This window comes from Sandarakinorhabdus sp., assembly GCF_051860625.1.
Taxonomy (GTDB): domain Bacteria; phylum Pseudomonadota; class Alphaproteobacteria; order Sphingomonadales; family Sphingomonadaceae; genus Sandarakinorhabdus.
Genome location: NZ_JBHYDQ010000010.1, coordinates 1 through 54822 on the forward strand (window position 1 = coordinate 1; position 54822 = coordinate 54822).

The 54822-nt window shown below is 66.0% G+C and carries 62 protein-coding genes and 1 pseudogene (1 of these 63 only partly in view); 27 read left to right on the forward strand and 36 right to left on the reverse strand.

All coding sequences use genetic code 11. The annotated features are described in order from the left end of the window. Nucleotides 1-221: 221 nt before the first annotated feature. On the reverse strand, nt 222-587 hold the full coding sequence (locus ACTIEZ_RS10340; protein ID WP_439546595.1) for a hypothetical protein: 366 nt from the start codon (nt 585-587) through the stop codon (nt 222-224). A gap of 65 nt (nt 588-652) precedes the next feature. On the opposite strand from ACTIEZ_RS10340, the gene mce reads away from it, so the two are divergent. Further along, nucleotides 653-1096 carry a methylmalonyl-CoA epimerase gene (gene mce / locus ACTIEZ_RS10345; RefSeq protein WP_439546596.1) on the forward strand — a complete coding sequence of 148 codons (444 nt, stop codon included), beginning with the start codon at nt 653-655 and terminating at the stop codon, nt 1094-1096. A 91-nt stretch (nt 1097-1187) separates the two neighbouring features. Here mce and ACTIEZ_RS10350 read toward each other — a convergent pair whose 3' ends face one another. Together ACTIEZ_RS10350 and arfB are read right to left on the reverse strand one after the other, a co-directional pair. Continuing rightward, nucleotides 1188-1574, reverse strand: coding sequence for a DUF883 family protein (locus tag ACTIEZ_RS10350; RefSeq protein WP_439546597.1), 387 nt, complete (start codon nt 1572-1574; stop codon nt 1188-1190). An 84-nt stretch (nt 1575-1658) separates the two neighbouring features. Further along, on the reverse strand, nt 1659-2066 hold the full coding sequence (gene arfB / locus ACTIEZ_RS10355) for an alternative ribosome rescue aminoacyl-tRNA hydrolase ArfB (protein WP_439546598.1): 408 nt from the start codon (nt 2064-2066) through the stop codon (nt 1659-1661). A 39-nt stretch (nt 2067-2105) separates the two neighbouring features. Here arfB and ACTIEZ_RS10360 point away from each other — a divergent pair, with 39 nt between their 5' ends. Further along, a complete protein-coding gene (locus tag ACTIEZ_RS10360) occupies nt 2106-2738 on the forward strand; it encodes a glutathione S-transferase family protein (RefSeq protein ID WP_439546599.1) in 633 nt (210 codons plus the stop codon). Here ACTIEZ_RS10360 and ACTIEZ_RS10365 read toward each other — a convergent pair whose 3' ends face one another. The 7 genes from ACTIEZ_RS10365 to ACTIEZ_RS10395 form a co-directional block, all read right to left on the reverse strand. Next, nucleotides 2739-3629: an EamA family transporter gene (locus ACTIEZ_RS10365; protein WP_439546600.1), complete on the reverse strand. Its 891-nt coding sequence runs from the start codon at nt 3627-3629 to the stop codon at nt 2739-2741. Then, complete coding sequence (locus ACTIEZ_RS10370) at nt 3626-4858, reverse strand: multidrug effflux MFS transporter (RefSeq protein WP_439546601.1); 1233 nt, start codon at nt 4856-4858, stop codon at nt 3626-3628. Before ACTIEZ_RS10370 ends, ACTIEZ_RS10365 begins: the two co-directional genes overlap by 4 nt. Nucleotides 4859-4916: 58 nt before the next feature. After that, nucleotides 4917-5312, reverse strand: a complete 396-nt coding sequence (locus tag ACTIEZ_RS10375; protein ID WP_439546602.1) for a PIN domain-containing protein — start codon at nt 5310-5312, stop codon at nt 4917-4919. After that, the gene (locus ACTIEZ_RS10380) at nt 5309-5551 is read right to left on the reverse strand and encodes an AbrB/MazE/SpoVT family DNA-binding domain-containing protein (RefSeq protein WP_439546603.1); all 243 of its coding nucleotides are present in this window, start codon (nt 5549-5551) and stop codon (nt 5309-5311) included. The genes ACTIEZ_RS10375 and ACTIEZ_RS10380 overlap by 4 nt, the downstream gene beginning before the upstream one ends. 74 nt (nt 5552-5625) lie before the next feature. Beyond that, the gene (gene dxs, locus ACTIEZ_RS10385) at nt 5626-7557 is read right to left on the reverse strand and encodes a 1-deoxy-D-xylulose-5-phosphate synthase (protein ID WP_439546604.1); all 1932 of its coding nucleotides are present in this window, start codon (nt 7555-7557) and stop codon (nt 5626-5628) included. Between the two features lie 72 nt (nt 7558-7629). After that, nucleotides 7630-8094, reverse strand: coding sequence for a Fur family transcriptional regulator (locus ACTIEZ_RS10390; RefSeq protein WP_439546605.1), 465 nt, complete (start codon nt 8092-8094; stop codon nt 7630-7632). A 67-nt stretch (nt 8095-8161) separates the two neighbouring features. Next, complete coding sequence (locus ACTIEZ_RS10395; RefSeq protein ID WP_439546606.1) at nt 8162-8530, reverse strand: MerC domain-containing protein; 369 nt, start codon at nt 8528-8530, stop codon at nt 8162-8164. Nucleotides 8531-8686: 156 nt separating this feature from the next. Between ACTIEZ_RS10395 and ACTIEZ_RS10400 the strand changes: the two genes are divergently transcribed. The 9 genes and pseudogenes from ACTIEZ_RS10400 (at nt 8687) to ACTIEZ_RS10440 (ending at nt 16874) form a co-directional block, all read left to right on the forward strand. Beyond that, a complete protein-coding gene (locus ACTIEZ_RS10400; protein WP_439546607.1) occupies nt 8687-9733 on the forward strand; it encodes a COX15/CtaA family protein in 1047 nt (348 codons plus the stop codon). Next, nucleotides 9730-10095, forward strand: a complete 366-nt coding sequence (locus tag ACTIEZ_RS10405; RefSeq protein WP_439546608.1) for a DUF2237 family protein — start codon at nt 9730-9732, stop codon at nt 10093-10095. Before ACTIEZ_RS10400 ends, ACTIEZ_RS10405 begins: the two co-directional genes overlap by 4 nt. 10 nt (nt 10096-10105) lie before the next feature. After that, nucleotides 10106-10588: an NUDIX domain-containing protein gene (locus ACTIEZ_RS10410; RefSeq protein WP_439546609.1), complete on the forward strand. Its 483-nt coding sequence runs from the start codon at nt 10106-10108 to the stop codon at nt 10586-10588. Nucleotides 10589-10676: 88 nt separating this feature from the next. Then, on the forward strand, nt 10677-11153 hold the full coding sequence (rplM, locus tag ACTIEZ_RS10415; protein WP_439546610.1) for a 50S ribosomal protein L13: 477 nt from the start codon (nt 10677-10679) through the stop codon (nt 11151-11153). 10 nt (nt 11154-11163) lie between these two features. Next, entirely contained in the window at nt 11164-11673 is a 510-nt protein-coding gene (gene rpsI, locus ACTIEZ_RS10420; protein ID WP_439546611.1) for a 30S ribosomal protein S9, read from the forward strand. Between the two features lie 1212 nt (nt 11674-12885). Further along, nucleotides 12886-12975 (forward strand): annotated as a pseudogene (locus ACTIEZ_RS10425) (PEPxxWA-CTERM sorting domain-containing protein); the annotation flags it as partial. Nucleotides 12976-13197: 222 nt separating this feature from the next. Further along, entirely contained in the window at nt 13198-14085 is an 888-nt protein-coding gene (locus tag ACTIEZ_RS10430; RefSeq protein WP_439546612.1) for a PEPxxWA-CTERM sorting domain-containing protein, read from the forward strand. Nucleotides 14086-14161: 76 nt separating this feature from the next. Continuing rightward, on the forward strand, nt 14162-16249 hold the full coding sequence (locus ACTIEZ_RS10435; protein ID WP_439546613.1) for a protein-disulfide reductase DsbD family protein: 2088 nt from the start codon (nt 14162-14164) through the stop codon (nt 16247-16249). 19 nt (nt 16250-16268) lie between these two features. Next, on the forward strand, nt 16269-16874 hold the full coding sequence (locus ACTIEZ_RS10440; protein WP_439546614.1) for a thioredoxin family protein: 606 nt from the start codon (nt 16269-16271) through the stop codon (nt 16872-16874). 16 nt (nt 16875-16890) lie between these two features. Here ACTIEZ_RS10440 and ACTIEZ_RS10445 read toward each other — a convergent pair whose 3' ends face one another. From ACTIEZ_RS10445 to ACTIEZ_RS10470, 6 genes are all read right to left on the reverse strand, one after another. Further along, nucleotides 16891-17547, reverse strand: coding sequence for an SOS response-associated peptidase (locus ACTIEZ_RS10445; RefSeq protein ID WP_439546615.1), 657 nt, complete (start codon nt 17545-17547; stop codon nt 16891-16893). Between the two features lie 178 nt (nt 17548-17725). After that, a complete protein-coding gene (locus ACTIEZ_RS10450) occupies nt 17726-19216 on the reverse strand; it encodes an amidase family protein (RefSeq protein WP_439546616.1) in 1491 nt (496 codons plus the stop codon). A 261-nt stretch (nt 19217-19477) separates the two neighbouring features. Then, nucleotides 19478-21118 (reverse strand): amidohydrolase, encoded by a 1641-nt coding sequence (locus ACTIEZ_RS10455; protein WP_439546617.1) that lies wholly within the window; start codon nt 21116-21118, stop codon nt 19478-19480. Between the two features lie 15 nt (nt 21119-21133). Then, complete coding sequence (locus ACTIEZ_RS10460; protein WP_439546618.1) at nt 21134-21658, reverse strand: GNAT family N-acetyltransferase; 525 nt, start codon at nt 21656-21658, stop codon at nt 21134-21136. Then, nucleotides 21655-22524, reverse strand: a complete 870-nt coding sequence (locus ACTIEZ_RS10465; RefSeq protein ID WP_439546619.1) for an NAD(P)-dependent oxidoreductase — start codon at nt 22522-22524, stop codon at nt 21655-21657. The genes ACTIEZ_RS10460 and ACTIEZ_RS10465 overlap by 4 nt, the downstream gene beginning before the upstream one ends. A 36-nt stretch (nt 22525-22560) precedes the next feature. After that, a complete protein-coding gene (locus ACTIEZ_RS10470; RefSeq protein ID WP_439546620.1) occupies nt 22561-22959 on the reverse strand; it encodes an acyl-CoA thioesterase in 399 nt (132 codons plus the stop codon). Between the two features lie 118 nt (nt 22960-23077). Here ACTIEZ_RS10470 and ACTIEZ_RS10475 point away from each other — a divergent pair, with 118 nt between their 5' ends. The 4 genes from ACTIEZ_RS10475 to ACTIEZ_RS10490 all read left to right on the forward strand — a co-directional run bounded on the left by ACTIEZ_RS10475 (nt 23078) and on the right by ACTIEZ_RS10490 (nt 25798). Further along, nucleotides 23078-24322, forward strand: a complete 1245-nt coding sequence (locus ACTIEZ_RS10475; RefSeq protein WP_439546621.1) for a threonine ammonia-lyase — start codon at nt 23078-23080, stop codon at nt 24320-24322. A gap of 105 nt (nt 24323-24427) precedes the next feature. After that, on the forward strand, nt 24428-25159 hold the full coding sequence (locus tag ACTIEZ_RS10480; RefSeq protein WP_439546622.1) for an arginyltransferase: 732 nt from the start codon (nt 24428-24430) through the stop codon (nt 25157-25159). 55 nt (nt 25160-25214) lie between these two features. After that, nucleotides 25215-25496: a type II toxin-antitoxin system RelE/ParE family toxin gene (locus tag ACTIEZ_RS10485; RefSeq protein WP_439546623.1), complete on the forward strand. Its 282-nt coding sequence runs from the start codon at nt 25215-25217 to the stop codon at nt 25494-25496. Continuing rightward, nucleotides 25496-25798 (forward strand): HigA family addiction module antitoxin, encoded by a 303-nt coding sequence (locus ACTIEZ_RS10490; protein WP_439546624.1) that lies wholly within the window; start codon nt 25496-25498, stop codon nt 25796-25798. Before ACTIEZ_RS10485 ends, ACTIEZ_RS10490 begins: the two co-directional genes overlap by 1 nt. Before the next feature lie 14 nt (nt 25799-25812). On the opposite strand, the gene pgi is transcribed toward ACTIEZ_RS10490, so the two are convergent. Beyond that, the gene (pgi, locus tag ACTIEZ_RS10495; RefSeq protein ID WP_439546625.1) at nt 25813-27369 is read right to left on the reverse strand and encodes a glucose-6-phosphate isomerase; all 1557 of its coding nucleotides are present in this window, start codon (nt 27367-27369) and stop codon (nt 25813-25815) included. Between the two features lie 75 nt (nt 27370-27444). On the opposite strand from pgi, the gene rnc reads away from it, so the two are divergent. Then, the gene (rnc, locus tag ACTIEZ_RS10500; RefSeq protein WP_439546626.1) at nt 27445-28170 is read left to right on the forward strand and encodes a ribonuclease III; all 726 of its coding nucleotides are present in this window, start codon (nt 27445-27447) and stop codon (nt 28168-28170) included. Next, the gene (gene era, locus ACTIEZ_RS10505) at nt 28167-29063 is read left to right on the forward strand and encodes a GTPase Era (RefSeq protein ID WP_439546627.1); all 897 of its coding nucleotides are present in this window, start codon (nt 28167-28169) and stop codon (nt 29061-29063) included. The genes rnc and era overlap by 4 nt, the downstream gene beginning before the upstream one ends. Here the strand turns inward: era and ACTIEZ_RS10510 are convergent. Further along, nucleotides 29060-29737, reverse strand: coding sequence for a cistern family PEP-CTERM protein (locus ACTIEZ_RS10510; RefSeq protein ID WP_439546628.1), 678 nt, complete (start codon nt 29735-29737; stop codon nt 29060-29062). The genes era and ACTIEZ_RS10510 overlap by 4 nt on opposite strands. Before the next feature lie 211 nt (nt 29738-29948). On the opposite strand from ACTIEZ_RS10510, the gene recO reads away from it, so the two are divergent. The 6 genes from recO to ACTIEZ_RS10540 all read left to right on the forward strand — a co-directional run bounded on the left by recO (nt 29949) and on the right by ACTIEZ_RS10540 (nt 34830). Then, nucleotides 29949-30677: a DNA repair protein RecO gene (gene recO / locus ACTIEZ_RS10515; protein WP_439546629.1), complete on the forward strand. Its 729-nt coding sequence runs from the start codon at nt 29949-29951 to the stop codon at nt 30675-30677. A gap of 40 nt (nt 30678-30717) precedes the next feature. Further along, nucleotides 30718-32979: a DNA topoisomerase IV subunit A gene (gene parC / locus ACTIEZ_RS10520; RefSeq protein WP_439546630.1), complete on the forward strand. Its 2262-nt coding sequence runs from the start codon at nt 30718-30720 to the stop codon at nt 32977-32979. Nucleotides 32980-33018: 39 nt separating this feature from the next. After that, nucleotides 33019-33162 (forward strand): hypothetical protein, encoded by a 144-nt coding sequence (locus ACTIEZ_RS10525; RefSeq protein WP_439546631.1) that lies wholly within the window; start codon nt 33019-33021, stop codon nt 33160-33162. Nucleotides 33163-33166: 4 nt separating this feature from the next. Further along, nucleotides 33167-33304: a hypothetical protein gene (locus tag ACTIEZ_RS10530; RefSeq protein ID WP_439546632.1), complete on the forward strand. Its 138-nt coding sequence runs from the start codon at nt 33167-33169 to the stop codon at nt 33302-33304. 433 nt (nt 33305-33737) lie between these two features. Next, nucleotides 33738-34631: an SPFH domain-containing protein gene (locus ACTIEZ_RS10535; protein WP_439546633.1), complete on the forward strand. Its 894-nt coding sequence runs from the start codon at nt 33738-33740 to the stop codon at nt 34629-34631. Between the two features lie 4 nt (nt 34632-34635). Continuing rightward, nucleotides 34636-34830 (forward strand): toxin-antitoxin system HicB family antitoxin, encoded by a 195-nt coding sequence (locus ACTIEZ_RS10540; RefSeq protein WP_439546634.1) that lies wholly within the window; start codon nt 34636-34638, stop codon nt 34828-34830. A 4-nt stretch (nt 34831-34834) separates the two neighbouring features. Here ACTIEZ_RS10540 and ACTIEZ_RS10545 read toward each other — a convergent pair whose 3' ends face one another. The 13 genes from ACTIEZ_RS10545 to ACTIEZ_RS10605 form a co-directional block, all read right to left on the reverse strand. Then, nucleotides 34835-36034 (reverse strand): CCA tRNA nucleotidyltransferase, encoded by a 1200-nt coding sequence (locus ACTIEZ_RS10545; protein ID WP_439546635.1) that lies wholly within the window; start codon nt 36032-36034, stop codon nt 34835-34837. Next, the gene (locus ACTIEZ_RS10550) at nt 36031-36624 is read right to left on the reverse strand and encodes a CoA pyrophosphatase (protein WP_439546636.1); all 594 of its coding nucleotides are present in this window, start codon (nt 36622-36624) and stop codon (nt 36031-36033) included. Before ACTIEZ_RS10550 ends, ACTIEZ_RS10545 begins: the two co-directional genes overlap by 4 nt. Then, the gene (locus ACTIEZ_RS10555; protein ID WP_439546637.1) at nt 36615-37181 is read right to left on the reverse strand and encodes a DUF1285 domain-containing protein; all 567 of its coding nucleotides are present in this window, start codon (nt 37179-37181) and stop codon (nt 36615-36617) included. The genes ACTIEZ_RS10550 and ACTIEZ_RS10555 overlap by 10 nt, the downstream gene beginning before the upstream one ends. Before the next feature lie 27 nt (nt 37182-37208). Then, nucleotides 37209-37724 carry a GNAT family N-acetyltransferase gene (locus ACTIEZ_RS10560; protein WP_439546638.1) on the reverse strand — a complete coding sequence of 172 codons (516 nt, stop codon included), beginning with the start codon at nt 37722-37724 and terminating at the stop codon, nt 37209-37211. 144 nt (nt 37725-37868) lie between these two features. Next, nucleotides 37869-38429 (reverse strand): F0F1 ATP synthase subunit B family protein, encoded by a 561-nt coding sequence (locus tag ACTIEZ_RS10565; RefSeq protein ID WP_439546639.1) that lies wholly within the window; start codon nt 38427-38429, stop codon nt 37869-37871. A gap of 9 nt (nt 38430-38438) precedes the next feature. Beyond that, a complete protein-coding gene (locus tag ACTIEZ_RS10570; protein ID WP_439546640.1) occupies nt 38439-38915 on the reverse strand; it encodes a F0F1 ATP synthase subunit B family protein in 477 nt (158 codons plus the stop codon). A gap of 66 nt (nt 38916-38981) precedes the next feature. Then, nucleotides 38982-39209, reverse strand: a complete 228-nt coding sequence (locus tag ACTIEZ_RS10575; protein WP_017668976.1) for a hypothetical protein — start codon at nt 39207-39209, stop codon at nt 38982-38984. A gap of 33 nt (nt 39210-39242) precedes the next feature. After that, nucleotides 39243-39971: a F0F1 ATP synthase subunit A gene (locus ACTIEZ_RS10580; protein WP_439546724.1), complete on the reverse strand. Its 729-nt coding sequence runs from the start codon at nt 39969-39971 to the stop codon at nt 39243-39245. 18 nt (nt 39972-39989) lie between these two features. Continuing rightward, nucleotides 39990-40286 carry an AtpZ/AtpI family protein gene (locus tag ACTIEZ_RS10585; RefSeq protein ID WP_439546641.1) on the reverse strand — a complete coding sequence of 99 codons (297 nt, stop codon included), beginning with the start codon at nt 40284-40286 and terminating at the stop codon, nt 39990-39992. Nucleotides 40287-40430: 144 nt separating this feature from the next. Next, the gene (locus ACTIEZ_RS10590; protein WP_439546642.1) at nt 40431-43856 is read right to left on the reverse strand and encodes a chromosome segregation SMC family protein; all 3426 of its coding nucleotides are present in this window, start codon (nt 43854-43856) and stop codon (nt 40431-40433) included. 4 nt (nt 43857-43860) lie between these two features. Further along, nucleotides 43861-44595 (reverse strand): thioredoxin domain-containing protein, encoded by a 735-nt coding sequence (locus ACTIEZ_RS10595; RefSeq protein ID WP_439546643.1) that lies wholly within the window; start codon nt 44593-44595, stop codon nt 43861-43863. Next, nucleotides 44595-45338, reverse strand: a complete 744-nt coding sequence (locus ACTIEZ_RS10600) for a thioredoxin domain-containing protein (protein ID WP_439546644.1) — start codon at nt 45336-45338, stop codon at nt 44595-44597. Before ACTIEZ_RS10600 ends, ACTIEZ_RS10595 begins: the two co-directional genes overlap by 1 nt. Before the next feature lie 117 nt (nt 45339-45455). Next, nucleotides 45456-46028, reverse strand: coding sequence for a DUF721 domain-containing protein (locus ACTIEZ_RS10605; RefSeq protein WP_439546645.1), 573 nt, complete (start codon nt 46026-46028; stop codon nt 45456-45458). A gap of 25 nt (nt 46029-46053) precedes the next feature. Between ACTIEZ_RS10605 and ACTIEZ_RS10610 the strand changes: the two genes are divergently transcribed. The 3 genes from ACTIEZ_RS10610 to ACTIEZ_RS10620 all read left to right on the forward strand — a co-directional run bounded on the left by ACTIEZ_RS10610 (nt 46054) and on the right by ACTIEZ_RS10620 (nt 49012). Further along, complete coding sequence (locus ACTIEZ_RS10610) at nt 46054-47121, forward strand: A/G-specific adenine glycosylase (protein ID WP_439546646.1); 1068 nt, start codon at nt 46054-46056, stop codon at nt 47119-47121. Beyond that, entirely contained in the window at nt 47118-48014 is an 897-nt protein-coding gene (gene nudC / locus ACTIEZ_RS10615; protein WP_439546647.1) for an NAD(+) diphosphatase, read from the forward strand. The genes ACTIEZ_RS10610 and nudC overlap by 4 nt, the downstream gene beginning before the upstream one ends. 284 nt (nt 48015-48298) lie before the next feature. Further along, nucleotides 48299-49012 (forward strand): DUF6733 family protein, encoded by a 714-nt coding sequence (locus ACTIEZ_RS10620; RefSeq protein ID WP_439546648.1) that lies wholly within the window; start codon nt 48299-48301, stop codon nt 49010-49012. A gap of 49 nt (nt 49013-49061) precedes the next feature. Here ACTIEZ_RS10620 and ACTIEZ_RS10625 read toward each other — a convergent pair whose 3' ends face one another. After that, nucleotides 49062-51413 carry a putative bifunctional diguanylate cyclase/phosphodiesterase gene (locus ACTIEZ_RS10625; RefSeq protein WP_439546649.1) on the reverse strand — a complete coding sequence of 784 codons (2352 nt, stop codon included), beginning with the start codon at nt 51411-51413 and terminating at the stop codon, nt 49062-49064. Nucleotides 51414-51546: 133 nt separating this feature from the next. Between ACTIEZ_RS10625 and ACTIEZ_RS10630 the strand changes: the two genes are divergently transcribed. Then, nucleotides 51547-53895: an ATP-dependent helicase gene (locus tag ACTIEZ_RS10630; protein WP_439546650.1), complete on the forward strand. Its 2349-nt coding sequence runs from the start codon at nt 51547-51549 to the stop codon at nt 53893-53895. Between the two features lie 62 nt (nt 53896-53957). Here the strand turns inward: ACTIEZ_RS10630 and ACTIEZ_RS10635 are convergent, their stop codons facing one another. The 4 genes from ACTIEZ_RS10635 to ACTIEZ_RS10650 all read right to left on the reverse strand — a co-directional run. Then, nucleotides 53958-54164 carry an RES family NAD+ phosphorylase gene (locus tag ACTIEZ_RS10635; protein ID WP_439546651.1) on the reverse strand — a complete coding sequence of 69 codons (207 nt, stop codon included), beginning with the start codon at nt 54162-54164 and terminating at the stop codon, nt 53958-53960. Continuing rightward, the gene (locus tag ACTIEZ_RS10640; RefSeq protein WP_439546652.1) at nt 54127-54321 is read right to left on the reverse strand and encodes an RES domain-containing protein; all 195 of its coding nucleotides are present in this window, start codon (nt 54319-54321) and stop codon (nt 54127-54129) included. The genes ACTIEZ_RS10635 and ACTIEZ_RS10640 overlap by 38 nt, the downstream gene beginning before the upstream one ends. Then, complete coding sequence (locus ACTIEZ_RS10645; RefSeq protein ID WP_439546653.1) at nt 54318-54713, reverse strand: antitoxin Xre/MbcA/ParS toxin-binding domain-containing protein; 396 nt, start codon at nt 54711-54713, stop codon at nt 54318-54320. Before ACTIEZ_RS10645 ends, ACTIEZ_RS10640 begins: the two co-directional genes overlap by 4 nt. A 71-nt stretch (nt 54714-54784) precedes the next feature. Next, nucleotides 54785-54822, reverse strand: the 3' end of a protein-coding gene (locus ACTIEZ_RS10650; protein WP_439546654.1) for a hypothetical protein. The gene runs 286 nt beyond the window's last position; the window shows 38 of its 324 coding nt (coding positions 287-324); its start codon lies beyond the right edge, outside the window; its stop codon occupies nt 54785-54787.

Here is a 54822-nt window from a genome sequence, read left to right on the forward strand (position 1 = left end):
CCCCCCCGGCCGGCGCGCGGGCGGGGGTGGGACGGTGGTTATTGCACGTGGCGCCCCCCCCCGGGGGGGGGGGGGGGGGCGCCCCCCCCCCCCCCCCCCCCCGCGCCTGCCGAAACAGGCGCCCTGCATTTTCGCTTGCAGCACCCCTCCGTCGCCTTCGGCGCCACCTCCCCTTGGAGGGGAGGAGTTGTTCGGCCCTCCATGTGAAGGGGAGGCGCACGTTACGGCGGGGTCAGCCCGATCAGCCGCATGACCACGGCCTGCACCAGCATCACCACCAGCCACCACAGCACCGCATTGCCAATCCGGCTCCAGCGTTGCCCGGCCATCAGCAGCGAGGCAGCCAGTGTTGGCGCCACGAAGCCGGCCCAGATCACCACCGCCGACCCGATGGTCATCACCCAGATCGGCGCCTTGGGCGGCGCCAGGATCAGCGCGCCGGCCAAAATGGCCCCCAGCCACAATGCTGCGGCCAGCGCCACGACCCAGGCGGCGATAGTGCGCGGGCGATCGACAAATTGCGCCAGCAGCAATGCCAGCAGCGTTGAAATACCGATCGGAACGGCATTGAGCACGATGTAGATCATGGCCGCCAGCTTGCCGGCTTTTGGGCTGCGTGCAAGAGGGGGCGACATCGAGAGGAGACGCCGTGATGACAGAATTACCGCCGCTTATGCTGGGCCGCCTCAACCATGTCGGCATTGCCTGCCCGTCGATCGACGACGCGGTGGCGATGTATGGCCGGCTGTTCGGCGCCACCGTCTCCACCCCGGCGTTCGATCTGCCGGCCCAGGGTGTGCGGGTGGCGTTCATCGATGTCGCCAACAGCCAGCTGGAGCTGATCGAGCCGCTGGGCGCGGATTCGCCCATCCATGGCTTCCTGAAAAAGAACCCCAACGGCGGCCAGCATCACGTGTGTTTCGAAGTGACCGACATCATCGCCGCGCGCGATGCGATGCGCAGCCGCGGCGCCACCGTGCTGGGCACCGGGGAGCCGCGCATGGGTGCGCATGGGGTGCCGGTGATTTTCGTGCATCCGCGCGATACCGGCGGTGTGCTGGTGGAATTGATGCAGCAGCCGGACGGGCATCATTGAGCGCGGACTGGCAACGGAAAAAAGCCCGCTCAGTTGAGCGGGCTTTCCTTGTCGAGACCCGGCGCTCCCGCGACCGGAAGCGGATTGGGCCTCAATCCTTGCGGCTGATCAGCCAGCCGACGACAAAGCCCAGCGCAATGCCGGCGCCGAGCGCGGCGAGCGGCTGTTCCTGCACGGTGGTGCGGACCTTGGCAGCGCTTTCTTCAGCGACCTTGGCGGCGCGTTCGCGGGCTTCACGCGCCTTTTCCGGGGCGGCGTCCGCCAGTTCGCGGGCCTTGGCGGCGGCCTTGTCATAGGCGGTGGTGGCGGCATCACGGGCGGCGTGAATCGCCTTGTCGGCCTGATGCTTCACATCGTCCTTCAGCTTGCCCAGCTTGCCGGCGGCGTCGTGCGCGGCATGCTCGGCAGCTTCGGTGGCGTCATGCACGGCGTCGGCGGCGGCGGGAATGATGTCGTTGGGTTCGTTGATGGTGGCCATGGGCAATTCCTTTCAGTGTTGATGGGGTCCAACCCAACATAGTGCGCAGGGTTCCCGATTTGAAGAGTGTGTGAGTCAAACCAATCAGTCTTCGGTCGAAACCTTGCCACGGCCCGCCTTGACTCCAGCCCGCACGGCCTTGCCGACCAGGCGGCGTTGCTTGGATCCCAATGTCGGCCGCGTTGCGCGGCGCTGCACCGGGCGCACCCAGGCTGCCGCCACCAGCGCCGCCAGCCGGTCGCGGGCATCCTGGCGGTTGCGGACCTGATCGCGAAACCGCATCGCGCTGATCATGATCACGCCATCGGATGACGCGCGCCGCCCGGCAAGGCGCAGCAGGCGGTGCTTCACATCATCGGGCAGGCTGGGCGAATTGATCACATCAAACCGCAATTGCACCGCCGAGGAGACCTTGTTGACATTCTGCCCGCCCGGCCCGCTGGCGCGAACGAACGATTCTTCCAGTTCGTCTTCGGGGATGATCGGGGCCATGATGGTGGCATAACCGAATCAACAGGCCGGGGAAACGCCATGATCATCGTCCATCATCTGAACAACAGCCGCTCGCAGCGCATCTTGTGGCTGCTGGAGGAACTGGGGCTGGATTATGAAATCAAGCATTATGCGCGTGATGCGACAACCAATCTGGCGCCGGCCGAACTGAAGGCGGTGCACCCGCTCGGCAAATCGCCGGTGGTGGAGGCCGACGGCCAGATGCTGTTTGAATCGGGCGCGATCACCGACTGGATCATCCGCACGCACGGAGGTGGCCGGCTGGCGCCGCAGCCCGGCACGAGCGCCCATGAGGATTATCTGATGTGGCTGCATTTTGCCGAAGGATCGGCGATGACGCCGTTCCTGCTGGGCCTTTATACCAGCCGGCTGGGTGAGGCGGCAGCGCCGCTGGCGCCGCGGATCAGCAGCGAGGTGGCCGCGCATGTCGGGTATTTCAGTGGGCGGCTGGGCAGCAACGACTGGCTGGTGGACAATCAGTTGTCGGGTGCGGACATCATGATGAGCTTCATCGCCGAGATTGCCGCGATGCAGGGGCTGGGGGCGCATTTCCCCAATGTGCTGGCCTATGCGCAGCGGGTGCAGGCGCGTGCCGCCTGGCAGGCGGCGGCCGCCAAGACCGAGCCATATAATTTCCGGCTGCCGGGCTGATCAGGCCCGCGCGCGCAGCGCCATGCGGCCGGCGAGCAGATTCAGCCCCAGCCCGGCGATGATCAGTGCGGCGGCACCGAGCTTCCACGGCGGCAGCGCTTCGTTCAGCACCACGGCGGTGGAGGCCATGCCGAACACCGGCACCAGCAGCGAGGTGGGCGCCACGCTGGTCGCGGGATAGCGGGCGATCAGCCAGCCCCAGGCGCCATAGCCGAACAAGGTGTTGCCCACCGCCTGCCAGGCCACGGCCAGCCACAACGCCGGCGTGGCCGAAACCAGCGCCGCGCTGATCACCGGCCAGCCTTCGAACCATAGCGCCAGCCCGGCAAGCGGCGGCACCGCGAACAGCGACGACCAGGTGATGAAGCCGAGCATTTCGACGCGCCCGGCGGCGCGCTGCGCCATGTTGCCCAATGCCCAGCCAAAGGCCGCGGCCAGCACCAGCGCGACGCCGGTGATCGACGCGTCACCGCCCGTATTGCCGGCGATGACACCCACACCAGCCAGCGCCAGCGCCAGGGCCGCCCATTGCAGCGGCCGCAGCCGTTCGCCGCTGACGATCATGGCCATCGCGATGGTGAACACCACCTGGGTTTGCACCAGCAGGCTGGCCAGCCCGGCCGCGATATGGCCATCGATGGCGACAAACAACAGGCCGAACTGGCCGACGCCGATGGCCAGACCATAGGCAGCAAGAATGCGCCACGGCACCGCCGGCCGCCGCACGAAGAAGATCAGCGGGAACACCACGGCGCCAAAGCGCAGGGCGGCGAACAGCAGCGGCGGCAGGCTTTGCAACACCGATCCCATCACTGCGAAATTGGTGCCCCACACCGTCGCGACCGCCAGCGCCAGCAACAAGGCGCGCGGTGACAAGGCGGTGCCGGTCATTGGGAGATGATCGAGGGCCGCGGTTCGCGCGGCGGCCGGGCGAGCAGGTGATAGGCCGCCGTCGCCACCAGCATGGCCACGGCGATGTTGATGGCCAGCGGCACCGCGGTGCCATCATACATCGCAGCGGCCAGAGCCGAACTGGCGGCGCCCATGCCGAAATTGACGCCGCCCATCAGGCCGGACACTGCGCCAGCGCGCAGCGGATCGACATTGAGCGCGCCAGCCGACGCATTGGCCGCGATCAACCCGTTGGAGCTGAGCGCCACGAACAACATCACGAAGATGACCGGCAAGGGGGCCGAGGCCAGCGCCGCCAGCAGCAACGCCGTGCCGGCCAGCGCGGCGCCGATGCTGGCGGCCGCCAATATGCGATCCGGATTGTAATGGCGCAGCAGCATGCGGTTGACCTGGCTGGCCCCGACAACCCCCACGGCGATCACGGCAAACACCAGCCCGAACTGGCCTTCGGAAAAACCCCAGGTGCCAACCACCAGATCGGGCGAAGCCGCGATATAGCTGAACAGCGCAGTGCCATTGGCAGCGCCGACCAGCAGATAGCCGATCAGGCGGGGCTGGCGCAGCAATTCGGCATAGCGCACCAGCACCGACGTCTGCCGCGCGGCCTCTGCCGTCGCCGCCGAGCGGCTTTCGTCCAGCCGCAGCGCCACGGCCAGCGCGACGGCAGCGCCAATGCCGACGAACGCATAGAAGACCGCATGCCAACCGGCAGCCGCCGCGATCCAGCCGCCAACCGTGGGGGCCAGCAGCGGTGCGATGGCCAGTACCAGCATCAGCAGCGAGAAAATGCGCGCCGAATCGCGATGGTCATAACGGTCGCGCACGATCGCCCGGCAGGTGACCATGCCGGCACAACAGCCCAGCGCCTGGAAAAACCGCCCGACCACCAAAGTCTCGATGGTGGGGGCCAGCGCACACACCAGGCTGGCGGCGATATACACCGCGCAGCCGATCAGGATCGTCGGCCGCCGCCCGATGCGATCCGAAAGCGGCCCGAAAAACAACTGCCCCAGCGCCATGCCGACGAAGAAGGTGGACAAGGTGAGCTGAACCACCGCCGGCGTGGTGCCGTAATCGCGGGCAATGGCCGGCAAAGTGGGCAGATACAGATCGATGGTGACCGCGCCAAAGGCCGTGAGCGACCCCAGCAGCAGGATTTCACCCAGGCTGGGTTGCCGGGCAAGAGGAGAGGCGGTGGGTGCATGCACGTGGCGGCTGTAGGCGTGGCCGGTGGCCAAGGGAAGCGCATGATTGGCGCAGGGCGCTTCAGGCGAACGGGTTGCGGATCGTCAGCCGGCCGTCGATGATCTGGCCGTCGGTCAGGTCTTCGCTGTAGAAAATCGTGCAGCCGGCGTGGAGCGCAGCGGCGAGCAGCATAGAATCGTAGATCGCCAGCTGGTAGCGGGCGGCGAGCCGCAAGCCCTCGCGATGAATGTCCATCGTCAGCGGCACCGGGTCTGCGAACAGGCCGGCTACTTCCGCCAGATCGGCCAGCATCTCGGCATGGCTGCGCCGATATTTACGCCGCAACACCAATGCCAGTTCGTTCAGCGATTGCACCGCGATGATGCCGTCGGCGGCAATCAGCGCACGAGCGATATCACCACGATCGGTATTTTCCAGCGAGTAGACCAGGATATTGGTATCAAAGAACGCGGTCACAGCGGATCGCGGTCCTCATAAAGTTCTTCACGGTTGAACTTGTAACCTTCGGGCAGCTGCAGATTCATGGCCTTCATGCGGGCCAGCACTTCGTCCCGTGTCAGCTTGCGGGTCATTTCCACACGGCGATCATCGAGCGTCTTCACGTCCAACTCATCGCCTTCCTTCAGCCCCAGCGCGCGCACGACATCGGCGGGGATGCGGATGGCGAGGCTGTTGCCCCATCTGGAAATCTGCATGGCAATCTGTCCGCTGGCTATCCGATACCATTCTTGGATATCATTTTAGCCCGCGGATATCAAATCGGCGTGCCTCACGCACGCGCCACGCCCTCGTCAACGGCATTCACGCTGTTGTGCCGCAGTGCGTCCAGCACGCTGCGTACGATGCTGGCGGCATCCAGGCCGGCGTCTGCATATTGCTTCGCGGGGTTGTCGTGATCCTGATAGGCGTCCGGCAGGCGCAGGGTGCGGATTTTCAGGCCGGCATCGGTCAGGCCTTCATCGCTGGCCAGGGTCAGCACATGGCTGCCGAAACCGCCGATGGCGCCTTCCTCAATGGTGAGCAGCACATCATGCGTGGCCGCCAGCTTGCGGATCAGCGCCATGTCGAGCGGCTTGGCAAAGCGCATGTCGGCCACCGTGGTCGAAAGTCCGCGCGCGTCGAGATCGTCGGCGGCCTTCAGCGCTTCGGCCAGGCGGGTGCCCAGCGACAGGATGGCGACCTTGTGGCCGGAGCGCACGATGCGGCCCTTGCCGATTTCCATGCGCGTGCGGGCTTCGGGGATGGCGATGCCGGTGCCTTCGCCGCGGGGGTAGCGCAGGGCAATCGGGCCGTCGTCATGAAGTGCGGCGGTATGCACCATGTCGGCCAGTTCGGCTTCGTCGCTGGCTGCCATCACCACCATGTTGGGCAAGGTGGCGAGATAGGCGATATCGAATGACCCGGCATGGGTGGCGCCATCGGCCCCGACCAGCCCGGCGCGATCGATGGCAAAACGCACGGGGAGATTTTGCAGCGCCACATCGTGCACGACCTGATCATAGGCGCGCTGCAGGAAAGTGGAATAAATCGCGCAGAACGGCCGCATGCCCTGCGCGGCCAGACCAGCGGCAAAGGTGACGGCGTGCTGCTCGGCAATGCCGACATCGAAGGTGCGGTCCGGAAACGCCTTGTTGAAGCGGTCCACGCCAGTGCCCGACGGCATGGCGGCGGTGATCGCCACGATCTTGTCATCGCGCTTGGCTTCGGCAATCAGCATGTCGCCGAACACATTCTGATAGGCCGGGGCCTTGGGCTGCGGCTTGTGCTGGGTGCCCGACACCACATCGAATTTCACCACGCCATGATATTTGTCGGCCGATGCTTCGGCCGGGGCGTAGCCCTTGCCCTTCTGCGTCACCACGTGGATCAGCATCGGGCCTTCGGCAGCATCGCGGACATTTTCGAGCACGGGGAGCAGATGCTCCATGTTGTGGCCGTCGATCGGGCCAACATAATAAAAGCCGAGTTCCTCGAACAGCGTGCCGCCACCCTGGGCGAGGCCGCGCGCATATTCATCCACCCGCGCGGCGGCCTTCTGCAGCGGCGGCGGCAGCACCCGGCCAGAAATCTGTTTCAGATATTCGCGCAATTCCAAGAACTTGCGGCTGGACAGCAGGCGGGACAGATAGGACGACAGCGCGCCCACCGGCGGCGCGATCGACATGTCGTTGTCGTTCAGGATCACCACCAGCCGGTTACCGGCATCGCGGGCGTTGTTCATCGCTTCATAGGCCATGCCCGCCGACATGGCGCCATCACCGATCACCGCAATGCCCTTGCCCGGCTTGTTCTGCAGCTTGTTGGCAATGGCAAAGCCCAACGCCGCAGAGATCGACGTGCTGCTGTGCGCTGCGCCGAACGGATCATATTCGCTTTCGGTGCGCTTCGTGAAGCCGCTCAGCCCGCCGGGCTGGCGCAGCGTGCGGATGCGGTCGCGCCGGCCGGTGATGATCTTGTGCGGATAGGCCTGGTGGCCGACATCCCACACCAATTTGTCGTCGGGCGTGTTGAACACATAGTGCAGCGCCACGGTGAGTTCGACCACGCCCAGCCCGGCGCCGAGATGGCCACCGGTGACCGATACAGCGTGGATCATTTCCTGACGCAGCTCGTCGGCGACTTGCTGCAATTGATCAGGCTGCAGCCGGCGCAGGTCGGCCGGCACAATGACCTGATCAAGCAACGGGGTTTCAAGCTTCATCGATACGGCTCGCTTGGCGGATGGTGAAAGCACGGGTCTTAGCGTTTCGGCCGCTGCCTGTCATCAAAACTGTCATGAACAGGCGGCGCAGACCCCGCGCACCTCGATCACCGGGCGCACCGGGCGAAACCCCGCAGCGCTGGCGGCGGCGCGCACGTCGCCTGTGATGCGATCATCGTCGATGTGGGTGGCGCGTCCGCACATGTCGCAGACCAGGAAGATGCAATCATGCGGGCAATCGGGGTGGACATTGGCAATGAAGGCGTTGGCGCTTTCGACGCGCGAGGCGACATTGTTGGCCACGAACAGATCGAGGATGCGATACACGCTGTTGGCCGCAACGCGCCGGCCGGTGGCGGTGGACACGGCATCGGTCACATCATAGGCCGACACCGGGCGATCAAAGCCGGCCAGCGCGCCGAACACCGTGGCGCGCAGCGGCGTCCATTGTTCGCCGGCCTCCTGCAGCCGGGCCTGGGCGGCGGTGGCCAGATCGGCCCGGGAATCATGCTGGCCATGAGCGTGGAGGCTGGACATGGCCATAATATCGGCAGTCAGGCGCGGTAACGCAAGCGCGCGGGCGCCGCGCGACATGTGATGCGGTTCAGAGAGACTGCAAGGCGCGCAGATTGCGCCAGTGTGCCAGCGCCAGCAACGTGACGCCCGCCATCGACACCAGCATTTCCGTGACATGGCCATGATCGACCACCAGCGAGGCCGCCATCACGGAGAGGCCAGCAACACCGACGCCGGCAATCCAGCCGCGGCCGTGCTTGCGCCAGCCGCGCCACAAGGCCACCGCCGCCAACGGGAGCGCCAACGCCAGCCCGACCACATGCACGCGATGATCAAGCAGATCACCGCTCATGGCGAACAGGGACAGCAGCAGGAAACCGGCCATGCAGTGCAACAGGCACAAGCCGGACAGGCCGATGGCGAGTCGATCGAGCAGGCTGTTGAGAGGCCGTGACATGGGCGGCGTGTTACAATGTTACATGAAAGCTGGCAAGCGGCGTTTTGCGGCTGGCCTGGCGGCACGGCGAGCCGCCGCCAGCAATTGCACGGATCGCCAGTCACTCAGGGTCGCACAGGCTTTCACGGCCGGCGCTTTGGCTTTACGGCAGAGCCTATGGCCACTCTTGCTACTGCCCTGCCCTTTCCCAGCGTCCGCGCCCAGCCGCGCGCCATCGCCCTATGGTTGCTGGCGGTGGCGGCGCTGGTGTTCGTGATGGTGGTGGTCGGCGGCATCACCCGCCTCACCGAATCGGGCCTGTCGATCACGCGTTGGGATGTGGTTTCGGGCACGCTGCCGCCGCTGACCGACGCCGAGTGGCAGGCCGCGTTCGCGCTGTATCAGCAGTCGAGCCAGTATCAGTTGATGAACCAGGGCATGAGCCTGGCAGCGTTCAAGGGCATTTTCTTCTGGGAATATGTGCACCGCTTGCTGGGCCGGCTGATCGGCCTGGCGTTTGCGCTGCCGTTGGCCTGGTTCTGGATCACGGGGCGTATTCCTGCCGGCTACAGGCTGCGGCTGCTGGCGCTGTTTGCGCTGGGCGGTCTGCAGGGCGCCATTGGCTGGTGGATGGTGGCATCCGGCCTGGTCGATCGCACCGAAGTGGCGCCGGAGCGGCTGGCGGTGCATCTGTCCAACGCGTTGATCATCATGGCAGGGTGCATCTGGACAGCGCTGGATCTGCGTGCCGGGGATGCGGTGGGGGGCGATGCGGCCCGCACGGAACGCCCGCGCGGCTGGATGTGGCCATTTGCGATCCTGCTGTCGGTGCAGATTGTCTGGGGTGCCTTCACCGCCGGGCTGCGTGCCGGCCACGCTTCCGACACCTGGCCGTTGATGTTTGGGCAATGGGTGCCAACCGGGGCGCTGGCGGGCGTCGCTGGTCTGGTGAGCGACCCCGTCACCGTGCAGTTCGTGCACCGCAGCCTGGCCTATGCCGTGGCCGCCGCTGCGTTGCTGGTGGCGTGGCGGCTGTGGCAGGCCGGCGCCGGCAACCGCGCGCTGGCGCTGGGCGGCCTGGTGCTGCTGCAGTTCGCGTTGGGGGTGGCGGTGATCTTCAATCATGTGCCGATCCCGCTCGGCGTGGCGCACCAGGCCGGCGCTGCCTTGCTGGTGGCTGCCACGACCTGGGCGGCGCATTGGTCGCTGAAGGGACGCGCATGACGGCGAAGAATGTCCTCGGGGGTCCGTTGGCGCTGTGCTCGGTCGATCCGATGACCGGGTGGCAGCGGGATGGCTGCTGCAACACCGATGCCAATGACCATGGCCTTCATACCGTGTGTGCGGTGCTGACCGAGGAGTTTCTGGCCTTCAGCCGCAGTGTCGGCAATGATCTGTCGACGCCGCGGCCGGAATATGGCTTTCCCGGCCTGAAGCCCGGTGATCGCTGGTGCCTGTGCGCCGGCCGCTGGGAAGAGGCCCGCCGCGCCGGCTTCGCGCCGGAGGTGGTGCTGGAGGGCTGCCACGAAAAGACGCTGGAGGTCACGCTGCTGGGCCATCTGCAGGCCCATGCGGTGCAGCCCTGATCACAGCCCAATGATCGAAGGGTGGGACGGCACGGATTTCAGCGGCGCCAAGCTGGCCTGCCTGCTTGATAACCAGATCCTGGTCTATCGCCGCGACGACAAGCCCGGCATCCCTTGGCCGGGCCTGATCGATCTGCCCGGCGGCGGCCGCGAAGGTGACGAAAGCCCGGCGCAATGTGCCCTGCGGGAACTGCAGGAGGAATTCGGGCTGATCATCGCCGAACGCCGAATCATCTGGGCTCGTTCGCATCCTTCGATGCACCCGCCCGGGGGCGTTGGCTGGTTTCTGGCCGTGCGGATCACGCCGGCAGACGTGGCAGCGATCAAGTTCGGTGATGAAGGCCGTGACCCACAATTGCTTGAAATCGGCGCATTTCTGTCTGCGCCTGATAGCATCACATCGCTGCAACAGCGGCTGCAGCTGATGCTCGGCATCGCGCCAGCCGATAGGGTGTCTGGATACCACACCGGAAAAACGTCGCTTTTTCCTTGATCTGCGCCGCATCCTGCCCAATAGCCGGCATCGACGCCGGGGCTTTGCTGCCCCGGCGCTGCCATATCTGCAACATTGGAAACATGTCATGCTCACCCGGACCACGGACTCGGCCAAGCCTGCCGAAGTCGAAAAGAAGTGGCTGCTGATCGATGCCGAAGGCCTGGTCGTCGGCCGCCTGGCGTCGATCATCGCCAATCGCCTGCGCGGCAAGCACAAGGCCAATTACACCCCGCACGTCGATTGCGGTGACAATGTGATTGTCATCAATGCCGAGAAGGTCCGCTTCACCGGCAACAAGACGACGGACAAGATTTATTATCGCCACACCGGCCACCCCGGCGGCATCAAGGAAACCACCCCGGCCAAGGTGCTGGAAGGCCGTTTCCCGGAGCGCGTGCTGATCAAGGCCGTGGAGCGCATGGTGCCGCGCGGTCCGTTGGGCCGCCAGCAGATGCGCAACCTGCGCGTCTTTGCCGGCACCGAGCATCCGCATGTGGCGCAAAGCCCCGAGGTTCTGGATGTGAAGTCCATGAACCGCAAGAACACCACGATCGCTGGTTGAGGAACGATAGATGAACGACAATCGCCAGTCTTTTGCTGACCTCGCCGGCATGGATGCCGACGCACCCGTGAACACCGCTCACACCGGTGGCGGCGGCCCGCCGGCGCCGCTGCGGGAACAGGAAATCGACGCGCAGGGCCGCGCCTATGCCACCGGCAAGCGCAAGAACGCCATCGCCCGCGTCTGGTTGAAGCCGGGCAGCGGCAAGATCACCATCAACGGTCGTGACCAGGCCGTGTATTTCGCGCGGCCGTCGCTGCGTCTGGTGATCAACCAGCCGTTCGATGTCGCCGAGCGTCGCGATCAATATGATGTGATCGCCACCGTCGTCGGCGGCGGCCTGTCGGGCCAGGCCGGCGCGGTGAAGCATGGCATCGCTCAGGCGCTGACCAAGTATGAACCCGTGCTGCGCACGCCGGTCAAGCAGGCCGGGTTCCTGACCCGCGATCCGCGCGTTGTCGAGCGCAAGAAGTACGGCAAGGCCAAGGCCCGCCGCAGCTTCCAGTTCAGCAAGCGCTGATTCAAAACCGCTGATTCGGGGCGCAACGCAGCGAATCCATGCGTATGGAAGATGGTTAAGAACGCGCCGGGTGGATCAACCACCCGGCGCTTTTTTTCGTGCAAAATCATGCGGAAATCTACGGCAGCACTGCTGTCGCAGTTATCTTAGGGTTAATATTTATTACTTGTTAACCTTTTCTTAAGCCCTTGAAAAAAAACAAGCTTGACCTCAGCGGGGCGTAAAAGTTACAGCAAACACAGGACGGTTCGCCCGGTCTGTCTCAGGGGATTTTCCGTGATAAAAACAGCTCTAGCATTTGGATTGGTCGCCGGCCTGGCCAGCGCCGCCGTGGCTCAGATGCCTGTCGCCCAACGTGACAACACACCGATCACAGGCAACGAAGCCGATTTCCGCAGCGATGCGCGCTTCAGCTATTGGGACATCGACGGCACTGCGACCACGCCAGACCTGAGCAATGGCCAGCAGGCGGGTTTCCTGGCTAACAAGTATAATTTAACCCCGCTTGATCCGCCTGGCCCGGCAACATCGAACAACGTGCTCACCCAGCTTGAGCGCGCGGTTGTGGAGTTTCAGGCCGGCAGCGCCGTTCTGGGTGATGCCAATTCGCGGACCTATGGTGTTCATACGCCGAACACCCTTTCCGGCCAGCCGATCAGCGATGGCGGCATTGGCGTCTTTAACTCGCTGACCGACTTTGCCACGCTTAACGCTGGCTCCAGTCCGGTGAGCACGACCAATCAGATCAATGTGCCGTGGCAGAATTTTGTTCAGGCCAACGGCGCGGACCTGATGATCCAGCCGCCGCCTGTCGTGTTTTCCATCTCGCGCGCAGGCACGATGCTGTCTGTCCAGATCACCGATGGTCAGGGTATTCACAACTGGTCTTCCACCAGCAACGCCTTTGCCGATATCAATGCGTTCCAGTTGCGCATGGCGGCCGGCGGCACCAGCGTATGGCGGATTACCGACCTGCGCTACAACGGCGATCTTTTGAATTCGACGACGACCAGCGGCCCGACGAGCACCTATCAGGCTGATACCTTCGCCTCGACAGCCGCCTTTTCCGAACGCGAGATTTTCCTCTGGGATCAGGTGTCCGGTGATTTCTCGTTGACCGGTAACATCTTTCTCGGCTGGCGCCTTGATAACCGACCGACAGGCTCGACAGCCAATCTGCAATTGCGCTTCCTTGACGTCACGTCAGACCCCATTCCGGAGCCAGCGTCCTGGGCGATGATGATTGCCGGTTTCGGTCTGGTCGGCGCGTCCTTGCGCCGGCGTCGCACCATGGTCGCCTGATCCAGGTTCAAAACCTCAGCTAACGATAGTGATTCGCCGCCGTGACCAGTGTCACGGCGGCGAATTTCTGTTCGCGGGCCGATTATTTACCAATCGGCATCATCCGCTTTGCAGTCAGTTTTGCAATCATGGCCTTTTAGTTAATTTTTAGTCAATTACGTTGACCCGTCACCCGTTCTCGCCCTTTGCTGCGCCCATCAAACGCATCAACTGGGGGTTCCCGTGCACAGCCAGACCAAGATCGTTCTTGCCGCCACACTTGCCTGGGTGGCAGTTCATCCCGCTCAGGCCGTTCAGCATGTGGTGACGCTGAGCGGGATTGTTGAAGGCCAGGCCGCCGACGCCCGCTACGAAGCTGCCGGTGGCTTCCTGCAGACCCAATATGGCGTGCCGCTGGTGTCAGGCACCGCGCTGCCGCCGCTGGAGCGCATTGTCGTGGAATCGCGCACCCCAAGCGCCGGCCGGACCCGCGGCTTCCATGTGCCCACCGCTGCCACCGGGAGACCAATTGCGGACGGCGGCACCGGTGTGTTCAGCGCATTGACCAATGTTGGTTCGATCAGCCGCGTGGCACCGGCCCCGGCTGGCGACGTCAACCGCGCCTGGATTGACGATCAATCCGTGGCCTTCACGCTGGCGCGCACGGGCAACACCATCACCTACACGCTGGCCAACGGCGCCACCCCTGACATCTGGAGCTACACCGCGGCTTCTGTGGCAGACATCAACGCGCTTCAGTTCCGCATGCGCTCCGCGGGCAGCAACAGTGTCAGCCTGACCAATGTCCAGTTCTTGCAGGGCGCCACGACCACCAACCTTGGCTGCAACGGTGCCACCTGCGGCACCGGCATCACCGGCGCGTTCACGGCAACTGGCGGCGATGTCCATGTCAGCCTGTTCGATCAGGTCGACGGCGATTTCGCCCTTACCGGCAACTGGCTGTTCGATCTGTCGCCCACCCGCGCCGGCAACAATGCCCAGATCAAGCTGCTGTCGCTGCCGGGCATCAGCGTTCAGGCGGTGCCGGAACCGGCCACGTGGGCGATGCTGATTGCCGGCTTTGGTCTGGTCGGTGCAGCCTTGCGCCGCCGCCGCGCAGCGCTGGCCTGATCGCCAAGCCTGGCTTTGCGGCGCGCAACCCGCGCTGGTCTTTCCATGGCGGGGCTCTGCTGGCACAAGCGCGGCCATGATTCGGTTCCTTGTCCTGCTGCTTGCCACATTGCTGGCGCTTCCTGCGTTGGCACAATCGGTCAGCGATCAGCCCCATACCAAGGTTGAGCTGATCGCCGCGAGCAGCATGCCCGCGCCCGGCAAGCCGTTGACGATCGGCATCGCGCTCAGCCCCAAGGCCGGCTGGCACACCTATTGGCTGAACCCCGGCGATGCCGGCGCACCCACCCGCGCCGCCTGGACCTTGCCCGCCGGCACAGCCGAGCCCGCCGAACTGCAATATCCGGTGCCGGGCACGCTGGTCGTCTCCGGCCTGATGAACCATGTCTACGAAACGACGAACGTGCTCGTCACCAGCGTCACGCCGCCGGCCGGCCTGGCGCCGGGCAGTGCGTTTCCGGTTTCGGTGCAGGTCGATTGGCTGGTGTGCAGCCATGAACAATGCGTGCCCGAAGCCGCCACGCTCACCCTGCCGCTGACGATCGGCGATGGCGCCACGGATGCGGTGATGGGCCCGCGTATCGTCAAGGCGCGCGAAGCCCTGCCCAAGCCGCTGGCCGCCACGGCAAGCTGGGCCGTGCAGGGCCAGCGCTTCGTGCTGTCCGTGCCGATGGCCGGGCTGGAGCAGGTGCAACGCGCCTGGTTCTTCCCGGCCGGCGATCTGGTGATCAACCATGTCACGCCGCAAGCCGTGACGCGCGCAGGCGATGCGCTGCGCATCGAAACCGATGCCGCCGCCCCCGGCCCGACCGGCGAGGTGACCGGCGTACTGCGCGTTGAAATGGCCGGCGAACCGCCGATCGGCTTTGCCATCACTGCCGCGCCCGGCACCGTGCCCGGCCCCGGCGCCGCGCTGGCGACCGGTGCAGGCAGCGACGACAGCAGCGGTGGCGGCGCGCCCGGCCTCGCCCTTGTGCTGCTCGGCGCCGTGCTGGGCGGCCTGATCCTCAACATCATGCCCTGCGTGTTCCCGATCCTGTCCCTGAAGGCGCTGGCGCTGGCCAAGGGCAATGTCGATGCCGGCAAGGCGCGCGCCGAGGCCCTGGCCTATACCGCCGGCGTGGTGCTGGTGGTGACGGCGCTGGGCGGCATGGTGCTGGCGCTGCGGGCGGCCGGCAGCCAGGTCGGTTGGGCCTTCCAGTTGCAGGACCCGCGGGTGATCGGCTTCCTGCTGCTGCTGGTGACGGCGATCGCGCTCAATCTCGCCGGCCTGTTCGAAGTGACCTTGACCACCGGCAATCTGGGCCAGGATCAGGCGCGTTCGGGCGGCGTGCGTGGCAGCTTCTTCACCGGCGCGCTGGCGGCATTCGTCGCGACGCCCTGCACCGGACCGTTCATGGCGGGCGCGCTGGGCGCAGCGCTGGTGTTGCCGACGATCCAGGCGCTCAGCGTGTTCGCCGGGCTGGGCTTCGGCCTCGCCCTGCCCTTCCTGTTGATCGGCTTCGTGCCGGCCCTGCGCCGCCGCCTGCCCAAGCCGGGTGCGTGGATGGTGCGGTTGCGGGCGATCCTGTCGGTGCCGATGTTCCTCACCGCACTGGCGCTGGCCTGGGTGCTGGGGCAGCAGGCCGGCGTGGACGGCATGGCAATGGGCCTGGCCGGCGCCTTGCTGCTCGGGTTGTTCCTGTGGTGGCTGGGGGCGCAGCAGGCCAGCGGCAAGTCGCTGCTGATGCCCGGCGCGCTCAGCCTGGCAACGGTGGTGGCCGCGACCCTGCTGATCGAAGCCGGCACGCCGCCTTCTGGCGCGGCGGTCGCCAGTGCCGCCGCCAGTGAACTGGGCGCGGTGAAATTCACGCCGGCGGCGCTCGCCGATCTGCGCGCGCAGGGCAAGCCGGTGTTCCTGTTCATGACTGCCGATTGGTGCCTGACCTGCAAGGTGAATGAAAAAGGTGCCATGGCTGCAACCGCCGTTGCGGACAGCTTCAAGGCCAAGGGCATCACCGTGATGGAGGGCGACTGGACGCGCAGCGACCCGGAGATTTCCGAATGGCTGGCCGAGCACAAGCGCGCCGGGGTGCCGGTTTATGTGTTTTATGATAGCAAGGGCGGCGAACGTGAACTGCCGCAGATCCTGACGGTTGACGAACTGACCAGCCTGGCTGGCTGATCCCGCGAGGAGCCTGACCATGATCAAGACCGCAATTGCCGCGCTGTTTGTCGCCACCTTGGCCGCCCCGGCGCTGGCCGCCCCGGTCAACGGTGTCGCCGCCCCCGATTTCACCGCCCGCGATGCCGATGGCAAGACGGTTCGCCTGTCGGATTTTCGCGGCAAGACGGTGGTGCTGGAATGGACCAACAGCGGCTGTCCGTTCGTGCGCGCCCATTATGACAGCGGCGTGATGCAGCAACGCCAGCGCGAAGCGCGCGCTGCCGGCGTCGTCTGGCTGTCGATCAACAGCGGCGCGCCCGGCAAGCAAGGCCATGTCGACGGCGCCGGCGCCAAGGCGGAGGTTGCCACCAACAAGGCGGCGCCGGCGCATTATCTGCTCGATGCGGATGGCAAGATCGGCAAGCTCTACGACGCCAAGACGACGCCGCACATGTTCGTCATCCGCCCGGACGGCGTGCTCGCCTATCAGGGCGCCATCGATGACAAACCGACTGCCGTGGACGCCGATGCCAAAACCGCCACAACCTGGGCGAAGGATGCGATGACCGCCGTGTTAGCCGGCAAGGCACCGGCGCCGGCGATCACCCGGCCTTATGGCTGCTCGGTGAAATATGCGGACTGAAGCGGTCGCACCCTGATCATCCGATCAGGCGCAAGCCGCCGTCCGTCAACGGTCGCTGCAAATGCGCCGCCGCCGCCCATTCTGCCGTCAGCCAGGCCCGCTGTGCCTCGGCCGTGGTCAGGATCACCGGCATCGCCTTTGGGTGGTGCGGCGCGACATCGGCATTGGGATCGCAGGTGAGAAAGCCGAACAGGGTGAGCGTGACCTCGCCTTCGGCTTTCTTGCGGACGCCGGTCCAGCGTGTGGCGATGCCGGCAAAACACGCGAGCGGGTCTGCGGCCGCCAGCGCGAACCACAGCGGCGCGAAGCCGGCTTCGCCTTTCACATGCTCGGCGAAGCTGGTGAACGGCACCAGGCAGCGGTGGGGCGGTGACAACCAGCGGCGCCAGTGGGGCGAAGCGGTGTTGCGGATGTTGGTGATGCCGCGATCGACGCTCTTGCCGGCGAGCGCAAAGGCCGGGCTGGGCATGCCCCAGCGGGCATATTGCAGCACCGGGCCAGGCGTGTCGGCGGCCGACTTGCCCATGCGGATGATCGGCGCCTCGCCATCCGGGTAGATGCCCGGCAGCGCCGCCAGATTGCCGAGCCGGTCGCTTTCGGGGCCCAGTTCCAGCGCTCTCGCAAGGTCACGCAGCGCCTGCTGGCCTTTGGTGAGGGCGTAGAGATTGCACATCGGCTATGGCACTACAGCGGCGGCGGCGCGAGGCTCCACATCCAGAGGATATTGGCCAGCGTGCCGGTGACACCGAGCAACAGCCGTGACGGCAGCAGGCGAAATCCACGCATCATGCCGATAACGGCATGACACAGCCGGGGTTGCCGGCGCGCGGCGCTTGCCATCCATCATGGCATCAACTGCGGCGGTTTCCGAACCAGATCGGCGGCAAACGCTGCGCCCAGGGGGCTGCCTGTTCCAACTGGAACGCCAGATCGAGCAGCCGCGCATCATCGCCGCGCCGCCCGGCGAAATGCATGCCCAGCGGCAAGCCGTTGGTTGCCGTCATGATCGGCACGCTCATCGCGGCGGCACCGGTGAGGTTCTGCACTGGTGTGTAGGCGACCAGCCGCATCATGTCGGCCATCAAATCGGCCGGCGGACGCGTGGGCGACAGGAAACCGATCGGCACGGCATGGCGGCTGAGAATCGGCGTGAGCAGCAGGTCATGATCGCGGAACGAGGCGTTGTAGGCATCGCGATAGGCGGAGAGCCGGCCCATCAGCGCCTGCACATCGGCCTGCGCCAAGGCAGCGCCATTGCCGGCGAGATAGCGGGTGAGCGGCTCCAGCTTGGCGACGCCATCAGCGCCGAAGGCCTTCTGCACGTCCGCCACGGCCCCAGCCGCACCGAGCGACCACAAGGCCACGAAATCGCGCGAGAAATCGACCGGCGCGAACGGCCAGGGCGCATCTGTCACCGTGTGGCCCATGCTCTGCAACAGGCGGCGGGTGCGGTCGATGGCGGCAAGCACTTCGGCATCGGGCTGGGCATTGTCAGGCCCGGCAGTGATCACCGCGATACGGAATCGCTCCCCCGCCGGGCCATTCAACCGCGGCACCGGCGCGACCAGCCCGTCGGCGCCCTGGCTTTGCAGGGCGGCCATGGTCAGCGCGGCATCACGCACGCTGCGGGTTAGCACATGATCGACGGCGATATCGGCCGGATCATCGGCGCGCTTCTGCCCGGCCAGGCGGCCGCGGCTGGGCTTGAAGCCGAACAGCCCGCACAGCGCCGCCGGAATGCGGATCGAGCCGCCGCCATCATTGGCATGGGCAATCGGCACCACGCCGGCCGCCACCGCCGCCGCGCTGCCGCCCGACGATCCGCCGGTGGAATAGGCCGGGTTCCAGGGGTTTTTCACGGCACCGTGGGCCAAGGGCTCGGTGACGCACATCAGGCCGAATTCCGGGGTTGCCGTCTTGCCGATCGGCAGCGTGTTCATCTGGGCGAATGCATCGACAAAGGCTTCGTTGGCGGTGGCCGGCGGCGCGGCAGCAAAGGCGCGGCTGCCGTTGCGGGTGGGCCAGCCCTTGAAATCGTTCAGATCCTTGATGAAGGTCGGGATGACAGGTTGGCGTTCATCGGTGGGCAGGCTGGCGATGGCGCGCGGCCGGTCGATCAGCACGGCAAAGTTCAGTTGTGCCTGCGCGGCGTCGGCCCGGTCGAGCGCGGCCACCACCTCCTCCCGCGCGCTGGCCTGGCCGCTGCGGATGCGGGCGGCAAGGCCGATGGCGTCGGCAGGATCGGCCGCACTGGCCTGAGCGAGCGCCGGGGTGGCGGCCAATGCGACCCCACTTGCCGCCCCGGCCAGCAACGCGCGGCGGTTCAATGCGTTATCGATCATGCTGCGTGCCTCCCCAGGTGCAGTGCCAAGGTGGCACGGCCGGCGCAGGCGGGCAAGCTGTGGGCGTGGCCTTAGAGCGCTTCTCGACCAATTTGGATCACCGTCATGGCCCTGACGGGCGACCCCTGCGGGGCGGCGCGCCTTTGGCCCAGGGCAGCGTCGCTCGTCGGTTACGATGCAAAGCGCATCGCGCCCTCCTCACGCCTTGCCCTGAACCAAATACGCTGCCGTGCCGATGACCCAACTTGGTCGAAAAACGCTCTACCGCTTGAACACCTGTTTGCCCGCCAGCCAGGTCGCGGTCACCTTGATCTTCCACAGATCGCCTTCCGGCGCGGTGAACGGATCGGCTTCCAGCGTGATGAAATCGGCCCATTTGCCGGGCTCCAGCGTGCCGACCTTGTCTTCATTATGGCCGGCGCGCGCCGCCCACAGGGTGAAGCCGGCAAAGGCATCTTCGCGGCTCAGTTTCTCCCATGGGCGCCAGCCGCCAGCAGGCAGGCCATCGCGCGATTGCCGCGTCACGGCGGCGTGGATGCCGAACATCGGATCGGCCGGCTCGACCGGAAAATCGCTGCCCAGCGCCAGTTGCGCCCCGGATTTCTTGATCTGCTGCCAGGCGTAGGCGCCTTGCAGCCGGGCTTCGCCGACGCGGGCTTCGGCCATGCCCTTGTCGGAGGTGGCGTGGGTCGGCTGCATCGAGGCGATGATGTTCAGTTCGGCAAAGCGCTTGAGATCGGCCATGTCGACGATCTGGGCATGTTCATTGCGGTGCCGCAAGGCGACGCGCTCGGCTGCCGGCACGGCCGCAAACCCATCCATGGTCGATCGATTGGCCTGATCGCCGATGGCGTGGACATTGACCTGAAAGCCGTCGCGCGACGCTTGGGTAATGTAGGTTTTCAGCCGGGCCGCCGGGGTGATATCCAGCCCGCGGGTGTTCGGCATATCGGCATAAGGCGCGATCAGATAGGCGCCGCGGCTGCCGAGTGCACCATCGGACACCAGCTTCATCGCTTGCATCGCCAGCCGATCATCCCAGCCCCATTTGATCGGGCCGGTTGGCGCAATCGCCTTGCGGTTGTCCGGCCCGCCAGCCATCGCATAGATGCGCGCGGTCATCTTGCCGGCTTCGGCAAAGCGGACGTAACGATCCCAGGTGTCCTTATCCATGCCGGCATCATGCGCGCCGGTCAGGCCGACTTCGGCCATGGTTTCCAGGCTTTTTTCCAGCACCAGATCGAGCCGCGCGGCGTCATCTTTCGGAATGGCCTGGGTGATCAGCGCCATCGCCTTGTCCACGAACACGCCGGTGGGATTGCCCTTGGCATCGCGGATGATTTCGCCGCCGGCCGGGTCCTTGGTGTCGCGGGTGATGCCGGCGGCCGTCATGGCGGCGCTGTTGGCCCAGCCGGCATGGCCATCGACCCGGGCGAACCAGGCCGGGCGGTTGCCGGTGGCGGCATCCAGTTCGGCAGCGGTGGGGAAGCGGCCGATCAGCTTGCCATCGGCATACCAGCGTTCCTGGTTCCAGCCGCGGCCCATGATCCATCCGGCAGCAGGCGCGCCGGCCTTGATGCGGGCCAGGGCTTCGGGGATGGAGGCGGAGTCGCGCAGATCGACGACCAGTTTCAGCTCGCCCAGCCGCATGACATGGCCATGGGCATCGATCAGGCCCGGCCACAGCGTGGCGCCAGCCATGTCGATGCGGGTGCCGGCGGGCAGTGTCGCGGCGGCGGGCAGCGTGGCCTTCACCTTCCCGTCATCGCCGACCACCAGGGTCGCGAACCGATTGAGCGTGCCCTTGCCATCAAGCGTGTAGCCATTGGCGTTGGTATAAAGCGTATCGGCAAAAGCGGGCGCAGCAGCGGCGAGCAGCACGGCGAGAAGCAGTTTCTTCATTCTTGATCCCCAAATTCAAAGGGCCTTGGCCATGAACACCCAATGGGGATGCATCACGGCCGGCACCTCCACCTCCGGATAAAACGGAATCGGCGCAAAGCCCAGTCGTTCATAGAGCGTGATCGCCGTGGTGAGGGTGGGGGCGGTATCAAGGACCATGGTGCGATAGCCAAAGCGGCGCGCATCCCCGATCAGCCGCTCGGCCAGCACCCGGCCCAGCCCCTGCCCTTTCGCCGCGTCGCGGACATAGACGCGCTTCATTTCGCAGATACCATCCCGGACCCGCCGGATACCGCCCATGCCGATGGGCTGGCCGCTCCGTTCCAGAATGTAGAAGATGCTTTCCGGCGGCCCTGGCCCCAGCGTTTTCGGCAATTGCGCCGGCAGATAGGCGCGAATATCGCCGCCGGGGAAGATATCGCCCAGCGTGACTCCGAACCGGGCCGCCACGCCGGAAAACACGAAATCGAGATACTCGGCGTTGAGATCGATCAGCAGCGCGGCGTCATCGGGCAAGCGCGCGGGGCGGTAATGGATCACGTGATCAGCCGGCGCACCAGACTGCTGGTATCCTGCCGGGCGCCGCCCATCGCCTGCACGTCGCCATAAAATTGATCGACCATGGTGGCCATGGTCAAGGGCACGCCGAGTCGGCCGGCTTCTGCGATCGCCAGGCCGAGATCCTTGCGCATCCAGTCCACCGCGAAGCCGAAATCGAACTGGCCGCGGACCATGGTACGGGCGCGATTGTCCATCTGCCAGCTTTGCGCGGCGCCTTTGGAAATCACGTCAACCACTGCGTCCATGTCCAGCCCGGCCTTCAGGCCGAGCGCGAGGCCCTCGGACAGGCCCTGCAATATGCCGGCGATGCAAAGCTGGTTGACCATCTTGGTCAGTTGCCCGCTGCCGGGCGGGCCCATGTGGCCGACCCGCTGCGCATAGGCCGCCATCACCGGTTCGGCGGCGGCAAAAGCCGTGTCGGACCCGCCGACCATGATGGTCAACTTGCCATTTTCCGCGCCGGCCTGCCCGCCCGAAACCGGCGCATCCACCACCAACAGGCCGCGCGCTTCGCCTTCGTTGGCCAGGCGGCGGGCAATATCGGCCGACACCGTGGTGTGATCGATGAACAAGGCGCCGGGCCGCATGACGGCAAAGGCGCCGTTTGGCCCCAGCGTGACCGCCTCCAGATCAGCATCGGCGCCGACACAGGCGATCACCACATCCGCGCCCGCTGCCGCTTCTGCCGGCGTGGCCGCCGTCGCGCCGCCGTGTGCCGCCACCCAGGCAGCAGCCTTGTCGGCGGTGCGGTTATACACGGTGAGGTTGTGGCCGGCAGCCGCCAGATGGCGTGCCATTGGCGCGCCCATCACGCCCAAACCCAGATATGCGATTTTCAAGCCCATGGCGCCGGCCTTACCGGCGCAGCGCTGCCGGCGCAATCAGGAGGCGTTTGGAGAAGCTGGCAGGAACAACGCCACCACATCGCGCGCCAGTCGCGCGGGACGCATGGTGGCGACATCGATGCAGCACCAGGTGCTTTTCACCTCGGCAATCACCTGCTCACCACGCTTGAACATCGTTGTGAAAAACGCGCGGGCGCCCTGCACGCCTTCAGCAGCAACGCTGGCGACCACGTCATCTTCCAGAAACGCCGGCGCGCGGTAGCTGATGTTGTGATTCAGCGCGACCCACAGGTGATTGGCAACGGCCTCAGGCGGCGCGGTGTTCTGCCAATAGGCGACGACCGCATCCTGCACCCAGCGCAGATAGACGGCATTGTTGACATGGCCCATGTGATCGATGTCCGCAGGGTTCACGGCCACATCATGGCGGTACATGCAATCATACTCCGTTTCGCGAGAGTATCACGATGGTCATGGTCGGCGCGGGTGGTCAAGCCCGTTGCGGTGCAGCGCAGCACTGGCGCGCCCGATGCTGCGGCGCTATGCAGCGGCAATGAACGCGACCGCGCCCGCCCTGCAGGATAGCCTGCCGATCAGCCTTGATGACGTGACGGCGGCCGCGGCTGCCATTGCCGGCCAGGTGATCCGCACGCCGTGTCTGCGGTCCGAAACGCTGAGCCAGATGACCGGCGCCGATGTGTGGCTGAAGTTCGAAAATCTCCAGTTCACTGCGGCCTACAAGGAACGCGGTGCGCTCAATCGGCTGCTCTCGCTCAGCGCCGAGGAGCGCCAGCGCGGTGTGATCGCCGCCTCGGCCGGCAATCATGCCCAGGGCCTGGCCTATCATGCCCGCCGGCTTGGCATCCCGGCCACCATCGTGATGCCGCGCTTCACGCCGATCGTGAAGGTGCAGCAGACCGAAGGGCACCAGGCCAATGTCGTGTTGTTCGGCGAGAAATTTGATGATGCCAGCGCTCACGCGCTGGAACTGGCCGCCAAGAAGGGCCTGGTTTACGTCCACCCGTTTGACGATCCCAAGGTGATGGCGGGCCAGGGCACGGTTGGCCTGGAAATGCTGGAAGACGTGCCGGATCTGGACACGCTGGTGGTGCCGATCGGCGGCGGCGGGCTGATTTCCGGCATGGCGACCGTGGCCAAGGCGCAAGCGCGCGATATCAGCGTGGTCGGCGTGCAGGCCGAACTTTACCCATCCATGTATGCCGCGATGCGCGGACAGACGGCGACCTGCGATGGCGACACGCTGGCCGAAGGCATTGCCGTGCGTCAGCCCGGCCGGCTGACCCAACAGGTGGTGCGGGCGCTGGTTGATGACATCGTGCTGGTTGGCGAACGCGATCTGGAGCGGGCGGTTTCGCTGTTGCTCGGGATCGAGAAGACGGTGGTGGAAGGCGCTGGTGCCGCCGGGTTGGCGGCGCTGCTGGCGCATCCGCGGCGATTCAAGGGCCAGCGCGTCGGTCTGGTGCTGTGTGGCGGCAATATCGATACGCGGCTGCTGGCCAATGTGTTGCTGCGCGATCTGGCCCGCCACGGCCGGCTGGCGCGGCTGCGCATCCGCCTGAAGGACCGCGCCGGGCAATTGTTTGAAGTGGCCCGCATTTTCGATCAGCAGCAGGTGAACATCCTGGAGGTGTATCACCAGCGCGTGTTCACCAACCTGCCGGCCAAGGGGCTGATTGCGGAAATCGAATGCGAGACGCGCGACCGCGACCATCTTGATCGGCTGATGGAGGCGCTGCGCGGTGCCAGCTATGATGTGCGGATGATTGAAGCAGACTGAATTGCACGACTCGCCAGCCGCGCAACTGCGCGTTAGGTTGACCGTTAAGGCTGCTGGGCAGCAGCCGACAATTTGGCGGGGGCAGAAGGGCGAAAGGCGCCGGGCGTGACGGATCAGAGCTATCGCTTTCCGCGCTTTTTCGTGACGGCACCGTCACCTTGCCCCTATTTGCCCGGGCGCACCGAACGCAAGGTATTCGCCGAACTGAAGGGCGACGACGCCCAGGCCATGGCCGAAGCGCTGGGCCGCATCGGGTTCCGCCGCAGCCAGAATGTCGTGTACCGGCCGAGCTGCGACGGCTGCCAGGCCTGCGTGTCGGTGCGGGTGCCCACCGCGCGCTTCGTGCCCGGCCGCAGCCAGCGCAAATTGCTGGCGCGCCACGCCGATCTGGAAGTGCACGCCTGTGAGCCCTGGGCCACCGATGAACAATGGCAATTGCTGCGGCAATATCTGGCGGTGCGCCACCCCGGTGGCGGCATGGCGGCAATGGACGTGCATGATTTTGCCGACATGATCGAACAATCGCCGGTCGATACGGTGGTGGTGGAATATCGTGAGCCGGGTGAGGACGGCAAACTGGGGCGCCTGGTGGGCTGCTGCCTGACCGACAAGCAGTCGGACGGGCTGTCGATGATCTACAGCTTTTATGATCCGCAAAGCGCGGAGCGGCCGGGCATGGGCAATTTCATCATCCTCGACCATGTCGTGCGCGCCGCGCGGGCGGGCATGCCGCATGTCTATCTGGGATACTGGATCGAAGCCTGCGACCGCATGGCGTACAAGGCGAAATTCCGTCCGATCGAGGCGTTGATCGGTGGGCTCTGGCGGGATTTGTGAGACTGTTGTCAACTGGCGGTTGACACACAAGGCTCTGTCGCCTATCGATTGACACGTGGACATCGACAGCATCCGGCACAAGGCGTTGCGCCGGTTGGTGGAGACAGGCAATGCGAAAGGCGTGATCGAGCCTGAACGGGTCATCGACATGATCGCGTTCATCGCTGCCGCGTCGAAGCTGGCGGAATTGGCCACGCCGCCGAATTTCGGGTTTCATGCGCTGACCGGCGACCGCAAGGGCCGTTATGCGATGACCGTGACGCGAAATTGGCGAATGACGTTCACCGTGCTGGATGACAGCAGCATCGCCGAGCTTGATCTGGAGGATTATCACTGATGGCCGTCAAGATTCATCCGTCGATTCATGTCCACCCGGGCCCTTGGTTGAAGCGCCAGATCGTGGCCCCGCACGGCATCAATGTGAAAGATCTGGCCACGCATTTCGGCGTGTCACGCCAGAATCTCAGCAATGTCTTGAACGGCCATACAGCCGTGTCAGCCGATATGGCGATCCGGTTCGAAAAAGCCTTCGGCGTGATGGCCGACACGTTGCTGCGGATGCAGAGTGCCCATGATCTGGCGCAGGTGCGTGGCCGTGAAAGCGAGATCAAGGTTGCCGCCCTGGCAAAAGCAGCCTGATCGCGAGAGGGGTTTCAGATGCCCGCCCGCGCCAGCAGATCGGCGGTGGACGGATCAAAGCCCAGATCATCGCCGGCGAGCATGGCGTTGGCCATTTCCTTGCCCAGTTCCACGCCCCATTGATCGAACGGATTGATGCCGAGCAGCACGGCCACCACGAAAACGCGGTGTTCGTACAAGGCGATCAGCGCACCCAGCGTATGGGGATCAAGCCGATCGAGCAGCAGCGTGGACGACGGCCGGTTGCCGCTGAATGTCTTTGCCCGCGCCAGCGCCGGGTCATTGCCGGAAAGGGCCAGCGCCGCATCGAAGCTGCGGCCTTTCAACAGCGCGGCACCTTGGGCGAAACAATTGGCCAGCAATTGCTGGTGATGGGTGGCGGGCAGCTTGTGGCCGGGTTCGCGCACCGCCACGAATTCGACGGGGCCAATCACCGTGCCCTGGTGCAGCAATTGAAACACCGCATGCTGGGCATCGGTGCCGGTACCGCCCCAGGTAATCGGCGCGGTCGGGCCGGGAACGGGTTCGCCGGCGCGGGTCACGGATTTGCCGTTCGATTCCATCTCGAGCTGCTGCAGATAGCTGGGCAACAGGCGCAGCCGATCATCATAGCAGAACACCCCGCGCGTCGGCTGGCCCTGCACATGCGCCGCCCATACATCCGCCAGACCCGCCAGCACGGGCAGATTGGCGGCAAACGGCGCCTGGCAAAAATGTGCGTCCATCACGGCGGCCCCGGCGCGCAATTCGGCCAGGGCATCGGGACCGCAACGGATCGCCAGCGGCAAACCGACGGCCGACCATAGCGAATAGCGCCCGCCGACGCTCTCCGCGAACGGCAGCACGGTGCCGGCGCCCCAGGCCTCCGCGCGATCCGGCCGCGCGGTGATGGCGATGGTCTGGCTGCGCGCATCCAGCACGCCCGCCGCTGCCCACCAGGCCAGCGCGGTATCGGCATTGGTCATGGTTTCGGCGGTCGTGAAGGTTTTGGAGACGACCACCAGCCGCGTGCGCGCCGGATCACAGGCAGCCAGCGTGCGGGCCAAGGCTTCGCCATCGATATTGCTGACCACATGCACATTGGGGCCATCACCATCGCGGCCCAGCGCATCGAGCAGCAGCGCCGGGCCGAGCGATGAGCCGCCGATGCCGATGTGAATCACATCCGCCACATCACTGGCGCGCATGGCCCGGGCCAGCGCTGCCACCTGATCGGCCCCTGCCGCTGCTGCGGACACATCTTCGGGTCGGCCGCTGCCGCGCTCGGCCAGATGGGTCGCCGGCCTGGCTTCGGAGGGATTCACGATCGCGCCAGCCACCAGCCGTTCGCGCCAGCCGACCAGATCGGCCGCCACCGCCACGTCAAGCAGCCGATCCAGCATCGGCAGCGGCAGCGCGAGCCGCGACAGATCGGCGTGAATGCCGGCAACGTCGAGACTGAGGCGGGACAATCGGTCCGGCTCGGCCGCGAACAACTGAAGTATATCCACCGGGCGGGCGGCTGCGCACAGATCGGCAAGCTTGGACATGGCCCTGTGTTCCCTCGGGTTGGCAGCGAAGTCCAGCCCCAAAAGCCCATGGAGGTTGCAAGCTGATGACAGGTCAGGGTTGACCGCACCGCGCCTTGGCGTCACGGAAAATCGCTCATGGCCCGCAAAACCATCTCCGGTATCGATGTGGCGGCCGCGCTGGCCACCCGCCACGCGCGGCTGGACACCTGGGCGCGCGAGGTGCTGGGCCATGCATTTGCCGATCTGGCGCTGCTCGATCGCGCCCTCACCCACGGCAGCGCCAGCCGGGCGACCGCTGGCAGCTATCAACGGCTGGAATTTCTGGGCGACCGGGTGCTGGGCTGCGTGGTCGCCAGCCTGCTTTATGGCCGGCACGACGAACCCGAAGGCCGGCTGACGGCGCGCCTGCACGCCATGGTGGAAGGTCCGGCCAATGCCCGGGTCGCGCGCGGCTGGAATGCCGGGCCATTGATCGCCATGGAGCCGGTCAGCCGCGGCAAGGGCCTGGCCGACAACGATAATGTGCTGGGCGACGTGGCCGAGGCCATTGTGGCCGCGGTGTTCATCGACGGCGGCTGGACGGCCGCGCAAGCGCTGGTCACGCGCCATTGGGGGCCGCTGATGGCGGCGGATCAACCGTTCCTGAACGATCCCAAGAGCAGCCTGCAGCAATGGGCGCTCAAGCGCCGGCTGGGCATGCCGGAATATCTGGTGATCAGCCGCGATGGGCCGGATCATGCGCCGATGTTCACCGTTGAAGCCACAGTGCGTGGGCTCCCCGCCACCACCGGCAGCGGCCGTTCCCGCCAGGAGGCCGAAAAGGCCGCCGCCACTGCTTTGCTTGCGAGACTGGAATCATGACGGAAACAAATTGCGGCACGGTCGCGGTGGTTGGTGCCCCCAACGCCGGCAAATCCACGCTGGTCAACGCCATGGTCGGCCAGAAGGTCGCCATCGTGTCGGCCAAGGTGCAGACGACGCGCCAGCGGCTGATGGGCATTGCCGTCGATGGCACGGTGCAGTTGCTGCTGATCGACACGCCGGGCATTTTCCAGCCGCGCCGGCGCCTCGATCGCGCGATGGTGAAGGCGGCCTGGGATGGCGCTGCCGACGCCGATGTGATTGCGCTGGTGGTCGATGCCAAGACCGGCCTGCGCGGCGAAGTGCCGGACATCATCGCGGCGCTGGCCAAGCGGCGCGAGCCGAAATATCTGGTGATCAACAAGGTCGACATCAGCGTGAAGGAAAAGCTGCTGGTGCTGGCACAGGCGGCCAATGCGCTGCTGCCGTTCGACGAGATTTTCTTCGTGTCGGCGAGCACGGGCGATGGTGTGCCGGAGCTGAAAACCGCGCTGGCCGGGCGCCTGCCGCCGGGGCCGTGGCATTATCCTGAAGACCAGTTGAGTGATGCCACCACCCGCCTGATGGCCAGCGAGTTGACGCGCGAGCAATTATACCAGCAATTGCATGCCGAACTGCCCTATGCCGCCACCATCGAGACCGAAAAATGGGAAGAGCGCCGCGACGGCAGCATCGCCATCCACCAGCAGATCGTGGTGGAGCGGGACAGCCAGAAAGCCATCGTGCTGGGCAAGGGCGGCGCGCGCATCAAGGAGATCGGCGCCACATCACGGGCGGCGATCAGCGAGCTGACCGGCAAGCCGGTGCATCTGTTCCTGCACGTGAAGGTGCGCCCCGATTGGGGCGATGATCGCAGCCTGTACAACTCGGTCGGGCTGGATTTCGTCGATTAAGCGGCAACCAAACGGCGGCGACGCAGGCTGGCGCCGACCAAGCCGAAACCGGCGATCAGCATGGCCCACGATGCGGGCTCGGGAATCGGATCGCCACCGGGGTCGATGCCATCCGGAATGGATCCGATACCCGTGGCAGAGTCGCCTTTGAAACCGCCGCCATCGATCGACTGATAACGAATGACAAACCGGCTGAGCACCAATTGCGCTTTCGACTGGGTGAAGGTCAGCGAAAAGGCCTGGCTGGTCGTCGGGAAATTATTGGGATTGCCCATGTTGAGGCCGCCGCCGCCGCCGCCCGCGCAGTTGTTGCCTGCGGTGAAGCAAACCTGGGTGTTCGGGGTGAGTTGCGGGACGTTCAGGCCGCCGCCATTGTTGAACACGCCATTGTCGAACATGCCGGCGCTGGTGCCAACCCCGTTGTTGGCAATGGTGCCATCAGTGCTGAAGCCGAAGCCGCTGATTCGCGTACTGGTCAGCGGGGCGATCGATGTGTTCGTCACGGTCGCCGTGAAATTCCAGGTCCGGTTGTTGTTGGTGACACTGTTCAAGACAAACAAGATGCTGCCGCCGAGGGCAGCAATCTCATTGCCTTCGATGTAGCCGTTGTAATCACGCGTGAACTGGGTAGCTGGCTGGCCAGCCAGGCTGGCATCCAAGGTCACGGCATTCATGGGGATGGTGATCGTGGCGCGCACCGGGGCTATGGCAAGCAGTGTAGCTGCACCAAACCCAACGATGAAAAGCAGACCCCTGCCCATGACGATTAACACCCCGTTTACTGTAACTATCCACTTGCCTGACTCGGGTAATTACCGCAAGCTAAATCGACCGTTAACCTTTATGAACCTTAGATTTTTTGGCCAATAGGCTATTCCGGCACATATGGACCGCATTGAACCTGCCATCGTCATCGCGCTGGCCGCCCACGGCGAACATGGCGCGGTCGGGCGGTTCCTGTCGGCTGATCAAGGGCTTGTGGCGGCCTATGTGCGCGGCGGGCGCGGGCGGCGGCTGCGCGGCGTGCTGGCGCTGGGCAACCAGGTGGCGCTGGACATCACCGCCCGCGCGCCAGGGCAACTGGCCTTTGCCAGCGTATATCCACTCAGCACCAACATGGCGATGATGCACGGCGCGGCGGCGCTGGCGCTGGTTGATTATGTGGCGTTGCTGGCGGCGTCCACGCTGCCCGAAGGCGAAGCCCAGCCCGGCCTGTATCCGCTGTTTGCTGCGCTGTTTGCCGCCGCCGGGGCCGGGGCCGATGCGCTGGCCAGCGGCGCGGCGCTGGTGCGGTTGGAGCTGGCGTTGCTGGCCGGGCTGGGGTTGGGGCTTGATCTGTCAAGCTGTGCCGCCACCGGCAGCACCGAAGATCTGGCCTTTGTATCGCCGAAATCGCGTCAGGCAGTCAGTCGTGCTGCCGGCGAACCCTGGGCTGCACGCTTGCTGCCCTTGCCTCTGTTCCTGCGCGATGGCGGCGTGGCCACGCCCGATCAACTGGCCGATGGCCTGAAACTCTCCGGTCATTTCCTGTCGCGTGAACTGCTCGCCAGCCACCCGGCGCAGGTGCGGCTGCAGGCGGCGCGGCAGCGGCTGGCGGGGCTGCTGATCGGCTGACCCGCTTGCGGTGCCGACGGCCGGGGGCTAACGCAGGGCCATGGCCTCTCTGCCCCCCGAAACTGACTATCCCGCTGAACCCGGCATCCTCAACACCCAGTTCGATGTCGCGCTTGGTGATCGTTATCTGGTCTATGCCCTGTCCACGATCACCGCGCGATCGCTGCCCGATCTGCGCGATGGGCTGAAACCCGTGCACCGGCGCCTGTTGTGGGCGATGCGGCTGCTGCGGCTGAATCCCGATCAGGGTTACAAGAAATGCGCCCGCGTGGTCGGCGATGTCATCGGCAAATATCACCCGCACGGCGATGCATCGGTTTATGATGCGATGGTGCGGCTGGCGCAGGATTTCGCGCTGCGCGTACCGCTGGTCGATGGCCAGGGCAATTTCGGCAATATCGACGGCGATAACGCCGCGGCCATGCGTTATACGGAGGCGCGGCTGACCGACGCCGCCGTGCGCCTGATGGACGGGCTGGACGAAGAGGCGGTGCCGTTCCGCGCGACCTATAATGGCGAGGAGGAAGAGCCGGAATTGTTCCCCGGCCTGTTCCCCAACCTGCTGATCAACGGCGCGGCCGGCATCGCGGTCGGCATGGCGACCAGCATCCCGCCGCACAATCCGCCCGAAGTGATCGATGCGGCGCTGGCGCTGCTGCAGGCGCCCGACACGGCCGAAGCGGACCTGATGCAATTCGTCACCGGCCCGGATTTCCCCACCGGCGGCGTGCTGGTGGAGCCGGCGGCCAGCATTGCCGAATCCTATCGCACCGGGCGCGGCAGTTTCCGCTTGCGCGCGCGCTGGGCCATCGAGGATCAGGGCCGCGGCACCTGGACCATCGTGGTCAGCGAAATCCCCTACCAGGTGCTGAAAGGCAAGTTGATCGAGCAGCTTGCCGAGCTGATCACCGAGAAGAAGCTGCCGATCCTGGCCGATGTCGCCGATGAAAGCGACGAGCAGTTGCGCATCGTGCTGACGCCGCGATCGCGCAATGTCGATGCCGATGTGCTGATGGACACGTTGTTCAAGCTCACCGACCTCGAAGTGCGCGTACCGCTGAACATGAACGTGCTGGATCATGGCAAGCCGGGCGTGCTGGGCTTGCGCGCCGTGCTGGAAAAATGGCTGGTGCACCAGCGCGAGGTGCTGCTGGCGCGGTCGCGCTATCGGCTGGGCCGCATCGATGCGCGGCTGGAAGTGCTCGGCGGCCTGCTGAAGGCCTATCTCAATCTGGATGAAGTGATCCGCATCATCCGCGAAGCCGACGACGCGCGCGCCGAATTGATGGCGACGTTCGAACTGACGCACGTGCAGGCCGAAGCCATTCTCAACATGCGGCTGCGCAGTTTGCGCAAGCTGGAAGAGATCGAGATCACGCGCGAAAACCAGGCGTTGACCGCCGAAGCCAGCGAACTGCGTGCGCTGATCGATAGCCCGGCTGCGCAAACGGCGCGGCTGGATGCCGACCTCAGGGCGCTGCGCACCGCCTATGGACCCACCACCCTGCTCGGCCGGCGCCGCACCACCATCGGCGAAGCGCCGCAGGTCAGGCATGTGCCCATCGAGGCGATGATCGACAAGGAGCCGCTGACCATCATCTGTTCGGCGATGGGCTGGCTGCGCGCAATGAAGGGCCATCTCGATCTGGCAAGTGCCGAAGCGATCAAGTTCAAGGAAGGCGACGGCCCGGCCTTTGCCTTTCACGCCCACACCACGGATCGGCTGATCCTGGCGACCAGCGACGGGCGTTTCTATACGCTGGCGCCCGATCGCCTGCCCGGCGGGCGCGGTTTTGGCGAGCCGGTGCGGCTGATGATCGATCTGGCCGAAGGCGCCAGCATCCTGGCCTTGTTCACCCATGTGCCCGATCAGCGCCTGCTGCTGGCCGCCAGCGATGGCCGCGGCTTCCAGATCGAAGCCAATGAGGTGCTGGCCGAAACCCGCAAGGGCCGCCAGGTGATGTCACCCCGCGCCGGCGCCGTGCTGCAGGTGGTGCGCTGGATCGGCCGCCAAGATGATGCGGTGGCGGTGATCGGCGAGAATCGCAAGCTGCTGGTATTCCCGTTGGAGGAACTGCCGCAGCTGCGCCAGGGCCAAGGCGTCGCGCTGCAGAAATACAAGGATGGCGGGCTGGCCGATGTGCGGACATTCGTGATGGCCGAGGGGTTGAGCTGGCCGATGGGCGGTGCCTCCGGGCGCACCCGCACCGAAGCGGACTTGAGCTTCTGGAAGGGCGCGCGCGCCAGCGCCGGGCGGCTGCCGCCCACCGGCTTCCCGCGCGACAACAAGTTCACCACCTGAAGCCTCGCCAGCCGGCGCCGCGAGGGGTAAGGAACAGCCATGATCGGTATCATCCTCATCGGCGTGCTCAACGTCGCCATGTTCATGTGGTTCGGCTATCTGTTCAGCAAGGATCCCTCGAACGTGTTCAAACGGCGGAACCACCGCCGCGAAGACAGCAACACGCCGCCCCCGCAGGAATGACGCCATGGTCGTGATTGCCCTTGTCTTGCTGTCGCTTGGCGTCGCCGTGTTCATCATGCTGACCGACACGCGCAAGAACGACAATTTTGCCCAGTTGGACAAGGCCGCCACGCCACCACCGCCCGACGAGCCGAAGGTCTGAGGCCCGGCCGTGGACGTCTGGTTGCTCATCGGTCTTGCGCTGATGGTCACCATTCTCGCGCAAGCCTTGCTTCCAAAGCCCCACACGCCGCCGCAAGCCCGACCGGATAACTGGGAAACAGATAGCGGCTCCGGCAGCAACGGCGGAGGCTGGCGCTGATCCTGTTCTGCCTGGTGCTGGGCGTTGTGCTCGGCTTGCTGGGATTGGCCCGACTGGGCCGACAGAAGCCGTCTGCAACCCCCGACCGGCCGCCGCGACAGGCGCCACCCGACGCGGCCATCGATCCCTGGCTTGATCCGATGATCGAGCCCTGGGCCGATGAACCGCCAGCCCGCAAACGGCCACGCAAGGACTGAAGCTGGATCAACGATCCTGCTTGCGTACGGCCAAATCTGCGATATAAATATGATATCGTATTTACGGGGGAATCGTGATGACACCGGAACCACTGCGCCAACCCAGCCGCGAACGGGCCGGTGCGGGCGCCAACGGCTTGCTGATGCTGCTGGTCGCGCTGATGCTGTTGTTGGCCGCTGCGTCGGCGTTGATCGGCGGCCTGCGCGACGACAGCCCCACGCTGTCGCTGACCGGTGTCGGTCTGACGGTGCTGCTGGTGTTCCTGCTGACCGGTTTCTATAGCCTGCAGCCCAACGAAGCCGCCGCCATCACCCTGTTTGGCGATTATCAGGGCAGCGATCGCATCAACGGCCTGCGCTGGACCTGGCCATGGATGGGCAAGAAAAAGATTTCCCTGCGCGCCAACAACCTGATTTCACAGCAGATCAAGGTGAATGACCAGCGCGGCAACCCGATCGAGATCGCCGCGCAACTGGTGTGGCGCGTCACCGATTCGGCGCAGGCGCTGTTCGATGTCGATGATTATCGCGGTTTCGTCACCGCGCAGGTCGAGGTGGCGGTGCGCACCATCGGCGCGCGCTATCCCTATGATGATTTCGAGCACAAGGAGGTCACGCTGCGCGGCGACCATGAACGTGTGTCGGGCGAGCTGCGCACCGAGCTGATCAATCGGCTGAGCGTTGCCGGCATCACGGTCGATGAATGCGGCTTCACCCATCTTGCCTATGCGCCGGAAATTGCCGGCGCGATGCTGCGCCGCCAGCAGGCCGCGGCTGTGGTTGCAGCCCGTGAAACATTGGTGGCCGGCGCGGTCGGCATGGTCGAAATGGCGCTGGCCCAATTGAACGAACGCCAGGTCGTCGAGCTGGACGAAGAGCGCAAGGCCGCCATGGTTTCCAACCTGCTGGTCGTGCTGTGCGGGGAGCGCGAGACGCAACCGGTCGTCAACGCCGGCGGCCTTTATCAGTGACGTCGTGACGGCACGAAAGGCCTTTGCGCTGCGGCTGGACCCGGCGCTGTACGCTGCTCTCGAACGTGCTGCTGCTGGCGACCTGCGCAGCCTGAACGGCCAGATCGAGGTGCTGCTCCGTGAGGCGCTGGCCCGGCGGGGCGTGAAAGTGGCCATCACGCCGGCACCGAAGCGAGGGCGGCCCCCGGCCGAAGAATAGATCGTTATTGGTTGGCGGCAGCGTCCAGCATCGCGGCAATCGCATCGGCATCGTTCGGGAAACCCGCCGCCACCCAGGCGCGTTCGAACACACCAAGCCGCTTGGCCACCTCCGGCCCCGGCGCCACCCCGCGGGCGATGATATCCTTGCCGGATGCCGGCAGGCGCGGGCGTTGCCAGCCGATCAGCGGCTGTGCAGCGGCGGCATCACCGGCGATCAGCAACCGGTCGACCACAGCCTCGGCACCGTCGCTATAGGCCGACGCCTGGGGCACAGCGCTGGCCGGCGGCTGGACGGCGGCGGTGACGCGCGCGCGTTGCGGGTTGGACAATTTCAACCGTGCTGCAACATCGGCGGCCATCCGCACATCCCCGGCCGGCAACAGCGCCGCCAGCCGCCGTTCCCACGCCGCGGCCACGCCGGCCGCGGCTTCGGCAGCGATGGTGGTGGCCAGCACCGGCAAACGCGCGGCGGACAATTCCGGCAATACCGGGCGGAAAATGCCGGCCGCCAGCATCACGGTCAGGATCGGCAATGGATCGGCCAACGCCAGCAACAGCCGCAACTCCATGGCGATGCGTTCGCGGCTCAGCGCCATCAGATCATTGGCGCGCACCGTGCAGGCACTCAGTCCATCAGCATCGATCACTGCGGCAAACCGCGCCGAAAAGCGGAAAAAGCGCAGGATGCGCAAATGATCCTCGGCAATGCGCTGCAACGGATCGCCGATGAACCGCACCCGCCGCGCCGCCAGATCGGCCAGCCCGCCGGTGTGATCGTGCAGTTCGCCGCCGGGCAAGCCGGCATAGAGCGCGTTGATGGTGAAATCACGCCGCGCGGCGTCTTCGTGCCAATCATCGGTGAAGGCGATCTGCGCATGGCGGCCAAAGCCTTGCACATCGCGGCGCAGCGTGGTCACTTCGGCAACCAGGCCCTCTCTCACCACGGTCACCGTGCCGTGGGCGATGCCGGTCGGCACGGCCTTCAACCCCGCCGCCTTCACCCGGCGCATCACCGCATCGGGCGTCAAGCGTGTCGCCAGATCGATATCGTTGCACGGCAATCCCAGCAACGCATCACGCACCGCGCCGCCGACCAGCCGTGTGGTGCCGTCGCCGGCGTCCAGCGCGGCCAGCAACGCCACGCCGGCAGCCGTCTGGGTCCACGGCTGCGCTGGCAGCCGTGTCGGCAAATCGCCGCTCACAGCCCCTCCAGCCGCCGCGACAGCGCCACGATCATGCCGGCGGTCGCGCCCCAGATCACGTGGCGGTCGTGCTGGATCGTCCAGTAATGCCGTGTCTCGCCCTGCCACTGCCCGCTCTGGCGCACATGATTGCTGGGGTCGAGCGCGTGCGCCAAGGGCACATGAAAGACTTCATCAACCTCATCGGGATGCGCGCGCAACACCAGACCGGGCGGGACCACGCCGACCACCGGCGTGACCAGAAAACCGGTGCCGGTGCGATAGGGATCCAGCGTTCCCAAGATGTTGACCAGGTTGGGCGGCAGCGCCACCTCCTCATGCGCTTCACGCAAGGCCGCCGCGATCAGGGAGGCATCACCGGCATCCAGCCGCCCGCCCGGAAACGCCACCTGGCCGGCGTGGCGCTTCAGATGCATGGTGCGCCGGGTCAGCAGCAATTGCGGGTCGGCCTCTTCACTGATCGCCATCAGCACGGCGGCCGGCATCAGGCCATCGGTTGGCGGCGGCGGGCTGTGCATCAGATCCCAATCGCCATGCGGCTGCGGCGTGAACGGCCGGGCCAGCAGGCTGCGCACCCGATCTAGCGGCATGGGTCTGGCGGCATGAACGGGAAAAAGGCGCCGTTGCTCCACAGGCCCGCCGGCACGCCACCTTCGGCCAGGGCCAGATCAGCCAGCCGATAAAAGGTGGCGCGGTTGACCAACGCCTGCAGGCCACCGCGCACATGCAGATAGGGCCGCGGCGTGCCATCGCCGTTCACGCGCACATCCAGCGCATGATCAGGGCCGCAGGCGATCACTTCGCCGGTATTGAGCCGAAACAGCAATTGCCGCCCCTGCCCTTCACCCATGCTGTCGGCATCGACCGCCAGGAACGGCGCGTCATCCACATCGATGTCGAGCTTTTCGGCCGGGGTCACCAGCACATGGCTCCCGTCGGCCTCGCGGCGCAGAATCGAGGCAAACAGCTTCACCAATTCTGGCCGGCCGATCGGCGTGCCTTCGTGAAACCAGGTGCCATCGGCGGCGATGCGCATGCTGCTGTGGCCGCAATGGCGCGGATGCCATTGTTCCACGGGCAGGCGTTTGCCACTGCCGGCCAGGGCCAGCAGGTCGGCAAAGCGGGTTGCAGGCGATTCGGTGGTCACGCCGCCTTCATTGGGCAAACGCCGGGATCAGGCAACCTTGACGTCGCGCGTTTCGGCTTCCACCCACGCCAGGCGCGACAGGCCTATGGTCGCACCGCGCAGCAGCAGGCGGGCCTGATCGACCGGCCCCGGCAGGTGCCATTCCCGCGTTGCGTCCGCCGTAAAGCCAAAGCGGCCATAAAAGGGCGCATCGCCGATCAGCAGCACCGGCGGTGCGCCGGCTGCATCAATGGCCGCCAGGCTGGCCCGCATCAGTGCCGAGGCAATGCCCTGGCCCTCATGACTGGCGGCAACCGCGACCGGCCCCAGCAGGATCAACGGCCGGATGCGGCCATTGGCACCGCGTACCTGGATTGGCCAGCATTGAACGCTGCCGACCAGCGCGTCGCCGTCTGCCGCCACAAAGGAAAATTGCGACAGCAGATCGGTGCCGTCGCGCAGCCGATAAGCGGTGCGGTTGCGACGTGCCGGGCCAAAGCGCTGATCCAGCAGCGTTTCAATGACAGCAAGATGCTCGGCGCCGAGCGGCAGGATATCGATCAATGGGGAAATCTTTCTGTTGGCAGGACAACGCAAAAGGGCACTGCACCAAACGCGGCGCAGTGTCAGATTCGTCGGTCGTGTCGCAACAGAGTGATCATGCGCGGCTGCATATCAGCCGCCTCGTAATTGTGCAATGGATGCTGATCAGTGCAGGCGGCGATCGAGACCGGCAATGGCCTCTTCGGTCAGCCGGGTCTTCAGATCGGAATCGCTGCGGGCCGCAATGATCGTGGCGGCAGCACGCGTCACCTGGGCGGCAACCTCCGCCTTCAGATCGGCTGCAGCGGCGCGTTCGGCAGCGGCGATACGCGCTTCGGCAGCCGCGGTCCGCCGGGTGATCGCATCGCTGGCGGCAGCCTGGCTGGCGGCAACCAGATCTGCTGCTTCGGTTTCGGCGCGGGCGCGGATCGCCGCGGCATCGGCCACCGCCGCGGCCTGGCGTGCCTTGGCATCGGCCAGCAGCACCTCGGCTTCGGCACGCAGGGCTGCGGCTTCGTCCAGTTGCTTGCGCACGCCAGCGATATGGCCATCCAGCGCGCTGGCAATGCGGGCGGGCACCTTGCCGAGCACCACGGCCAGCACGATGAAGATGGCGACACCGGTGTAAACCCAGCCTTCGGCATCGAGGCCAAGCAGAGTAGCCTCCGCGTGCGGTTCCTCACCGTTGGCCAGAGTCTCAGCAGTGGTTTCGGCGGCTTCCATCATGTCCGTTCCTCAACGGGCCGCCAACGCCGCCGCCACGTCGGCGGGCGTCACGGCAATGCCGGTCAGGCGGGCTACCGCATCACCGGTCAGATCGGCAACCGTGGCTTCCAGGCTGGCACGGGCAGCGGCGCGCGCGGTTTCGAGCCGCGCCGCCGCTGCATCGGCATCGGCATCAAGCTGGGCTGCCAGCGCCTTCAGCCGCACGTCGGCAGCATTTGCTGCGGTGTCGCGTGCCGCAGCCACTTCGGCCTGCGCCGCTGCCTGTGCGGCCTTGATGCTCTCGTCATAGGCGGTGCGGACGGAATCGGCCTGGCCCTTGGCGGCTTCGGCCCGATCGAGATCGCTGGCCACCTGGGTGTCACGCGCGTCGATCACCTTGCCCAACTTGGGCAAGGTGGGCTTCACCACTGCAAAATACAGCAGGGCAAAGATCAGGCCGAACCAGAACAGTTGCGACGCAAAACTGCTGGGATCAAACTGTGGCACGTGCGTTCCCCAGGAAAAAGCGCATCAAGTCAGCGCCCGGCGACAGGCCGGGCGCTGCATCAAGGCTCAACCGAAGGCCAGCGCCAGCGCGACGACGGCGGCGATCAGGCCCAGGGCTTCGGTCACGGCGAAGCCGAAGATCAGGCGGGCGCCCAGCTTGTCGGCAGCGGCCGGGTTGCGCAGCGCACCCTGCAGGAACATGCCGAAGATGATGCCGACGCCGATGGCGGCGAAGCCAGCGCCCATGGCAGCAAGACCAGCACCGATCAGCTTGTAAGCAGCAACAGTTTCCATCGTTCGTCCTTTGATTGTAAGCGGTTGAAAGTTTTAGTGAAGGTTGACGGCGTCGTTCAGATAGATGCTGGCGAGCAACGCAAACACATAGGCCTGCACCACGGCAATCAGCAGTTCCAGCGCGGTGAGCGCGACATTGACGCCCAGCGGAATGATGCCCAGCCCGATGTTGACCGCGCCCAGCGACACGACAAAACCGCCGAACACCTTCATCAGCACGTGACCGGCGGTCATGTTGGCGAACAACCGGATGGCGAGCGTGAAGGGGCGCGACAGGAAGGACAGAAATTCGATCGCGGCCACCAGCGGCGCCACGAACAGCGGCGTGCCTTCGGGCAGGAACAGGCTGAAGAAATGCAGGCCATGGCGGGCAAAACCGACGATCACCACCAGGATGAAGACGATCATCGCCAGCGCAAAGGTCACGGCGATATGGCTGGTCGGCGTGAAGCTGTGCACGAACGGCACCATGCCGAGCAGGTTGCACGCCAGCACGAACACAAACAGCGCGAAGATCAGCGGGGCGTAGCGCAAGCCATCCTTGCCGACATTTTCACGCAGCATGTCGCGGATGAAATCATACATCAACTCAACCGCCGCCTGCATGCGACCCGGCACCAGTTGCGGGCGCGCGGTACCGATGAACAGGAACGCCGCCACCGAGATCAGGGCGATCAGCATCCACAGCGACGAGTTGGTGAACGACAGATCAACCCCGCCCACCGCGAGGGGAGCGATCGTTTCGATCTTGAACTGTTCCATCGGATTGGCCACGGCCGTTCAGTCCTTATCCCGTTCCCGGTCTTCAAATTTTCGCTGCCGGCGCAACGACTGGTAAAGCCCGGTCGCAAAGCCCAGCAACAGCATCAGGATCAGCCCCCAGGGGCCCGTACCCACCTGCCGGTCGATGAACCAGCCGATGAAACCGCCGGCCAGCATGGCACCGATGAATTCGGATGCCGCCTGAAACCCGCTGTTTTCGTTCGCCTTTGCACCGTCCTTCGCGTTCGATTCTGCCGCCCGTGCCGCAGCGATGCGGCGCGCGAGGCTGTCCCCGTCGGCTGGTTGGTCGGCCAAGGTGAAAATCCCTGTCGTCAAACCTGTTTTCGCCTGCCGGATATGACAGGCGGCCCCGCCGGCATTGCCGTCAAGACTTGGCGCGCGTCCTAGAGGGGCAGGCCATGGGTGTCAACCATGCTGCACTGCACACTTGGGCCCGGATCATACCGCTGCGACCAGTTTCTCGGCAGTTTGCAGATCGACGCTGACGAGCTGGCTGACCCCCGGTTCGGCCATGGTCACGCCGAACAGCCGGTGCATGCGGCTCATGGTGACGGCATTGTGGGTGACAATCAGGAATCGCGTGGCCGTTTGCGTCGCCATGCGGTCGAGCAGATCGCAAAAACGTTCGACATTGGCATCGTCAAGCGGCGCATCGACTTCATCGAGCACACAGATCGGCGCCGGATTGGCGAGGAACAGCGCGAAGATCAGCGCCGTGGCCGTCAACGCCTGTTCACCGCCAGACAAGAGGGTGAGCGATTGCAGGCGTTTTCCGGGGGGTTGCGCCATGATTTCGAGGCCGGCCTCCAGCGGATCGTCGGATTCGATCAGCGCCAGCCGCGCCTCACCGCCGCCGAACAGATCGCTGAACAGGGTGCGGAAATGCGCGTCCACCGCTTCAAAGGCGGCCTGCAACCGCTGCCGGCCCTCGCGATTGAGGCTGCCGATCGAGCCGCGCAGGCGGGCGATGGCGGTATCGAGTTCAGCTTTCTCGCTGGCGGTCAGCTTTGCCTGCTCTTCCAGCTCCTTGAGCTCGATATCGGCACGCAGATTGACCGGGCCGAGGCGTTCACGTTCGGCGGTCAGGGTGTCGAGGGCTTCGGCGAGGGCAGCGGGATCGCCGGGTTCGACGGCAAAGCCGAAGCGGCCGGGCAGCAGCGGCGGCGGGCATTGGAAACGGTCGCCGCACAGCCGTTCGATATCGGTGCGGGCGGTGTCCTGATGTTCGGCTTCGGCACGCAGCGTGGCGCGCAGCTCGCGCGCTTCGGCGGTTTCGGCGTCCGCAGTGCGCAACCGCGACGTGATGCTGTTCATGGCATTTTCGGCGCTGGCCAGCGTGTCGGCGGCGGCGGCGCGGGCGGTGTCTGCCGCCATGGTGCGGTCGGCAAGGCCGGCCAGATCGGCGGCAATGGCGCGGCTGCGGGCGGCGAGCCCGGCCTGTTCCTCTTGTGCATCCGTGCGGCGGCGGGCCAGTTCATCGCGCTGGCCGGCGCTGGCCGCCAACCGGCGCTGCCAATCGGCCTGTTCGCCGGCAAGCGCCTGGCGGCGGCGTGCGGCGGCATCGGCATCGCGATCCTGCGCGGAAAGCATGGCCGCAACCTGGGCCAATCTGTCCCGTGCGCGGTCATTCGTGGCGCGGGCCTGGGCCACCGTCTGAGCAAGCTGGGCCACAATATCCGAAGCGGGCACCGCAGCCGCGGCAGCAGCGGATTCGGCCGCGAACCGCTCCGCATCAGCCGCGGCGCGGGTGGCGGCGCTGTGCAGAGTCGCGGATTCGCCGGCGGCGCGGGCAGCAGCGGTTTGCGCGGCAGCAAGTTTGGCGCGGGCTTCAGCCAGAGCACGGGCGGCTGCGTCGCGCGCCTGTCTTGCGGTGCGTTCGGCGGCAGCAGCAGCGGCGCTTACGGCGTCGGCGGTGCGCTGGCTGGCGGCGGCGGTTTCGACGGCGGCGGCGGCGGCGCTGCGTTCGGCCTCAAGCTCGGCGGCGCGGCGGCGGGCGCGCAGGCGGGCGGCGGCGGCATCGGTGCGGGCCCCAGAACCGTTGGCCCCATCCACCAGCCCATCCCAGCGCCAGAGTTGCCCGCTGCGGCTGACCAGGCGTTGGCCGGGGCGCAGCGCCGCGAGCAGTTCGGGCGATGGCGGACCATCGATCACGCCGATCTGCGCCAGACGGCGGGCGAGTTCGGGCGGGGCCTGCACCTGGGGGGCCAGCGGCACGCAACCGGCGGGCAGCGCCGGATCGTCCTTTGCCGGTGCGGCGCCAGCCCAGCGGCGCGGGCTGGCTGATTCGGCCGGGCCAGCCTCCATATCTTCGCCCAGCGCGGCAGCGAGCGCGGCCTCATAACCGGCGGCCGGAATCAGCCGGTCGGCGACGCGCGGGCCTTTGCTGGAGTCGGCAGCGAGTCGCCGGGCCAGCGCCTGGGCTTCGGCCTCCAGCCCGGCCAGGGTGGCGCGGGCAGCGGAAACGGCGGCGGCGGCTTCGGCGCGGGTCGTCTCTGCGGCCGGGCGGGCGCTTTCGGCTTCGGCGACACCGGTTTCGCAGGCCGCAACATCGGCGGCGGTCGCGGCGACGGCGGCCTGCAAGGGCGCCAGATCGGGCGCGGGCGCCAGCCGGGCAAGGCGCTGGGCGAGATCGGCGGCTTCGTTACGCGCGCGGGCGGCGCGAGCGGCAGCAGCAGTGGCCGCATCGGCGGCGGCGCGCACTGCACCGGCGGCCGCAGCGTGGGCGGCCATGGCTTCGGCCAGCGCAGATTCGGCGGCGGTTGCCGCTGCCTTGGCCGCGGCAGCTTGCGCTTCGACGCTGGGCCGCGCCGCTGCCAGTTCGGCCAGCCGTTCCGCCAGCGCGGCAGCTTCGGCGGCCAACCGCGCCTGGGCCGCGGCGGCATCATCGGCCAAGGCCGCCTCACGCAGTGCATCGCGATCGATGCTGGCCAGCGCGGCGGCCAGCGCGGTTTCGCGGCGGGCGATTTCCTGGGCTTCAGCCTCCAGCAGGGCGCGGCGCTGGCGCAGCGCCTGTACGGTGGCGGCGGCTTCGGCTTCGGCCTGGCGCAGCGCCGGCAGCGCAGCGCTGGCGTCGATGGCTTCGGCGGAAAGTGCCGCCGCCAGCCTGGTCTTTTCCGCCGCCAGCGTTTCGGCCGCCACCGCCGCAGTGCGTGCCTGCTCGCTCGCGGCCACTGCGCCGTGCCAGCGCGCGTGGATCAGCATCGCCTCGCCGTGGCGGATGCGATCCGACAGGCTGCGATAACGCTCGGCGGTGCGGGCCTGGCGACGCAGCGTATTGGCCTGGGTTTCCAGGCCCCGGATCACATCGTCCAGCCGCAGCACATTGGCTTCGGCGGCGCGCAGGCGAATCTCGGCTTCGCGGCGGCGCACGGCCAGGCCCGCGATGCCGGCGGCTTCCTCCAGCAACTGGCGGCGTTCGGCCGGCTTGGCGGCGATGATGGCGCTGATGCGGCCCTGGCCGACGATGGCGGGGCTGTGCGCGCCGGTGGCCGAATCGGCAAACAACAGCCGCACATCCTGGGCACGCGCATCGCGCCCGTTCAGCCGGTAATCGGACCCGGCCCCGCGTTCGATCCGGCGCAGCACTTCCACTTCCTCGCCGGCGCTGCCGGCCAGTTGCAGCGTCACGCTGGCAAATTCGCGGGCCGGGCGCGCGGCAGTGCCGGCGAAGATCACATCGTCCATGCCGCCCGATCGCATGGACTTGGGGCTGGCTTCGCCCATCACCCAGCGCAAGGCTTCGAGCAGATTGGATTTGCCGCAGCCGTTGGGACCGACAACCCCGGTCAGCCCCGGCTCGATCAACAGATCAACCGGTTCGACGAACGACTTGAAGCCGGCAAGGCGAAGGCGCCGAAATTCCAAGCGATTACCGCAGCGCGGTCTGCAACTTGGCTTCCAGATCGGGCCAGGCGAACACGCCTTCCTGCACGGTGCCGTTGATGATGAAGCTGGGCGTGCCGGTCAGCTTATATTCGTTCACCGCCTGGTTGCGCAGATCATTCACCGCCTTGGCCTGCGCCGGGTCGCTGAGGCACTGATCGAACTTGGCGCGCGGAATGCCGCGCAGTTTCACATAATCGGCCAGCCCGCCCAGCTCGGCCATGCGGGCCACCGCCTGATCTTCGGGCAGCTTGCCAAGCATCTCCTGATCGGCCTTGCTGATCTTGCCGAACGGTTCGGTCCAGCCCATTTGATCGGCGTAAAAGGCATCGAGCAGGCCGAAAAAGGCGCTCGGCCCCTGGCAGCGCGCCAGCACGGTGGCAGCGAAATCCGGGCCGTTGAGCACGAAGTTGCGATATTCATAACTCACGTTGCCGCTGGCGACATATTTGTTCTTGATGGTCGCGGCCGCAGCCTCGTGGAATTCGCGGCAGTGCGGGCAGGTGAGCGACGCGAATTCCACCAGCTTCACCTTGGCGTCGGGGTTGCCCATGCGGAAACCGCCTTCGGGCGTGGCGACGATGGTTTCTTCCCAAGCCTGGCCAGCCGGCGCGGAAATGGCGGTGGGCAGCGGGGCGTTGGGGTCGCTCGCGGCCGGTTTGCTGTCGTTGCAGGCGGTGAGTGCGAGCGGCAGCGCGGCAAGCAGGATGAGGTGGCGCATCAATTGGTCCTTGTGGTGGCAGATTTCACAGCGGTGGCGAGCAACGGCTCGAGCGCCGCCCAGTCGAACACGTCGGTCTGCATCTTGCCGTTGATCAGGAAGCTGGGTGTGCCGGCGAGACTGTGGGTTTCGACGGCGTCCTTGCGGATGGCCAGCAGCTTGTCCATGCCCGGCTTGGCAGCGATGCAGGCATCATAGCGGGCGCGCGGCACGCCGGCGGCGGCGGCAAATTCCGGCAATTTGCCAAGCTCGGCCATGCGCGGACCTTGCGCATCCTGCGGCAGGCCGGCGATGCTGGCCTGATCGGCCGGCGTGATCGCCTGGAATGGCTGCACGAGCTCAGCCTGGCGGGCATAGGTGCGGTTGACGAAGCCCCAGGCCTGACCGGCCGGCAGGCACTGCATGACGAGGCCAGCCATCAGATCGATACCGTTCAGGCTGAACGGGCGATATTCGTAACTTACGCGGCCTGTGGCGAGATATTTGGCCTTGATGACCGGCAGGCCGGTTTCGTGAAACGCCTTGCAATGCGGGCAGGTGAGGCTGCCAAATTCCACGATCTTCACCGCGGCAGCGGGATTGCCGAGCAGCACGCCGCCTTGCGGGGTGAGGGCGATGCGTGTCTCCCATGCCGGCGAAGCGGCGGGGCGGGCGGGCGGCCTGGGCTGCGCGAACAGCGGACTGGCCAGCAACATTGTTGCAGACAGGGCGGCAGCGATGATGGAAAGGGCGCGGCGGTACATCCCCCCTGTTTAGCGCGGTGCGGAGGGAGCGCAAAGCCCCCCCTGGGGCTGGGCTGTTTCGGGGTGGCATGGGTGCGCCAACAACCAGAGCGAGTCATGTTGAAACAAGGACAGCAGTTAGCGTATCTTGGGTGGCCCGCTGCTCTGCGCCAGTGCTTCCGCGAGCGATTGCAGCGTCGCGCGCAATTCGGGATCGGCGATGTCGCGCAGGGTGGAGCGGGTGGCGTCGGCAAGCGGTGGCGCCGGGCCGGGGAGCGGTTGCGGCGCCGCGGTCATGGCGCCGGCGGCCTGTTCCAGCACGATGCGGGCGACAGCGCCATAGCCCAGGATGCGGTTGGCGCGTTCGATGATCTGCGGTTCGACATGGCGCAGCATCGGGGCGAGTGCGCCGGTGGCGGCGATGGCCAGGGTGCCGCCTTCCTTCTTGCCGACGGGAAATTTCAGCCGCAGCGGGCGGCAGTGGCGGGCATATTGCTCGCCGACGATTTCGGTCCAGCGATCGACGAGCGCGCGCTGGGTGAAGCCGAAGCGCTTGAAGGCCTGGCCGCCGACATCACTGACCAGATCGGCAATGGCGCGCGCGCGGTTGGCCCGCGCCGGAGGCGCAGACCTGGGTTTTGCCGCCGAGAGGGCCGACTCGGCGGCTTTTGCACGCGGCTTATTGGCGGGTTTGGGGGGCGTTTCCGGCATCGCGCGTCCATGCCATAGACGCTGCGTGACGGATAGCTGGCCCCTCCTGTTGATCGACTGGTATCGCGCCCATGCGCGGGTGCTGCCGTGGCGCAATCCGCCCGGCGCGGCGCTGCCGGATGCTGCGGATTGGCCGTATCGCGTCTGGTTGTCGGAGGTGATGCTGCAGCAGACAACCGTTGAGGCGGTAACGCCCTATTTCCGCGCCTTCACGGCGCGCTGGCCCAATGTTGCGGCGTTGGCGGCGGCGGATGATGCACAGGTGATGCAAGCCTGGGCGGGGCTCGGCTATTATGCGCGGGCGCGCAATCTGCTGGCCTGCGCGCGCGCCGTGGTGGCGCAGCATGGCGGGCGCTTTCCGGGCACGGAGGCCGAATTGCGCGCCCTGCCCGGCATCGGCGATTACACGGCGGCGGCGGTGGCGGCGTTCGGCTTTGGCCGCGACGCCGTGGTGATCGATGGCAATATCGAGCGGTTGACGACGCGGCTGTTCGGCATCGTCACCCCCCTGCCCGCGGCGCGCGGCGCGATTCGCGATGCCCTGGGCGCAGTGCTGCCGGTGGCCCAAGCCGGGGATTTCGCGCAAGCGATGATGGATCTGGCGCGGCGCGTGTGCACGCCGCGCAATCCCCAGTGCCTGCTGTGCCCGATTGCGGCGGCGTGTGCGGCGCGCAGCGCGGGCAATGCGGAAGATTTTCCGGTGAAGCCGGCGAAGCGCGCACGGCCAACGCGGCAGGGGACGGCGTGGTGGATCGAGGTGGATAAGCATGTGCTGACCGTGCAGCGGCCGGCGAAGGGCTTGCTGGGCGGGATGCGGGCGTTGCCGAGCTGTGACTGGAAGGGTTTGGGTGCGCAGCCACCGCTGCCGGGTGACTGGCGGCTGCTCGGCGCGGTGCAGCATGGCTTCACCCATTTCGAGCTGGAGTTGCGGGTACAGGCGCTATGGCTGCCCGAGCGCTCATTGCTGCAGCCGGCGATTGCTGGCGCCGATTGGGTGCCGGTGGCCGAAATTGCCAGCGCCGGGCTGCCGACGCTGTTTGCCAAGGCGGCGGCGCTGGGGCAAACCGCAATCAGGGGGGAACTGGCGGCATGACGATATTCCTTGATGTGCCGGCGACCGGCTTCACCGGCAATCGGCTGGACCGCGCCGACGAGGTGCGCCGCGATCCGGCCGCGGTGATTGGCTTGCGCGGACGATCCGATGCGCGCTGGCTGGTGATGGACCGGCTGAACCCCGTGGTGCGGCCGGGCGACACGCCATCGTTGTTGTGGGCGTACCGGTCCGATGTGCCGCATGATGCGCTGTCGGTGTTTCTGGGGATGGATGGGGATGCCCCGCGCTTTGCCGCCGTGGCGCCCAGCGAGGAACTGGTGGCGGATTTCGGCGGGCAATTGCTGGATGCCCGCGCCGCCGGGTCGCTGCTGCCGGCGCATGAAGCGGCGATCGTGGCGCAGGCGCGATCGATGCTGGATTGGCACCAGCGCCACGGCTATTGCGCGGTGTGCGGCGCGCCGACCACGCTGATCAAGGCCGGCTATGCGCGCAGTTGCGGCGCCTGCAAGGCCGAGCATTTTCCGCGCGTCGATCCGGTGGTGATCATGCTGGCGGTGAAAGACGATCATGCGCTGATCGGGCGGCAGCCACGCTTTCCCAAACGCTTCCTGTCGGCGCTGGCCGGCTTCGTCGAGCCGGGCGAGAGCCTGGAAGAAGCGGTGCGGCGCGAATTGTGGGAGGAGGCCGGGATCACCTGCGGCCGCGTGCAATATCTCGCCAGCCAGCCGTGGCCATTCCCCTCCAGCCTGATGATCGCGGCCTTTGCCGAAAGCGACGGGTTCGAGGTGCGGCTGGACCAGGACGAGCTGGAGGAGGTGCGCTGGGTGACCAGGGACGAAGTGCGCGCCGCACTGGCCGGGGACGGCGATTTTCTGGCGCCGCCGCCGATGGCGATCGCGCATACATTGCTGAAATCATGGGTCGAGGGCTGACGCCAAGGCGCTGACGGGCGCCCGATAGCGACATTTTGTCTTGCCGACCTGCCGCACCGTGAGCGGTGGGGCAATCGACGTATGTTTCAGCTTTGTAACAATCCACATATTTCAATAGATCACGCCGAATTGATGCATGTGTCAGGGGGACTGACACTGTGTAAACCAGCTTTCGCAAAGAAACGCGGCTGATCCCTTGGGAGTTCGCCTGGCATGGCATTGTAGGGGAACGGACAATGATGAACTTTTTTGCTGGACGTGTTAGCCATGCTGTGGCCGGCGCGATGTTGATGACTGTGGCTGCTGCAACGGCTTTGCCTGCACATGCCCAGGAGAAGCGTGAAGCGACTTATACGGTCGCGCTGAATCAGGATAATTTCTTTGGTTTCTACCCGACGTTCAACGGGCTGATACCGGTGAACGAGAAGGTCGATTTCAGCTTCTATGGCACGTTCTGGACGCGTCCGGCGTTTGGCATCGCCGGCACCGGCGACAATCTGTGGACCGAATTCGGGGTGGGCGCTGCCTTTCGCCCCAATGACGAACTGATCATCAAGCCGCAGATCGGCCTGACCAGCGGTTCGTTGCTGTCTGGCGGGGCGCGCGGTGCGGCCGGTGCCCGCGGCGGGGCCTTTGGCGATGGCATCGTGCCCAGCCTGACCATCAATTACAGCGGCGACCAGTTCGAAGCCGAATATTATGGCGGCTATTATGCGGCCTTGCGCAATCGCAACAATACCAGTGGGTTGGATTTCCTGCACACCTGGGTGAACATCGGGTACAAGGCATCGAGCGTGGTGTCGTTCGGCCCGCATTACGAATTGCTGTCCAACACCCGCAACCCCGGCGGCCGCGCCAACAAGGTCTATGAATGGCTGGGCGCCTATGTGCAGTTCACCCTGCCCAAGGGCTTTTTCGCGCGCTTCACCGCCGGCGCCGATCTGGACAAGGATAATACCGGCGATTTCTACAAGATGAGCGTGGGCATGAGCTTCTGACGCAGCAGGATCGGGGGCGCAGCCAGATCGGTTGCGCCCCTTTTGCGTTTCAGGCCGCCACCAGGCCCGTCACCAGCGCCGTCGCTTCTTCGGGCGGCATCGGTTTGCCGAACAGGAACCCCTGCACCTGCGTGCAGCCCAGATCGCGGCACAGTTCGAACGCCTCGCGGGTTTCGGTGCCCTCGGCGGTTGTCTTCATGTCCAGGCTGGCGGCCATGCGGACGATGGCATGGATGATGGCGCTGGCTTCGTCGCCCATCACCAGGGCGCGCGCAACGAAGCTGCGATCGATCTTGATGCGGCTGAAGCTGGCCTTTTGCAGTGTGCCCAGCGCCGAATAGCCGGTGCCGAAATCATCCAGCGCGAAATTGATGCCCAGTGCCGTCAGTTGTTTCAGCACGCCGACCACAGCCGGTTTATCAGCGAGGAACAGGCTTTCGGTGATTTCCAACTCCAGGCGCTCGGCCGGAACGCCGTGGCGGCGCAGCGCGCGGGATATGCGGCCGGGCAGTTCGGGATCCTCCATCTGCATCGCCGACAGATTGACCGCGATGCGGATATGGCTGGGCCAGCGCGCCGCCCAGGCCAGGGCCTGGTCGATCACCCAATGACCGATTGGCACGATCAGCCCGGTATCCTCGGCCAATGGGATGAAGCGCAGCGGCGAAATCGCGCCCAGGTCCGGGTGATTCCAGCGCAGCAACGCTTCAAATCCGGTGATGCGTTCGTCGACCGCATCGACCACCGGCTGGAAGGCCAGCGCCAGTTGCCCGCGTTCCAGCGCCAGCGCCAGTTCGCCTTCCAGGCGGCGGCGCTCGGCAGCGGCCTCGGCCATGTCGGGGGCAAAGCGCATGGCGGCACCGCGGCCGCCTTCCTTGATGCGATACAGCGCCAGATCGGCCGCCTTCAGCAGCGCTTCGGGACTGTTGCCATCGTCCGGCGCCAACGCCCAGCCCACCGATGCGCCGACCACGACAGCGCCGATGCGGCCTTCCTCGCCCAGCGGGAAGGGGCGTGCCAGATCCTTGACGATGCGCTGCGCCAGTTTTTCGGCGCGTTCACCGCCGCCATCGGGAATCAGCACGGCAAATTCGTCACCGCCCAACCGCGCGATGGTTGCGGTCCCCTTCACCAGCGCCTGCAGCCGCTGCGCAACCTGGCGCAGCAGCAGATCGCCGGCAGCATGGCCAAAGCCATCATTCACCGCCTTGAAACGATCGAGATCGACGAACAGCAGCGCCGCCGGCCGGCCCGACAGGGTGGCACGATCGACGACATCCTCAAGCTGTTCACGGAACAGGCTGCGGTTGGCCAGCCCGGTGAGCGGATCGAAGCGCGCGAGCTGCGCGATGCGTTCCTGGCTGCGGCGCACGTCGGTCACGTCACGGCCGACGCCGCGAAACCCACTGAACAGGCCGGTGGCATCATGTTTGGGCGTGCCCGACAGCGCCCACCAGCGCAGATCGCGCCCCAGCGGCACCGGCACCACCAGATCGCGGAACGGCTGGCGGGCGCGAATGGCATGGGCCAGCGCCGTCATGGTGGCACCGCCCTGTGCCGGATCGAGCAGCGCCAGCAGCGGCTGCCCCAGCAGATCGCTGCGCCGGCGCCGCGCCACATCGGCGAAGCGCGTCGTCACGTGGGTCAGCCGCCCATCTGCATCCAGTTCCAGCAGCCAATCCGACCCATTGGCTTCATATTCATTCAGCAGCAGCCGCACGACCTCGCCCTGATCCGACAATTCGGCTTCACTGCGCAGCCGCGCCATGGTGTGGTAGGTGGTCATCACCGCGCTGCGCATGATGATCAGCGCAAAACTGGCCATGCCCAGAAACACCAGCGGGCGATCGAGCGGCGCGCCGGCCGGGATGGCATACACCAGGCCACCCGCCGTGATGGCACACAGCGCGATGGTGCCAGCCGGCAGCACCATAGCGGCATGGCCGGCACCGCCAAGAAACAACAGGGACATCAGCATCAGCACGCTTTGATCACTGGCCGGCAAGGCGGGGAGCAAGGTGGCGATCAGGCCGGCCCAGAAAAACGCCAGCGCGGTGATCTCGCCGGTCACTTTCCAGAAGCGCGCACGGCTGGCCGGCGGCGCCTTGTCAGCGCGGCGCGTGCGAACCGATCGCACCGTCCAGATCAGGCACATGCCAGCCATGCCCGCCAGCCACGGCGCCAGCGCCACAAAGGGCGCCGCACTGCCGAAATTGGCGATCACCGCCACCATGTTGACCGCCAGCAGCGACACGTTGAACGGCACATGGCGTTTCAGCTGTTCAAGCTGCACCCCACGCACATCCGCCCAGAAACCGACCGCGTCCTGGGCAAAACCCAGCACCTGCCGCCAGCCGACATCATGCGCGAACAGCGCTGGCGGCTTCAGCATTGCGGTCATGCCTGTCTCCTCCGTTGGCCGGCTTTCGGCTGCAAGGGCTGAAACGGCCATAATTGCAGGCCGTTGAGTCCTGTTGGCGCACCACGCGCAAATCGGCTTGGCAGGCGGGCGTTTGTTCCATACTTGTTCACGGATGCTGCCTGTCTTGTCTTCCGATTCCCCCTCGCCTGGTGAGCCGCCGTGGCTGACCGGGCTGAATGCGCCGCAGCGTGAAGCCGTCACCACGACCGAAGGCCCGGTGCTGATTCTGGCCGGCGCCGGCACCGGCAAGACCAAGGCACTGACCGCGCGGCTGGCGCACATCCTGTTCAACCGGCTGGCATTTCCCAGCCAGGTGCTGGCCGTCACCTTCACCAACAAGGCGGCGCGGGAGATGCGCCACCGCACCGAATTGCTGCTGGGGCCGATGGCCGAAGGCCTGCCGTGGCTGGGCACGTTTCACGCGCTGTCGGCCAAGATGCTGCGCCGCAATGCAGGCCTGGTGGGCCTGACGGCGGATTTCACCATCCTGGACACCGACGATCAGTTGCGCCTGCTGAAACAGGTGATTGCCGAAGCCAATATCGACGACAAGCGTTGGCCGGCCAAGCAGCTCGCCAGCCTGATCGACCGCTGGAAGAACAAGGGGCTGGGGCCGGATATGGTGCCGGCCGGTGAAAGCCTGTCCTATGGCGATGGCCAGGGGGCGAAACTCTATGCGCGCTATCAGCAGCGGCTGGCCGGGCTGAATGCCTGCGATTTCGGCGATCTGCTTCTGCACATGCTGACGATCTTTCGCACGCAGCCCGATGTGCTCGCCGAATGGCAGCGGCGGTTCCGCTATGTGATGGTGGACGAATATCAGGACACCAACAGCGCCCAGCACCAGTGGCTGACCGCGCTGGTCGGCCCGCACCGCAATATCGCCTGCGTGGGCGATGATGATCAGTCGATCTATAGTTGGCGCGGCGCCGAGGTAAGCAATATCCTGCAGTTCGACCGCGATTTCCCCGGCGCGAAGATGATCCGGCTGGAACAGAATTATCGATCGACGCCGCACATTTTGGGCGCCGCCAACGCGCTGATCGCCAACAACCGCGGCCGGCTGGGCAAGGCATTGTTCACCGCCCATGCCAGCGGTGAGCAGGTGCAGGTGACCAGCGTGTGGGACGGGCCCGAAGAGGCAAGGCTGGTCGGCGACGAGGCCGAGAAGCTGGCGCGCGAAGGCGTGTCGTTGAACGACATGGCGATATTGGTGCGCGCGCAGTTCCAGACGCGCCTGTTCGAAGACCGCTTCATTTCCATCGGCTTGCCCTATCGCATCGTTGGCGGTTTCCGATTTTATGAGCGCGCCGAAATCCGCGATGCGCTGGCCTATCTGCGGCTGGTAGCGCAGCCGGATGATGCATTGGCGTTCGAGCGGATCGTGAATCTGCCCAAGCGCGGGCTGGGCGACAAGGCGATGGCGACGATGCACGGCGCGGCGCGCGCCATGGATGTGTCCCTGCCGCGGGCGGCGCTGGCGCTGTGTGAGGCGGACGGGCTGACCCCGGCGGCGCGGCGGACACTCAAGGCGTTTTTCGCCGATCTGGCGCATTGGCGTGAACAGGCCGGCAATGTCGGCCATGCCGAGCTCGCCGAGATGGTGCTGGAGGAATCCGGCTATGTCGCCATGTGGCAGGCCGAAAGATCCACTGACGCCGATGGGCGCATCGATAACCTGAAGGAACTGGTGCGCGCGATGGGCGATTATCCGTCGCTGACCAGCTTCCTCGAACATGTCGCGCTGGTGATGGACAATGAAAGCGCCGCCGACGGCGAGAAGATCACCATCATGACGCTGCACGCCGCCAAGGGGCTGGAATTCGACCAGGTGTTCCTGCCCGGCTGGGAGGAAGGCGTGTTCCCCAGCCAGCGATCGATGGACGAAGGCGGCACTGCCGCGCTGGAGGAGGAACGCCGGCTGGCGTACGTGGGCATCACCCGCGCCCGCAAACGCGCCCACATCATCAACGCCGCCAACCGGCAGGTCTATGGCCAATGGACCGCCGCCCTGCCCAGCCGCTTCATCGCCGAATTGCCGGAAGGGCATGTCGAGACGCGATCCACCCTGTCCGGCGGCCCCAGCCTGTGGCGCGCGGCGCTGGAAGGCGGCGACCCATTCGCCGACGTGCAGCGCGGCGGCGACAGGAGCATTGGGCGCGGGCCAGGCTGGGACCGCGCCAAGAGCCAGACCGGCTGGGCCACTGGCAGCGCAAGTGGTGGCGGGCGCGATTTCGGCCCGCGCACCAGCACCCCACCACGCGAGCAAAGCTGGCGCGAAGCGCGGGTGAGCGCGGTGTCACTCGCCGCCACGCCTGCGATCCGCCGCGGCACCAAGGTATTCCACGCCAAGTTCGGCGAAGGCGTGGTGTTTCATGTGGATGGCAACAAACTGGAAATCGACTTCCCGGCGGCAGGGCGCAAGCGGGTGCTGGATAGTTTTGTGTCGGTGGTGGCGTAGGAAGGCAGCGGGGGCAGAAGAATTTCGCAATTACGCCTGTGGTGCGAGTTCCGCGCTACGGCTCACGCCGACGGCCACGAACGCGCGTCCATGGGCAACCTGCCATCCGGATCATGCCCCGCGAGGCTGTCGACACCGGTCAGATTGCTGCCGAACACGACGAGGTTCGTGCCGCCCGGATGTTGGGTGGATGGGAACAGCAGCCCGGTACATCCGGCCCTGATCACCGCGTCACCGAGCAGCCAGGATGGCGGGATCCGTTTCTCCACACGCGCGACCCAGCGACAGATAGAGCGCCGGCACGCCGGGCCGATTGAAGCGGCCGCCGTGCAGCGCCGCCCCGGCGCCGCTGAGGGGGGCGTGCGACCATCGCGGGGTCAGGTAGCGGTGAAAGACGGCGTTTGGCCGGAGGCGGGTCAACTTCAACCGGTGGCCCCGTTCGACAACTCCTCCAGATGCACGAGCACGGCGTCGGTGTGGCCATCAGCCACCAGTTCGGCGGCAGTTCTCCGCCTCAACGTCGCGATGGGTTCGTTCATGAACCAATAGACCGCCCGGTCGGTATCGCCGGTGAGTTCGGCCGCGGCGGTGATCACCCGTACCATGTCGCGCAAACGATCCTGCAGCCGTTCCGAGGCCGGGTTGCGCATGGTGTTGCGATGGACGCCGATGATATCGGCCAAACGGCTGAACTGGACGCCGAGCACATCCGCCACGCGGCGCGGCGAGATATGCGGCGTGTGCGGTTCCTGAAGACTGGCAACAAAGCCGGACAACAGGCGCTGCGCATGAGCGTCAGGATGGGCAAGTGTCGCCATGGCGTGGTCCTTTCATAGCATGCACAATATATGCACATTGCGCGCACATGCAAGGCTGCGCCGCCCGCCCTTTACCCCCGCGGCGGCAGGCGTTCGGCGGTGAGGATCG

Bases quoted from the DNA above. Each gene is read 5' to 3' on its own strand.
- ACTIEZ_RS10365 (WP_439546600.1), bottom strand. From the start codon at position 3,629: ATGACCGGCACCGCCTTGTCACCGCGCGCCTTGTTGCTGGCGCTGGCG.
- rplM (WP_439546610.1), top strand. From the start codon at position 10,677: ATGCTCACCCGGACCACGGACTCGGCCAAGCCTGCCGAAGTCGAAAAG.
- ACTIEZ_RS10630 (WP_439546650.1), top strand. From the start codon at position 51,547: ATGCTGCCTGTCTTGTCTTCCGATTCCCCCTCGCCTGGTGAGCCGCCG.
- ACTIEZ_RS10530 (WP_439546632.1), top strand. From the start codon at position 33,167: ATGGTCGTGATTGCCCTTGTCTTGCTGTCGCTTGGCGTCGCCGTGTTC.
- ACTIEZ_RS10395 (WP_439546606.1), bottom strand. From the start codon at position 8,530: ATGTCACGGCCTCTCAACAGCCTGCTCGATCGACTCGCCATCGGCCTG.
- ACTIEZ_RS10400 (WP_439546607.1), top strand. From the start codon at position 8,687: ATGGCCACTCTTGCTACTGCCCTGCCCTTTCCCAGCGTCCGCGCCCAG.
- ACTIEZ_RS10410 (WP_439546609.1), top strand. From the start codon at position 10,106: ATGATCGAAGGGTGGGACGGCACGGATTTCAGCGGCGCCAAGCTGGCC.
- rpsI (WP_439546611.1), top strand. From the start codon at position 11,164: ATGAACGACAATCGCCAGTCTTTTGCTGACCTCGCCGGCATGGATGCC.
- ACTIEZ_RS10405 (WP_439546608.1), top strand. From the start codon at position 9,730: ATGACGGCGAAGAATGTCCTCGGGGGTCCGTTGGCGCTGTGCTCGGTC.
- nudC (WP_439546647.1), top strand. From the start codon at position 47,118: ATGACGATATTCCTTGATGTGCCGGCGACCGGCTTCACCGGCAATCGG.
- ACTIEZ_RS10450 (WP_439546616.1), bottom strand. From the start codon at position 19,216: ATGATCGATAACGCATTGAACCGCCGCGCGTTGCTGGCCGGGGCGGCA.
- arfB (WP_439546598.1), bottom strand. From the start codon at position 2,066: ATGGCCCCGATCATCCCCGAAGACGAACTGGAAGAATCGTTCGTTCGC.
- ACTIEZ_RS10360 (WP_439546599.1), top strand. From the start codon at position 2,106: ATGATCATCGTCCATCATCTGAACAACAGCCGCTCGCAGCGCATCTTG.
- ACTIEZ_RS10645 (WP_439546653.1), bottom strand. From the start codon at position 54,713: ATGGCGACACTTGCCCATCCTGACGCTCATGCGCAGCGCCTGTTGTCC.
- ACTIEZ_RS10565 (WP_439546639.1), bottom strand. From the start codon at position 38,429: ATGATGGAAGCCGCCGAAACCACTGCTGAGACTCTGGCCAACGGTGAG.
- era (WP_439546627.1), top strand. From the start codon at position 28,167: ATGACGGAAACAAATTGCGGCACGGTCGCGGTGGTTGGTGCCCCCAAC.
- ACTIEZ_RS10475 (WP_439546621.1), top strand. From the start codon at position 23,078: ATGAACGCGACCGCGCCCGCCCTGCAGGATAGCCTGCCGATCAGCCTT.
- ACTIEZ_RS10490 (WP_439546624.1), top strand. From the start codon at position 25,496: ATGGCCGTCAAGATTCATCCGTCGATTCATGTCCACCCGGGCCCTTGG.
- ACTIEZ_RS10580 (WP_439546724.1), bottom strand. From the start codon at position 39,971: ATGGAACAGTTCAAGATCGAAACGATCGCTCCCCTCGCGGTGGGCGGG.
- ACTIEZ_RS10620 (WP_439546648.1), top strand. From the start codon at position 48,299: ATGTTGATGACTGTGGCTGCTGCAACGGCTTTGCCTGCACATGCCCAG.
- ACTIEZ_RS10435 (WP_439546613.1), top strand. From the start codon at position 14,162: ATGATTCGGTTCCTTGTCCTGCTGCTTGCCACATTGCTGGCGCTTCCT.
- ACTIEZ_RS10625 (WP_439546649.1), bottom strand. From the start codon at position 51,413: ATGACCGCAATGCTGAAGCCGCCAGCGCTGTTCGCGCATGATGTCGGC.
- ACTIEZ_RS10510 (WP_439546628.1), bottom strand. From the start codon at position 29,737: ATGAATGCCGTGACCTTGGATGCCAGCCTGGCTGGCCAGCCAGCTACC.
- ACTIEZ_RS10445 (WP_439546615.1), bottom strand. From the start codon at position 17,547: ATGTGCAATCTCTACGCCCTCACCAAAGGCCAGCAGGCGCTGCGTGAC.
- mce (WP_439546596.1), top strand. From the start codon at position 653: ATGACAGAATTACCGCCGCTTATGCTGGGCCGCCTCAACCATGTCGGC.
- ACTIEZ_RS10605 (WP_439546645.1), bottom strand. From the start codon at position 46,028: ATGCCGGAAACGCCCCCCAAACCCGCCAATAAGCCGCGTGCAAAAGCC.
- rnc (WP_439546626.1), top strand. From the start codon at position 27,445: ATGGCCCGCAAAACCATCTCCGGTATCGATGTGGCGGCCGCGCTGGCC.
- ACTIEZ_RS10390 (WP_439546605.1), bottom strand. From the start codon at position 8,094: ATGTCCAGCCTCCACGCTCATGGCCAGCATGATTCCCGGGCCGATCTG.
- ACTIEZ_RS10380 (WP_439546603.1), bottom strand. From the start codon at position 5,551: ATGCAGATTTCCAGATGGGGCAACAGCCTCGCCATCCGCATCCCCGCC.
- ACTIEZ_RS10600 (WP_439546644.1), bottom strand. From the start codon at position 45,338: ATGTACCGCCGCGCCCTTTCCATCATCGCTGCCGCCCTGTCTGCAACA.
- ACTIEZ_RS10350 (WP_439546597.1), bottom strand. From the start codon at position 1,574: ATGGCCACCATCAACGAACCCAACGACATCATTCCCGCCGCCGCCGAC.
- ACTIEZ_RS10440 (WP_439546614.1), top strand. From the start codon at position 16,269: ATGATCAAGACCGCAATTGCCGCGCTGTTTGTCGCCACCTTGGCCGCC.
- ACTIEZ_RS10525 (WP_439546631.1), top strand. From the start codon at position 33,019: ATGATCGGTATCATCCTCATCGGCGTGCTCAACGTCGCCATGTTCATG.
- ACTIEZ_RS10470 (WP_439546620.1), bottom strand. From the start codon at position 22,959: ATGTACCGCCATGATGTGGCCGTGAACCCTGCGGACATCGATCACATG.
- ACTIEZ_RS10575 (WP_017668976.1), bottom strand. From the start codon at position 39,209: ATGGAAACTGTTGCTGCTTACAAGCTGATCGGTGCTGGTCTTGCTGCC.
- ACTIEZ_RS10595 (WP_439546643.1), bottom strand. From the start codon at position 44,595: ATGCGCCACCTCATCCTGCTTGCCGCGCTGCCGCTCGCACTCACCGCC.
- ACTIEZ_RS10340 (WP_439546595.1), bottom strand. From the start codon at position 587: ATGATCTACATCGTGCTCAATGCCGTTCCGATCGGTATTTCAACGCTG.
- ACTIEZ_RS10465 (WP_439546619.1), bottom strand. From the start codon at position 22,524: ATGGGCTTGAAAATCGCATATCTGGGTTTGGGCGTGATGGGCGCGCCA.
- dxs (WP_439546604.1), bottom strand. From the start codon at position 7,557: ATGAAGCTTGAAACCCCGTTGCTTGATCAGGTCATTGTGCCGGCCGAC.
- recO (WP_439546629.1), top strand. From the start codon at position 29,949: ATGGACCGCATTGAACCTGCCATCGTCATCGCGCTGGCCGCCCACGGC.
- ACTIEZ_RS10535 (WP_439546633.1), top strand. From the start codon at position 33,738: ATGACACCGGAACCACTGCGCCAACCCAGCCGCGAACGGGCCGGTGCG.
- ACTIEZ_RS10550 (WP_439546636.1), bottom strand. From the start codon at position 36,624: ATGCCGCTAGATCGGGTGCGCAGCCTGCTGGCCCGGCCGTTCACGCCG.
- ACTIEZ_RS10455 (WP_439546617.1), bottom strand. From the start codon at position 21,118: ATGAAGAAACTGCTTCTCGCCGTGCTGCTCGCCGCTGCTGCGCCCGCT.
- parC (WP_439546630.1), top strand. From the start codon at position 30,718: ATGGCCTCTCTGCCCCCCGAAACTGACTATCCCGCTGAACCCGGCATC.